The organism is Salinisphaera sp. PC39, from assembly GCF_040361335.1.
Taxonomy (GTDB): domain Bacteria; phylum Pseudomonadota; class Gammaproteobacteria; order Nevskiales; family Salinisphaeraceae; genus APNM01.
In genome coordinates this window covers 1-55663 of the sequence record NZ_APNM01000019.1, presented here as the reverse complement: position 1 = coordinate 55663, position 55663 = coordinate 1, and the positions used below count along the sequence as shown (strand labels likewise).

Genomic DNA, 55663 nt, shown 5'->3' with positions numbered 1-55663 from the left:
AGCGGCCCAACACCGCCCCGGGCTTCGACGGCCGCCCGGCCCTGGACATCATGCTCCAAGGCGGCATGGACGACCTCCGCAACGTCCGCCGCCACCTGGACGCCTGGCGCGGCTGGTGAGCGGGGCCACCGCACTGCCGGTCCGGCCGCCGGCCTTCGGGCGCGGCTACCGCATCGTGCCCAGCCGCTTCCCGCCCGCGGGCGTGTTCGACGACCTGGTCGACCCGGACGAGCTGGACCTGCTCTACGAGATCGAGGCCCGCACCAACGACCGCCTCGCCGACGAGCTGGGCCAGATCCACCTGGTGGCCCCGGACGACCGTCTTGTCGGCCCCGGCACCACCCCGATCATGGCCGCCTTCACCCACCCGAGCCCCGCCGGATCGCGTTTCTCGGACGGCAGCTACGGCGTGTTCTACTGCGCCGACGGCGAGGACGTCGCCATCCGCGAGACCGCCTACCACCGCGAGCGCTTCCTGCGGTTCACGAACGAGCCGCCGTGCCGGATCGAGATGCGCCTGTACACCGGCCGCCTGCAGCGGGACCTGCACGACGGCCTGGACGACCGCCTGCCCGCCGCGGTGCTCGACCCGGCGGACTACAAAACCAGTCAGCAATGGGGACGCGACCTGCGCGACGCCAACGCCCACGGCCTGACCTATCCCTCCGTGCGCTACCCCGGCGGCCGCTGCGCGGCCCTGTTCCGGCCGCCGGCCATCGGCCCGTTGCGCCAGGATAGGCATTACCTCTACCGCTTCGACGGGGAACGCATCACCGACGTGGTGACGCTGGGCGGCTACCGGTCGCTATGACCGCTGGCGCCAATTTGATGACAGCATGCAATCCCAAGGTTTACGATATTGCCGATCAAACTAATATTGTAAACCTTCAGGAGGAGGGTAGGCATGATCGGCGAGCGACTACGCCAAGCCCGTAAAGCCGCCCATATGTCCTTGCGGGAACTCGCCGAGCAGGTCGGGTTAAGCCATACCGCCATCGACAAGTTCGAGCGCGACACCAACACCCCCCATTCCACAATGCTGCTGAAGCTGTCGGAAGCATTGGGCGTGTCCGTGGATTATCTACTGCGACCGCCGACCGTCGAATTACAAGCGGTGGGCTACCGCAGCCACAAAGGCTTCACCCCAACCAAATCCGGGCAAATCTTGGCGGACGTTACCGACAAGGTGGAGCGGCACCTGGAACTCTACGACTTGGTGCCCGGCACCTTGCCGGCGTTCAATAAACCACGCGTTGCCGCACCCATCGAAAGCCTGGATCAGGTGGAAGACGTCGCGGAAAAAACGCGGGAAACCTGGCGCCTGGGCTTCAACCCCATCCCCGACCTGTTCGACACCCTCGAAGAGCACGGCATCATCGTGCTGCAGTCGCACGTGATAAGTGCCAACACCTTCAGCGGGCTATCGGCGTGGGCGGGAAAGGTACCCGTCATAATCGTCAGCACCGAATGGCCATCCGACCGGCAGCGCTTCACGGCATGCCACGAACTCGGCCATCTGCTGCTACACGGCAAGCTATCGCCCGAACTCGACGAGGAGAAGGCCTGCGACCGGTTTGCGGGCGCCTTCCTCGCGCCCAAGCCCAGTGTCATTTCCGCCCTGGGAGCCACCCGCACTTGGATCGATCACCGGGAGCTGGCCCTGCTCAAGGCCGAATACGGCCTCAGCATGAACGCCTGGCTGTATCGCGCCAAGGATTGCGGCGTCATCAGCCCGCGCAAGGCCGGCCAACTTTTCGGTTACTTCAAAAAGCGCGGATGGGACAAGGACGAGCCAAGCAAAGTCTGCCCACAGGAAGAGCCCCGGCGTTTCCCACAAACCGTTTTCCGGGCCGTCGCCGAGGACATCATCGGCGAATCCAAGGCCGCGGAGTTGCTGGCCGTAAGCCGACCTTCGCTGCAGCGGATGCGCGACGATGTTGATCGTTCATGACGCCAACATCTTCATCGACATGGAAGCCGGCGACCTCCTCGAGGCGGTCTTTCGACTACGGCACGACGTCATCACGCCCGATGCCCTCTACGACCGGGAACTGAAAGAACAGCACGCCCACCTGATCGAGCTCGGGCTCATTCTCCATGAAGTGGCGCCCGAAGGCGTGCAACGGTCCATGCGGCTGGCCGCGACGCACAAGGCCACGAGCGCCATGGACCGCTTGTGCATCGCACTTGCCGAGCAGGAAGATTGCCCGCTGTTGACGGGCGACAAACGCCTGAGGAGGGCGGCCAGGCAGGAGGGCTGTGACGTACGCGGCACCTTGTGGCTGATGGAAGAACTGGTACGGGAGAACATCGTATCTCCCGAACAGGCACACGCCGCCTACGAGAGGATGGAAACCCTTGGCAGGCGCCTGCCTTTCGCCAAGGCCCATCGTCGCCTGCGGGACTTGGCCTGACCGGATCTTCGCTCTCGCCTTGCCGGGACCTCCAACCTAGGCGGCAGCGGCGGCCTCCCCGACCATCCGCTCGCTCAAGCGCCAGAGCCGCTCCTGGACCTTGCGGTCGTGCGCGATCGCGCTCGGCGTCTCCTCGCGCCGGGGCGGTCCCAGATAGGCGCCGGTCACACCCCGCGCCTCGGGCGCGCTGGCCAGGTGGATGGCCGGCTCGGCGCCCTCGCGGGGCGTGCGCTTGTTGCCGAGGCGGCGGATCGGCGCCGCCAGCTTGTACAGCAGGCCGTTGTTCTGGCTGAAGCCGGTGACCACCACGGCGGGGTGCACCGCGTTGGCGGTCACGCCCGTGCCCTCCAGATCGCGGGCCAGGGCGAACGTGAACAACAGGTTCGCCAGCTTGCTCTGGGCGTAGACCGCCCAGCCCGGCCCCAGGGCGCCCTTGCCGGCGGTGTCCCAGGAATGCTCGAACTCGATGTCGTCCCAGTGGATGTCGGCGTTCTCGTGCGCGCTGGACGACTGGTTGATGATCCGGGCCTCGCCGTGCGCCGCCGCCGTGTCCTTGAGCAGATCGAGCAACTCGTTGGTGAGCAGGAAATAGGCGAGGTGATTCAGCGCCCAGGTCAGCTCGATGCCGTCGGCGCTGACCCGGCGCTTCGTGAACCAGGCGCCGGCATTGTTGATCAGCACATCCAGCCGGCCGAGATCGCCCCGCAGACGCCGCGCGACATCCCGCACCTGCGCCAGCTCGGACAGGTCCGCGACGTAATAGCCGACGTTCCCGTTGCCCGTCCGCGCCCGGATGGCCTCGGCCGTCTTGCGGCACTTGGCCTCGTCACGTCCGACGAGCCGCACATCCGCCCCCATCTCCGCCAGCGCATGACCCATCGCCTCGCCCAGGCCACTGGTGCCGCCGGTGATCACCACCGTCTTCCCGGTCATATCCCCCATGAGATCCGTCTCCCGCCCCGATCACGGAGCTGTCGTATCGAATGAAAGGGCCTGGAACACACTCGCGGTCCGCCCTATAATAATTCCGACCAGTCGGTATTTAACGCTATCCGTGGATATCCGTAAAGCCCCTGCCAAGACCGACGGTTTTCAGTCCCTTCTCCCCCGCGGGGAGAAGGCCAGGATGAGGGGCTTTTAGAACTTGCCCCGTCAGGCCAAAAAGAACCCATGCCAACAAACATCCCCACCAAACCACCCCAACGCGGCGGCTGGAAAAAACTCCCCGAAGCCGTCCGCCGCCGCATGATCCTGGACGCCGCCCGCACCTGCTTCGGCAAACGCGGCTACGCCGAGACCTCGGTGCAGGACATCGCCGACGCCGCCGCGATGACCAAGGGCGGCGTCTACTTCCACTTCCCCTCCAAGGAAGCGATCCGCGACACCCTGATCGCGGAGTTCACCGACAGCACCCGCTTCGGCCTCGACGACCCGGAAATCACGCGGCTACCGCCGGCACAACGACTACGCCACCAGGCGGAACGCCTGCTCACGGGCCTGGAAGTGGACGGCAACGGCGCCATCGTGACCCTCGCCGAAGCCGCCACCCGCTACGGCGCCGGACTGGCCGATATCGGCAACTTCTTCAAGTCGGTACGCACCTCGATCGCGGCCACCATCGAGGCCGGGCAACAAGACGGCGTGTTCCGCCGGGACGCGGATACCGACCTGCTGGCGGAACTGGTCATCACCACCGTGGATGGTTTGGCCCTACATCATGAGCTGGATGCAGCGGGATTAAATATGTGTAGTGGACCGGGGAGGTTGTTGGATTTGATCGTTTCCAGCGTGATGACGGGGTAGATGGGATCAGGCTGAAGTTTTGATATGCACGGATAACGCTTTTGTTCAGCTGCGGCCCGTCTGGGACGTCGGTGGAAAACCATCCGGCCCGGAACGAACTGCAACTATTGGTTAGGCCCGTCCACAGCCCCCACGTAGATTATTTTTTGCACGACACCTGACTTCAATTTTTCAACTTCATTAGTCTCAATATTTATGTAGAGAATCCAATCATCTGATTCTTGGATAATTTTAGAATCTATAACCGAAGAATTCGAGTATATATTTGCTGGCTCAAGCTCTGAGCCCCCTAATGCAACAGGGATCTTAGGGTAAATAGCATCTACATAATTTGAGACAATAGTCCATGCGACAAACGATATAGCAATAATCCCAAAGAATACAGTGAATATATCTTGATGCTTTTCCTCGGTGTTAGGATGCAAGTAATCAGGGTTAATCCCGTGCCTTTGATCCTCTTGCCTGAGCCCAAGCCCCAAAAGACCAAAGAAAAAATATGTCGAAGCTTTTACAACAGAAGAAAAATCGGGATTATTCCAGCCGATGAATAATGTAACTATAACCATCGGAATCGAAGAAACCCTTAAAAAGCTTCGTAGAAATCTAGCGCTCCAAGAGGCTCCCTCGCTATACATGAATACTAAATCCATTATGGAGAACGCCACCACAAAGTTCGCGATTACGAAAGCGAAATATGAAATCGTAGTCAATCCATCTGCTGCAATAAGATAGGATTTCAAACTCTCTATAAAGAACCGCATATATAACGTAAGGAAGCGAAACTATTCTTAGAATCCACGGAAGAAAATTATCTACTTGGAGAGACTCAAAGATATACGACAAGTTTACTCTGATAGAAATGAACGCAAAACAAATCGCGCTAAAGGCTACGGCACCAAACCCAGCCAAAATGTATTTGGCTTGGACAAGCTCAAACTCATAGCTTCCAAACTGGGCCAAGTACGTATTGTGAACAACAAAGCCCAAAGCATAAAGAACAATAGAAGCTTTAAGCCAGTTATCTTTAAGAAGTTCCAAAATGGTGCCCTATGTGCCTAACGTTACCCATAAGCCGCGTGAACGAAGCGCAGCGGAGAGAGCGTCGGCTTGATGGGTTTGTTGGGCGTACATGCCAAGAGATCTGCTTGGGCTGCGCCAAACCACTAAAAACCTCTCGACAATGGCATCAGCGGAAACACCATGCCTGCAGCGCCGCATCTGCCCTAGCACATGAAGCCCACAATTCAGGCACTGAATGCAACAATGCCAATATGTGTGAATGAAGAACTTCGCCCTCATTTCCTTCCAAGTCGCAGAAAGCAAGTTCAGTCAACCATTCGCCCACAAGTCCTCGCCATTCCATGAGCTCTTCCCGCGCGGCGGATGCCACAAGGCATATCATCATAGCTTCCTCGATGGTGAGGCCATATTGAGGATCCCGCCGATAACGACGTACGAGAATACGTAGTTCGTCGGCCAGCGCAGAGTTTCGGGATACAGCTGCAACTGTGGCCAGACCGTTCAGAATGCCCACAAGCTGAGATTTCTCCTCCAAATTGGCGAGCGTGTAATTGCCCAGTCTGAGAGCCTTTGCTGCTAACACCGCATGACCGGATGTAATCCTGAAAATCATCGCGGAGTTGACAAGGGCTATAAACGAAGACGCTTCGACTTCTTCTGTATCGAGTTCTTTCTCAATGATGCGAGCAAGGTCGTCAGGCAAGGCATTTGGGCTATCTTCAGCACCTTCGAGCGGCCCCGGAAGGTACGGGCGTGGAAACTCACATAGTTTGATTAGGCTTTGCTCACCGTCACCGAGGATAGTGTCGCGCAGCTCCCCCTCGCCAAGGTTTGCCTGACAATTGTTGCCTGCAATCATGATGCGGCCGAAGAACTCCGCCTGCATTTGAGGCGCGGTCGCCAGGTCGGGGTTCCATCTCGGCTCGGTCCGCATATCGGCAAGCGTCTGCATGTAGTAGTGTTCGCCGCGATTGCTGACCGCCCAATCGGAAAACCGTTGGTAATCAATACCGCATTGGACAAGCCGGCGATGGATCAGCGCAGCCTGCGCCAGAGAGGCCAGTCTCCGATAAAAGGGCGGCTCCTCGGCCAGAAGGCGTGTTCTGGCCAGTTCCCCATCGACCAGAACGAACAAAGCCGAGAACAGCTTAAATTCACTGGCCTCACCTTCCACGTCATCGTCTCGAATTAGATGGACGAGCCGCGGTAGGTAAGGCTCCACTTCCGGCCTATCTGGAAGAATGCGCAGCCCGACTTCGAGCGCCCCCAACCGAGAGAGCGTGTCGCCGTGGTTCTCCAGAAAGTCGAACGCTTTTTCCAAGTCCTCCTGATCGAGATGATCGGCGTTGATTTCGGCGGTCAGCGCCGAGTGAGAAGAAAGTAACAGGCTGAAGAGGAAGCCATCGTAAGGCCGCCACTCTGTCAGTTGCTCTAAGACTTCGCGACCTGTGTCGACAGCATAATCCAGGACCGAACCGCTTCCGTTATAAGCGCCAACGAGCCTTTCGAAATACCGCCGCGAATTCGGGACTAGAGACGAAACACAGCTTTCGCCTGCTGTGATCTCGTTTAGTATAGTCCGTTCCACATGAACGGGCGTATCGCATATGTCACTGTGAAAAGTATCGACTTCGTCGTCTTCCAGTGCACGCTCTTCCAGGATGCTCCGCCATTCTTCCTGAGCACTGAGCGGAAGGTTTACATCTGAAGCAGATACTTCGAGAGAACGAATGCGTGTCGAGGCATCTCCGGAAAGGACAGAGAAGTCAGGCACCACCAGCCGTTGTTGATCGGATGAAAGGACAAGATTTGGAAGTTCACCCTCGCGTGCATCATTCGTGAGATTCCACGTCCGATCCTCAGCGTCAGTCAATTCGGCTGGGCCTTCCCCGGCGAGAACGGTACGAACGGCATCGAAAAGTTCCGAACGCTGAACAGAGACACCGCTCGTTCCGAAGGCAATCATCGCTTCAGCCTTAAAGCCGTATTCTTCCCTGAAGCTCTGGTCGTTGAGCAAGCTCTTGCGTATGAGAGGCGGAACAAACTCCAACGCAGCACCTGCTATTACGGCTCTTTCGTAAGGACTGTTGGTCACGAGTTGTCCCCCTCCGAAAGCTCGGTTTCAGCCATCTCGGCAACGTGGCTGCGGTGCCAATCGACAAGCCACTCGTACACCTCGGGGAACTGTTCCTGTATGGGAACCAGAATCCTTTCTTCCACCCAGTTCCAGTAAACGTCCACAACGCTTTGCTGGACACCAGTGGGCGGCGTCAGCAGCAAGAGGATATGTGCCGCACGCCCGATCCGAACGACATTGTCAGCATTCTCCGGAACAAGGCTGTGCGCCCATCCTCGAACGTCGATCTGCTCGACGAGCCAGTTTGAGCGAGCAGTGATCTCTTCGATATCGGCCCCGTCCTCCCACAGGTTTCTGAGCACACGAACAAACGCTTTCAGCGTTCCGTCCAGCCAAGGCGCTTCCTCGGGGAGCCGCAGCCAGTCGCTCATTCTGACGCGGAGGACGGATTCCCGGACAGCCTTCAGCTCGGCCGTTTCAACCACCTCCCCCTGGGCAACAGTTGATTCCCTCAAACACCGTTCGAGTTCTTCTACACTGACAGGAATAAAGAAATAGCCAGCCCGGCGAAGCCGCGTCCGATGTTCAAGACGATCTTCATCCGATAAAACACCGGCCGCTACCAAAGCATCCAGCAAGTCCAGGGTGGAGAAGACAGGCGCTTGCGCGCCGCCGCTATCGATGTTCGCGTGCTGATTGAGGAATCTGTCATCAATAATCGAAACGTCGCATTGGGGTGCCAGAGCAAGAATGCCGACTGAGGGGTGCTCCGGCATAGATTTCGTTTCCAACTCGTCAAAATCGCGCCTGCTGCTCACCTTGACATGTCCGGATTCGATCCGGGAATTCAGAGAGGCCCGTATGTGTTCTATGAAATCCTTAACTTCTCCGGAGATGCGCTCGTAAGAAATGAGGGCGTCCGCTTCAGAAACTTCTCTTGGAGACGCCACAGCCGTTAGGCCCGCTGCTTTGAGTTTTCCAAGCAACCCCAGATGCAGCAAATACGAGATGGCGAGATCATCAAGATACAGGGTCGCACCGTCGGCAATGTCAGGCTGGTTTGGCCACGGCTTCTCGTGCAGCTGCAGATAGGCGCGCGCCCGCTTTTGCTCATCAGAGGTGACTTGTCCCTTCTGTCTCAGCTTCTCCACCACAGCTAGGCAGCTGCTCAAGACGGCCGTATGTGCGGAAAGGTCCGCTTCTTCCTCCATCAAACTGGACAGTCGGTGCACCGGGGCAGAACGGACGACGATATACTGCGTATCATCGCCGTCCCGTACCTTCTCCGCCTCGGCGATCAATGCGGCTAGCTCGTCGCCGACCTGAGCGGATAGGTCGCTGCTTGCGACGGTACTAGGAGTGAACTCTTCCAGCACACCCATTGCCAGCAAATCTCGAACTTTGCGTGCATTCGCTATACGGCTAGGCTGATGGAACATAGCTTTCTGGCGTTCCTCGAATAGCCACCCAAGGGTTGAATGCGGGATATAGACAGTTTCGAAGGCGTCGAGCGCCACATCGAGTATCTTCAGGAAACTCAAGGTGAGTAGTGCGGTTGCATCCAGAGCAAGCGCTTTTCCGCTGACATCAAATTCCAACGGCACACGCTTGCCGCTGTAAGCGGGAATTGCGCTTCTCCGCCTCGGATCAGTCTCCATCAGATTGGCTACCGCCGGGAGGGTCGTAAGGTCAATGAGAGTCCGATTAAGTGACTGAGCCGCAAGAAAGATCGGTATTTGGCCTTGCGCCAGCAAGCGCCATGTTTCTGACTCGCGGCGATCCCATTCGGGCTTTCGATCAAGAATGTCCTTAAGGCTCATTCTTTGGAGCGGGCCATCGTCTCCTGACAGTTCCGCGGCCTTTTCGAGCCATTGGAAAATCCGCGGATCGTCTTCCCAACCTGCACTTGTTGCGATGAAGTATGCGGCGGCAAGGACGGCAGAATCATCATCGGCCTTCGCCGCTGCCTCGAACACTAGATCCTTCGCAAGAGGTGAACCTAAATGAAGCGCCAATTGCGCAGCGCCAATCAGGTCGTGTGCGCTTCTGTCGTCTCTGTTCTGGTATTCATCGGCGATGTGGGCAGAAAGGGAGGCCCAGTTACCGGTCGCAATCCCGAGATTCACCTGTAGTGCGCGGTAGTTCGGGCTACCCACATCATCACTGAGTTCCGCCAGCGCAGCGCGGGATTCAAGAAACGCACCCTCGTGGTATAGGCCCCAAGCGTAAGACATACGCAGGTGGTTGGATTGTGATAGCAGGTCGGTATTTTCTTTCAAAAAACAGACCAGTGCCTCTGATCTATGCGTATTGTTGAAGGCATTCACGAGGCGCTCAGCATCGCTAAGCGAATGCGTCTCTTCAAAGAGAAGCCTGCCGAATTCGCACAGATCTTCCCAGTGCTGATGGTCTTCCAATTCGGCGACAAGGTTGACCAGGTCGCCAAGAGCTCTTGTTGCTTCGTATTGTGCTTTATGAGATTCAATGGGATCACTCCCTTGAGCCTCAGAAATAATCCTTCGAAGATTACTCTCGTGGTCAGCAGGGATTCCCTCTTCTAGCAGCCGGCCGAGTACCTCGTTCGCCCTTTCGATCAGACCCGCGCGTGACAGCATCTCGATCTGACGATACCGCATCAGCTTGGCATCGATGTGGGCAGCGAGTTGATTGTGGTGGCGAGCGATATAGTTGGCCGCCTCCTCGGGGGTCCGCTGCATAAATGCAAGAGCAAAACGAGCAATGGCGGCATCAATGGTCATTCCGCCATTTATGGCGATACTCCGTTCGATACCCCGTTCAACCGCACCCAGGTCCACTTTGATGCCGAACTGAAGAGCGTAGTGAACGAAACCGAGAGCGGTGCTCGGATCGCGGAGTTTGTTTTCTAACCTATTCTTGCCGTGCGCGCTCTGCGCAGGGTCGCGCAGTTCGAGCCAAAGCGCGTACTCGTCATCCGTTCTCGCAGCGCGCGGACATGCTAGTTGCTTTGCGGCCTCAACCGCATCGAGAAAGTGCGCGTGAGCCGCACGCCGTGCATCCATAGCAGCGGCATCCGAAGCGAGTCGAAAATCTGCCGCTTCAAAGGGAACCTGCGTCAGCACAACAGCTCGAAAATCTCCCGGGACGGTAGGAACTAGCGTTGCTAACCCTGCCAAATGGTGAAGAATAGGGGTTTCCTCAAAGTCAGGCCCGGAAAGCGCACCAACCGTCTGCGCAACCTCGTCCCAACGCCCGAGTTGAAGCTGATGGCTCAGGAGAAAACTCTTGCCGTCTGAATCCAGGTCCGCGATCGTATAGCCCGCATCATCCATCCACCTAAGAGCGCCTTCGGCGCCGTCATGATGTGCAACAATCATCAAACCGGCTGAGTGCGAAACGTCCGAGTCGATATCGGCAAGGGCGTTGAGCGCCGCTGCCTTATCTCCCTTCTGGGAAATGATAAATGCTTCCGCAATCTTGGCTTCTGGAAAATCTCCGAGGGTTTTCGCGAGCTCCAGGAATTCTTCCGCCCGCTCAAGATCCTCTGAAGGAGATAATAATCTGGCGCACCATGCCAACGCCCGCCCCCTTACTTCGCCCGAGCCACCCGAAAGGCCGCCCTCGGCAAGGGATCTCCCAAGCCTCAACGACGATCTGGTCCTGTCGAACTCAAGGAAGAATCGTGACTTCCTTAGTTTCTCAACTTCCTCGTCTGTTTTTTGATCGACAAGCTCTATCGGAATATTCCCCTCAAGATAGAGATTGACGTCTCGACCGGCGATCACATTTATCGAATCATCTCCGGAGGAAATCGACTGTTTACTATTTTTCCGCATCGTTTCCTTTCTTCTTCGTCCCGATATTAACGTCTCGACCAGCCTGAACATTGGTTGAGCCATCACCTGAGCGGATGGTTTGCGTAGATGAAGCGGAAGTCTTCTTAAAGATAAGACGCCCCACCCAGGCAACGACCGCTAAACCGACACCGGAGAACAGCCACTCTTTGTTATCAATAACCCAAGCGAAAACGTTTTCCAACCAAGTTTCTCCTTTTAGAAATTTACAAAGCACCTCTATTTATTACCTTAGTCATCGAACTCTAGCCGACGTTGAAATCTCTTAGAAAGCACCCTTTGTCAGGGGATACTATCCACAGAGCTCCGCCGTAAAACGCGAAGGGAATGCTGCTCGACCATTTATGTGCGCCCAACGGCTCCGCTCAGGCGCGCAACTTTGCTGCGTCGCCTGCAGCGGATTGTTGGGCGAGACGCTACGATGTCGACTTACGCCGCTCGCGCGTCTTGCGTGAATGAACCTCAAATCCGAGCCCCTCAAGACGGTCAATTTCCTCGATCAGGCCGCGAACGACCTTTCTCAGTCCACGGCCGCGCAAGCGGTAACGTCGCTCGGTCGCGTCGTAGACCCGCAACTCCTTCATTTCCGGCTTGGCTACATGTCCGCACGGAATCCGCCCCACAACATTATTCTTCGGAGGAATTTCGTGACCCGCTTTCAAACCCCAGTACAAGGGAAAGTATGTTTCCCCATTGCGATCTACGGCCTCAATCCTTTCAAAAAAGATCGATGTGTTACCTGGATTTACAACCTTCACGTTGAGACAAAGGAAAGTCCCAATTTCGTCTGCGTTCGGCTGGCTACCCCACATCACATATAATTTGAGTCGATCTCTTCCTAATAGGAGATCCATGCACCGGCTGACGAAGGTGCTTCCCAAGTTAGCAAGTAGCTCCACCACAACTCCTAATTCGCCCAACGTCTGAGCTAAGCGGCGCGGCTTTAGCCGCGTCCGGTGGAGGCCCGGAGGGCCGGAACGTACTTGAGCAACTTGTTAGGAGCCTTCATCTAACTTCTCCAGAATTTCTTCCAGATAGGACCGAATTGCTTTTGGCTTGCCTCCCGTCTGAACTGCCTCGCAAGCATTTGGAATTGTCTCCCTTCGTCGATTAAGTGGGGGATCAACAACTCCAATAGATAGCGCTTCTAGCGTGTCTATAAGCGTTTGCGGATTAACTTGCCTCGTTCCTGGTGCCCTGAGGCCGGGATTGGTGGTATTAATTGTGGACAAGCTAAACCAGGAGAACATATCCCAGCGCCCGGCGAAGCGATCTGTTAGGTGATGGCGCATGCGAGGGCCAAGCAATGTGCCAACCGCTTTCCCTACATAAACCGCGTTAAACTGGTCGTGAAGCACATAAATTCCTACAGCATCCCAGAAGTCAATTGTATGGGTGCGGTTACTGATTTTTACCTTTCCCAGCAACTGCCCCTGATTTCCCGCGCCCACTGAACCCCAGTTTACGATATCGGGGTTCCAGAAGCTTCCGTATGCACGAATGAGCATCTTATGCTCCTAACAGAGATTAGATGGAAGTCTCCGATATGAATATCGAGGAATTCTGTATAACACTCAACCGATTTTGAGCGGCAATCTGAACAAACCGATAAATCAGGCAGTTAAAAGCAAGGCACACATGTCGCCTGGCGCTATAACGCCTTCCCGTTCATTACGCCGCGCCCGGCCGTCACCTCTAACGGCAACTGGATGCCGGATCAGCGCCTTTGGCGCTGTCCGGCATGACGGCATGAGGGGTGTGCGGCGGCTCGATATGTCGCGGTCGCGTAGAATCGGCGGCTGTGGCCGGTCTGCCGGCCGTACGTGATTCACGGGAACAACCAGGAGTCCCCATGGCCGACGAGCCGTTGATTGCCGTTTTCGTCGATTACGAGAACCTGGCGCTGGGTGCGCGGGACGCGCCGGGCGGGGATTTCGACATGTCGCTGGTGCTCAAGCGGCTGTTGGAGAAGGGGCGGATCGTGTTCAAGCGGGCCTACTGCGACTGGGGCCGCTATCGGAACACCATGAATGCCTTCCATGCCATGGGCATCGAGATGATCGATATCCCGCAGTCCAAGATCTCGGGCAAGAACAGCGCGGATATCCGGATGGTCGTGGACGCCATCGACATGTGCTACGCCAAGGCGCATATCGACATGTTCGCGCTGGTGTCCGGGGACTCGGATTTCTCGCCGCTGGTGTCCAAGCTCAAGGAGAACGACAAGCGGGTGATCGGGTGCGGGGTGAAGTCCTCGACCTCGGACCTGCTGGTGGCGAACTGCGACGAGTTCATCTATTACGACGACTTGGCGCGGGTGAAGAAGGCGGCGCGCACCAAGCGGGCGAAATCGACCGACAAGAGCGGCGACAAGCGCAACGAGGCGCGGGAGCGGATTCTGGAGATCGTGCAGTCGCTGGAGTCGGATTACGATCCGGTTTGGGGGTCGTTGGTGAAGCAGACGATCAAGCGGGTGTATCCAGGGTTCAACGAGGGGTATTACGGTTATCGCAGCTTTTCGGAGTTGTTGAAGGATGCGGAGAAGCAGGGGTTGATCGAGTTGGAGTACGACTCGGAGCGGGGGAATTACAAGGTTCAGGTGGGGGCGGATTGAGGTTGGGCTTGCGGGGCTAGAGGGACCCCCTCTCCCTGGCCCTCTCCCCCAAGGGGGAGAGGGGATTGTTATTGCTAAGGATATTACGGTTATCGCAGCTTCTCGGAGTTGTTGAAGGATGCGGAGAAACAGGGGCTGATCGAGTTGGAGTACGACTCGGAGCGGGGGAATTACAAGGTTCAGGTGGGGGCGGATTGAATTCGGGGTGTGAGTTGTAGAGGGACCCCCTCTCCCCGGCCCTCCCCCCCAAGGGGGAGAGGGGGCTGACTTTAGAGGGGTGCGAGACAAAGAGAACCCTCTCCCCGGTGTCGGGGAGAGGGTTTTTTCGTGGGCTCGGCGCCGGGTTACTCGGCTTCGGGCTTGCCGATGCCGACCACGCCGCAGGCGAGGCGGGAACCGGCGGCGCCGATCGGGGGCTGCTTCGGATCGTTGGGCTTTTCGTGGACGATCACGGCGCGGCCGACGATGGACTTGCCGCCGGTGAGCTTGGCGTTCTCGATGACGGCCTCGTGGGTGGCGTTGCCGTCCTCGCCCGCGTCCAGATTGCCGAGGTCGCCGGTGATGCGGTCGATGTCCTTCGGCGGGTTGAGCGAGCTGCCCTTGAGGTTGAAGTGGGTGCCGGCGGAGGTGCCGTCGGCGGCGGTGCAGTCACCGTAGATGTGCAGGTGGTAGCCATGCTTGCCCGGGGTCAGGCCGCTGGCCTCGGTGTGGACCTTGAGGCCGTTCTCGGCGGGCGTGAAGGTGACCGTGCCGGTGACCTTGTTGCCGTTGGTGGGGTACAGCTTGGCCACGGCGCGCTGCGGCACGTCCTCGTCCAGGGGCTTGTAGCGCGCCATCAGCTCGTCGACTTTCGCCTGGGCCTGGGCCTGGGCCTTGTCGACCGCTTCCTGGGCCTGCTGCTGCATTTCGTCGACGTTCTGCTGGCCGCCCTCGGTGCAGCCGGCCAGGGCGACGATGCCGGCGAGGGCGCCGGCGGTGATCAGGCTATTCGCTCGCATATCGTTTCCTCCTCGGATTCGGGTGATCAGCCGCGACGGGCGACGATCCGGTCGACCAGATCGGCGGGCCGCTCCAGCCCGGCGAACAGGTCGCGGTAGTTGGTCTGCATCCAGCGGCCGAAGGCCTGGGGATCGGATTCGCCCAGCAGTGTCGCCAGGGCCGCCGTGTTCTCGCCGCCGCCGGCCGCGGCGTCGCGGCGGATCATGGGCAACTGCGACGCGACATAGGCCTCGGCGCGGGCATAGGACGGGCTGCCCGGCTCGGTGACGGAGGCGTTGGTGGTGCTCTCCGTGGACTTGGTGACGGCGTTCAGGCCGGCGGAGACGGTGTTGGTGGTGCTCATGAAGGCCGAGCACCCCGCCAGCGCCGGCATCGAGAGCGCGACTAGTAATGTGCGGATACGCATGCCGTCGACTCCTCGCGTGGAAACCGCCCCGAGTCTATCGCCTCGTCAGGCACTTATCGAGTCGGCTTGACGGCGGCGACGGCCCGGCGGAGGCTTGGACGATCGGTTTCGCCGGATGTTCCGTCATGAAGGTATTGCGCACGCCCGACGCCCGCTTCGAGGGCCTGCCCGACTTCGACTATCCGCCGCAGTACGCGGAGGTGGACGGCCTGCGGATGCACTACGTGGACACCGGCCCGAAGGACGGCCCGCCGGTGCTGCTGATGCACGGCGAGCCGTCGTGGTCGTTTTTGTACCGCAAGATGATCCCGGTGTTCGTGGCGGCCGGCTGCCGCGTGCTGGCGCCGGACCTGATCGGCTTCGGGCGCTCGGACAAGCCGGCCGCGATAGCCGACTACAGCTACCAGCGGCACGTGGACTGGATGCTGGCCTGGCTGCGGCACGTCGACCCGCAGAACCTGACGCTGGTCTGCCAGGACTGGGGCTCGTTGATCGGCCTGCGCCTGGCTGCCGCCGAGCCGGATCGGTTCCAACGCGTGGTGGTGGGCAACGGCTTCCTGCCCACCGGCGACGAGCCGCGGGTACCGCCCGCCTTCAAGCTATGGCGGGCGTTCGCGGTGCACTCGCCGGTGTTCCCGGTGGCGGGCATCCTGCGGGTGGGCTGCAAGTCGCGCCTGCCGGCGGCGGTGAAGCGGGCCTACCGGGCGCCGTTCCCGGACCGGCGTTACCTGGCCGGGGCGCGGGCCTTCCCGGCGCTGGTGCCGATCACCCCGGACGATCCCGCCAGCGAGGCCAACCGGCAGGCCTGGCGGGTGCTGGAGCAGTGGCACAAGCCGTTCCATACGGCGTTCTCGGACGGCGATCCCATCACCCGCGGCGCCGACCGCAACCTGCAGAAACGCATCCCCGGCGCGGCCAACAGCCAGCACACCACCATCCGCGGCGCCGGCCACTTCCTGCAGGAAGACAAGGGCGAGGAACTGGCGCGCTTCGTGCGCGACCAGATCGGAAAATAGGGCCTATCGGCCCTTGTCCAGGGCCTTCCAGAGCCGATGGAACTGGGACGCCGCCGGCGAACTCGGCGCGAACGCCCCAATCGGGGCCCGGGCCTCGCCCATGCGCTCGACGTCCGCGCTGTAGCCGATCCAGGCCTTCGGCGCCCCGCGCATCAGCTCGGGCGGGTGCTCCAGCAGGTCGCGGTGCAGGCGCTTGCGGCGGTCCACCAGGCTGTAGAAGGGGCGCAGGTTGGCCTCCGGCACGTTCTCCGAGTCGGCGAACTCGCGCACCCGCTCCAGGGCGCGCAGGGACAGCGGCGTGGGCACGGTGGGCACCAGCACTTGGTCGGCGGCCCGCAGGATGCCGGCGGCGAGGGTGCCGATGCCGGGCGGGCAGTCCAGGATCAGCAGGTGATAGTTCTCGGAGAAGGGCTCGATCAGGCGCCGCAGCACCTTCTTCGAGCCGGAGGCGGCCTTCAGCAGGGCGTCCATGTGACGGAAGCTGAAGTCCGCGGGCAGCACGTCCAGGCGGGCATAGCGGCTGGGGCGCACGTGCCGGCCCAGCGGCACCTTGCCGGCGACCACCTTCTTGGCGGCCATACCGGGATCGTCGTCGGTGCGCAGGTACCAGGTGGCGGCGCCCTGCGGGTCCAGGTCCCAGAGCAGGACGCGGCGGCCGGCCCCGGCCGCTTCCCAGGCCAGGTTCACGGCGGCGGCGGTCTTGCCGACGCCGCCCTTGAGGCTGTAGAGGGCCCAAGTCTGCATGCGACTACTCTAACCGGATTGCGCGAGGCGCCGCATTGGCCGAGGATGCGCGCGTGCGCATCGCCCTCATCGCCGACACCCACGGTCGCCTCGACGACCGCATCGCCGCCGCCGTGGCCGGCTGCGACCGCCTGGTGCACGCCGGCGACGTGGGCCGCGGGATCGCCGACGAGCTGGCCGGGCTGGGCCCGCCGGTCACCATCGTCCACGGCAACAACGCCCCCGCCGACGCCGGCTGGCCGGAGACCGAGGCGCTGGAGCTGCCCGGCGGCACGCTGGTGGCGATCCACGGCCACCAGTGGCCGGCCCGCAACCGCCACGCCAAGCTGCGCGCGGCCTTTCCCGACGCCCGCGCCGTGGTCTGCGGCCACAGCCACCGCCAGGTCGTGGACCGCGACGCCCGGCCCTGGGTGCTCAACCCCGGCGCCGCCGGGCGCACCCGGACCTACGGCGGGCCGGGGGCGCTGATCCTGACGGCGGGGCCGCGGCAGTGGCGGGTGCGGGTGGTGCGGTTCGGCGTGTCTTCCCCCTCACCCTAACCCTCTCCCCCTCGGGCAGAGGGGATGGGAAGGGGTCGGCCTCAGCCGCTCTTTTCGTTGAACATCCAGATGCGGCCGCCGTCGACCACCAGGTCGTGGCAGTTCACGAAGCCGGACTCCTCGCTGGCCAGGAAGACCGCGGCGTCGGCGATGTCGTCGGCCTCGCCGGCGCGCGGGGTGGGCGTGGCGTGGGCGAGGTTGCCGGTGAGCTTGGCCATCTTCTGGGCGTTCTCCTCGTCGCTGAGGCTCTGGGCCCGCTCGGAGCCGCCCCAGAAGATGGGCGTGGCGACGGCGCCGGGCGAGATGGCGTTGACGCGGATGCCGTGCGGGCCGAGGTCGACGCCGGCCATGCGGGTCAGGTGGCTCACCGCGGCCTTGGCGCCGGAATAGAGGTAGCTGCCCTGGCCATAGCGCCAGCCGGCGATGCTGGCGTTGTTGATGATGGCGCCGCCGCCCTGGGGCTTCATCACCCGCGCGGCATGCTTGACGCCGAACACCACGCTGCCCACCAGCAGCCGCATGGCGCGGTCGAAGCCGGCCTCGTCCACCTCTTCCGGGGTGCTGCGGTCGGGGGCGCCGGCGTTGTTGAACAGCACGTCCAGCCGGCCGAAGGTCTCGACTGTGGCGTCGATCAGGGCCGCGATATCGGCCTCGCCGGTGACATCCGTGCGCCGGAAGGCGGCGGCCTCGCCCAGCTCGGCGGCCAGGGCTTCGCCCTTCTCCACCGTGCGTCCGGCGATCATCACCCGCGCGCCCTCGGCGACGAAACGCCGCACCGTGGCCTCGCCGATGCCGCTGGTGCCGCCGGTGATCACGGTCACCTTGCCTTCGAGCCTGTTGCCCATGCCGGTTCTCCTGTCCTGTCGCTGTAGTCGAGGCCCGGGATGATGCGTGCGCCGACACGCCGGCACAAGACGCGCCTACGCCGCGATCGCCGGCGGTCATGCTAATGTTGCGGGCGAAATAAAGATTACTGTGCGCCCGAGGAGTCCCGCCATGAGCAGCCAGCCCGCCGACGTCACGCCCGCCGTTCCCCCGGTCCCCGACACCGCCACCCACGAGGTGCGCAACCAGCCCGGGGACCTGGTCGACTACAACGCCTTCACCGGCGACCGGGCGCTGATGGAGGCGGTGCGCGCCTACGGCGCCGACTGGGCGTCGCCCCGCCTGGAGGAGACCGGTGCCCTGGTCGGTTCGGAGCGGATCCAGCGACTGGCCCGCCAAGCCAACCGCAACCTCCCGGAGCTGCGCACCCACGACCGCTTCGGCCAACGCATCGACGAGGTGGAATTCCACCCGGCCTATCACGAGCTGATGGACGGGATCTTCTCCAGCGAGGCCCATTCCCTGGCCTGGACCGAGAAGCGCCCCGGCGCGCACGTCGCCCGCGCGGCCCTGAGCTATCTCTGGAACCAGGGCGAGAACGGCATCTGCTGCCCCATGGGCATGACCTTCGCGTCGGTCGCCGCCCTGCGCAACGACCCGGACCTAGCCGCCGAGTGGGAGCCGCGGATCATGCGCGCCGGCTACGATTCGCGCCCGCTGCCGCCGCAGGAGAAGCCCTTCATCACGGTCGGCATGGCCATGACCGAGAAGCAGGGCGGCTCGGACCTGCGCCAGACCCAGACCACGGCGCGGCCGCTGGGCCGGCGGACCGGCCCCGGCGCCGAGTACCTGATCACGGGGCACAAGTGGTTCTTCTCCGTGCCCATGAGCGACGTCTTCCTGACGCTGGCGCAGACGGAAAGCGGCGTATCCAGCTTCCTTGTGCCGGGCTGGCTGCCCGACGGGCGGCGCAACAACCTGCGCATCCAGCGCCTCAAGGACAAGTGCGGCAACCGCTCCAACGCCTCCTCGGAGGTGGAGTTCGACCGGCTCTACGGGATCATGCTGGGCGAGGAGGGGCACGGCATCCGCAACAGCATCGAGATGGCGCACCTGACCCGCCTGGACTTCGCCGTGGGCTCCTCCGGACTGATGCGGCAGGCGCTCAGCCAGGCGCTGCACCACACCGGCAACCGCACCAGCTTCGGCAAACGCATCGTCGACCATCCCATCATGACCAACGTGGCCGCCGATCTCGCCGTGGAGTCCGAGGCCTTCCTGTGGCTGGGCATGCGCCTGGCGCGCACCCTGGACCTCCAGGACACGGACGAGGGCGAGCGGCTGCTGTCGCGCATCGCCACGCCCATGGCCAAGTACTGGGCCTGCAAGCAGGCGCCGATGTTCGTGGTGGAGGCGCTGGAGTGCCACGGCGGCAACGGCTTCATCGAGGACCACCTGATGGCGCGGCTGTACCGGGAGGCGCCGCTGAACGGCATCTGGGAAGGCGTGGGCAACGTGATCGCCCTGGACGTGGTGCGCTCCATCCGCCGCGAGCCGGAGACCGTGGACGCCGTCATGGCCGAGATCCGCGAGGGTGTCTCCGGCGACGGCCGCCTGGCCCGGCTCGCGGACGCCCTGGAGCCGCGCCTGCGCCGCCTGCCGGAGCGGGAGGGCGAGGCCCGGCAGACCCTGGAGATGATGGCCTACGCGCTGCAGGCGAGCCTGCTGCGCCGGCACGCCCCGGCGCCGGTGGCCGACGCCTTCGCCGCGACCCGCCTGGAAGGCTTGTACGGCCGTGCCTTCGGCGCGATCCCGGAAGGCCAGGACACGGCCGCCATCATCGAGCGCGCCGCGATCGCGGTGTGAAGCCAGACCCGCGGGCGGCCGGCGGGAATCGTACCGCCGGTCACGCGCGGCGGGTTATCCTGTCCGCGGACAACCACCGGCCGCGGGAGCAAGCATGGCCCAGCCCGACCCCGATCATCCGATCCTGGTGCGCCCGCACGGCGGGCGCGTCCGCGTGACCCTGGCCGGCGAGACGGTGGCCGACAGCCGCGACGCGCAGGTGCTCTACGAGTGCGGCTACCCGCCGGTGTACTACCTGCCGCGCGAGGACGTGCGCATGGACCGGCTGACGGCCACCGACCACCGCACCCACTGCCCGTACAAGGGCGACGCCAGCTACTGGACCGTGGCCGCCGGCGGCGAAACGGCCGAGAACGCCGCCTGGAGCTACCAGGACCCCTTCGACACGGTGGCCGCCATCGCCGAGCACGTGGCCTTCTACCCCGACGCCGTCGAGATCGACGACAGCGGCGGTTGAACCGCCCGTCCCGGAAACAGGGGTACGCGATGAAGGACCTGGACGTCCTGCCCCCGGACCTGCCGGCCCCGGTCGACGACGGTGCCTGCGACCACCTGCCGGGGACCGTGCTTCCGACCGTGCCGCTGCCCGGCACGTCCGGCGCGCAAACCGACCTGGGCGCGCTGGCGGGCACGACCGTGGTCTACTTCCATCCCATGATCGGGCGCCCGGACGGCCCGCCGCTGCCGGGCTGGAACGAGATTCCCGGCGCCCGCGGCTGCACGCCGCAATCCTGCGCCTTCCGCGACCACCATGCCGAGCTGGGCGCCCTCGGCGCCGCGGTGTATGGCGTGAGCGTGCAGCCGTCGGCCGATCAGCGAGAGGCCGCCGCCCGCCTGCACCTGCCGTTCGAGCTGCTGAGCGACGCCAAGCTCGAACTGGCCCGCGCCCTGGGGCTGCCGACCTTCGAATACGACGGCCGGCCCCTGATCAAGCGTCTCACCCTGATCGTGCGCGACGGCCGGATCGTCCGGGTCTTCTACCCGGTGTTCCCGCCGGACCGCAACGCCGCGGACGTGATCGCCTGGCTGCGGGGCGATGGCGGCGACTGACGGCGACGGCCGCATCCTCGACGCCTGGGCCGAGAACGCCGCGGCCTGGACCGACGCGGTGCGCGGCCAGCGCATCGAAAGCCGCCGCCGGGTCACCGACGGCGCCATCCTGGCGGCGGTGCGGTCTCTGGCGCCGCGCACGGTGGTGGACCTGGGCTGCGGCGAGGGCTGGCTGGTGCGGACGCTGGCCGCCGACGGCATCCGCGCGATCGGCGTGGACGCCATCCCCGAATTGATCGGACGGGCGCGGGACGCCGGCCCCGGCGACTACCGCGTGCTTTCCTACGCCGAGATCGCGGCGGGCGGCCTGGCCGTCCGCGCGGACGTCGCGATCTGCAATTTCTCGCTGCTCGGCCACGAGGACGTGGAGGCGCTGGTGCGGGCCGTGCCCGGCCTGCTCGTGCCCGGCGGCACGCTGATCGTGCAGACCCTGCACCCGCCCACCGCCGGTGCCGTCCGGCCCTATGCCGACGGCTGGCGCGAAGGCTCCTGGGCCGGCTGCGGGCCGGGCTTCGGCACCCCGGCGCCCTGGTATTTCCGCACGCTGGAGAGCTGGCGGCGGCTGTTCGCGGACGCCGGCTTCGGGGCGGTCGACACGCGCGTCACCCGGCACCCGGATTCCCGCGAGCCACTATCGGTGCTATTCATGGCGCGGACACACACGCCGCCGGCATCGGCGGCGACGCATGGGGGAGCGATATGAGCGGTCTTTTCTGGTTCCAGGTATTCGTGGGCGTGAACGTGCTGATCGTGACGCTGCTGGCGGTGAATGTCTCGCGGATGCGCCTGCGCGAGCAGGTCTCGCTGGGCGACGGCGGCAAGCCGACGGTGCGCAACGCGGTGCGGGCGCACGCCAACGGCGTGGAGCACGTGGCGATGTTCGGCCTGCTGGTGCTGGCCCTCGAGTTGGCCGCGGCGCCGGGTGTCCTGCTGGGCACGCTGGTGATCGCGTTCACGGTCTCGCGGCTGCTGCATCCCGTAGGCATGCTCGGCACCGCCTTCCAGATGCGCCGCCTGGGCGCGGGCATTACCTTCCTGTGCGAGTTCGTCGGGATCGTGGCCCTGCCGGTGGTGGCGATGACCGGTTAGGGCCGTTTCCAAGTCAGCTCCCTCTCCCCTCCGGGGAGAGGGTCGGGGTGAGGGGGGGGGCCGTCTCGCCCCCTCACCCTAACCCTCTCCCCCGCAAGCGGGGGAGAGGGGATTGGTGTTTCCGGACAATCAGTGGCGGGGGAAAACGATGCCGATCGACGCCGAACGCCGCCTGCTGCAACTGGGCGTGCTGCTGTTCCTGCTGGGCCTGCTCACGGGCCTCACCCTGCCGCTGCTGGCCAACGCCCGCATGGGCCTGGCCAGCCACCTGGAGGGCATTCTCAACGGCCTGTTCCTGGTCGCGCTGGGCCTGCTCTGGTCGCGGCTGATGCTGGGACCGGCGGGCCGGGCGCTGGCCTTCTGGTCGGCCGTCTACGCCGGCTTCGCCAATTGGCTCGCCACCCTGCTGGCAGCGGCCTGGGGCGCGGGCGCGGGCATGATGCCGCTGGCCGGCGGCGGCCACCACGGCAGCGGGCTACAGGAGACGGTCATCGCGGCGCTGCTGCTGTCGCTGTCGGCCGCGGCGATCCTGGCCTGCCTGGTGGTGCTCTGGGGATTGCGCAGCGGCCACGCCGCGCCAAGATGACGGGCGGCGTCAAGCGCCCGCGGCCCAGCCCGGCACCTCGCCGAACGCCACCCCGAAGACCACCGGCAGCAGCAGGTAGCACAGCAGCGTGATCAGCGCGGCGAAGACCAGGTTGAGCACCACGCCGGCCCGGGCCATCTGCGGCAGGGTCACCAGCCCGCTGCCGAACACGATGGCGTTGGGCGGCGTGCCCACCGGCAGCATGAAGGCGCAGGAGGCGGCCAGCGCCGCGGCCACCGACAGCAGCAGCGGGTTCTCGCCCAGGCCCAGGGCGAGCGAGGCGGTGATCGGCAGGAACGCGGCGGCGGTGGCGGTGTTGCTGGTCATCTCGGTGAGCAGCAGGATCGTGACCGCCACCGCCAGGATCACGGCGACCACCGGCAGGCCCGACAGCCCGCCCAGCAGACTACCGATGTAATCGGCCAGGCCGGTGCGGCGGATGGCGTCGGCCAGCGACAGGCCGCCGCCGAACAGGATCAGCACGCCCCAGGGCAGGCGCTCGGCCGAGCGCCAGTCGAGCACGGCGCCGTGGCCGCGTCCCGCCGGGATCAGGAACAGCGCCAGGGCCCCGGCCATGGCGACGCCGGCGTCGGACAGCCCCGGCACCAACCCGGACAGCAGCGGCCCGGCGATCCAGGCGGCGGCCACCAGCAGGAACACGACCGCCACCGCGATCTCCGGCCGCGACGGCCGGCCCAGGGCGCGCAGCTCGTCCCGGATCAGGTCGCCGCCGCCGGCCAGCGCGAGGCCGCGGAACGGATAGCTCCACAGCAGGGCGGCGTAGACCAGGGGCAAACCGAGCAGCACCATCGGCACGCCGAAGGCCATCCATTGCGCGAAGCCGATCTCGTGGCCGTAGGTCTCGCCGAAGAAGCCGGCGAGCAGGGCGTTGGGCGGGGTACCGATCAGGGTGCCGAGGCCGCCGACATTGGCGCCGTAGGCGATGGCCAGCGCCAGGCCGATGCCGAAGTTGCGGCGCAGGCGCGGGTCGGCGTCGTCGTGCAGCAGCGCGGTCACGCTGACGCCGATGGGCAGCATCATCATCGCGGTGGCGGTGTTGCTGACCCACATGGACAGGAAGGCCGTGGCGAGCAGGAAGCCGAGCACGATACGGCGCGGACTGGTGCCCACAAGGAGCACCACGCTCAGGGCGATGCGCCGGTGCAAGTGCCAGCGCTGCATGCCGATGGCGAGCAGGAAACCGCCCATGAACAGGAACACGATGGGGTTGGCGTAGGGCGGCGCGGCGGCGTCGATGGGCGCCACCCCGAGCACCGGGAACAGCGCCAGCGGCAACAGGGCGGTGGCCGGGATCGGGATCGCCTCGGAGATCCACCAGACGGCCATCAGGGCAGCCACCGCGGCACAGCGCCAGCCCGCGGGGTCCAGCCCGGCCGGCGCCGGCAGCGCCAGCAGCAGGGCGAACAGCAGCGCGCCGGCGGCGAGCCCGATCCGCCGGGCGCGGCCCGGCGCGGTCTCGAAGCCCTGACCGGTTTGGCCGTCCACGCTCAGAGCGCCCCCAGCAGGACCAGGCCGAGGATCGCGGAGCCGGCGATGACGGCATAACCCGTCAGCACGGCGGCGCCGTCGTAGGTGGTCAGGCCCACGCCGAAGCAGACCAGGGCCAGCGCCGGCACGCTGGCGGCGCCGGGCACGAAGCCCAGGGCGACGATCAACGCCGCCGTCCCCGCCCCGGCGAGGGCGAGCGGGATCAGGGCCGGTCCGGTCACCAGTATCTCCAGGCGCGGGCCCAGGTAGCGGTCGGCGCGCCGGAGCCAGGGCCGCGCGCGGGCCAGGGCGCGGTCGAGACGGTCCCGCGGCACGCTCACGTCGAGCAGGCGTCGCGGCAGCCAGGGCTCGCCCGGCTTGGCCAGCATCTGCCCGAACAGCAGCAGGGCGCCGATGCCCACGGCGCCGGTGATCAGGGGGATAGCGCCGGTGGGCAGCACCTGGAGCAGGCCCAGGATGAACAGCACCGGCCCGTAGATGCGGCCGCCGAAGGCGCGCACGATGTTGCGCATGGAGACGTGGCCGTCGCCCTCGTGATCGGCGCGTTGCAACTCGTCGATGACGTCGGCGAGACGCTCGTGGCCGCCGTCGCGCGCCATGCCGCTCAGCCTCCCCGTGTCTCCGCGCCGGCCACGCCCAGTGTCTTGAGCACGAAGGCGTAGATCAGGGCGGTCTCGTCGAGGGCGGCGAAGCGGCCCGGCACACCGCCGTGGCCCGCGGCCATGTGGGTCTTGAGCAGCAGGAGATTGTCGTCGGTCTTGGCCGCGCGCAGGCTCGCGACCCACTTGGCCGGCTCCCAGTAGGTCACCCGCGGGTCGGACACGCCCGCGATCACCAGCAGGGGCGGATAGGCCCGCGCGGCGACGTTCTGGTACGGGCAATAGGATCGGATGGTCTCGAAGGCGTCCGGGTCCTCGATGGGATTGCCCCACTCGGGCCACTCCGGCGGCGTCAGCGGCAGCTCGGGGTCGAGCATGGTGTTGAGCACGTCCACGAACGGCACGTCCGCCACCGCCGCCCCGAACAGGTCCGGCCGGCGGTTGAGCACGGCCCCCACCAGCATGCCGCCTGCGCTGCCGCCCAGGGCGGCGATGCGGCCGGCGCCGGTGTAGCCGGCGGCGATCAGGTGCTCGGCGGCGGCGATGAAATCGTCGAAGGTGTTGGTCTTGCGCGGGCCCTTGCCCTCGCGGTACCAGCGGTAACCGCGCTCCATACCGCCGCGCACGTGGGCCACGGCATAGACGAAGCCGCGGTCCACCAACGACAGGCGGTTGCCGGAGAAGGCCGCCGCCTCGGCGATGCCGTAGGCGCCGTAGCCGTAGAGCAGGCAGGGCGTGTCGGCGGACAACTCGGTGTCGCGCCGGTAGAGCAGGGTCACGGGCACGGATTCGCCGTCCGGCGCGCGCGCGTGCACCCGCTCCACGCGGTAGGCCTCGGGGTCGTGGCCGCTGGGGATATGCCGGCGCTTGCGCAGGACGCGCCCGCGGTCGCGCATGTCGTAGTCGTAGGTGGCGTCGGGCGTGGCCGGGGAGGCGTAGCTGTAGCGCAGGGTCGCGGTGTCGTACTCGTAGCCCGGCGCCAGGCCCAGGGCATAGGCGGCCTCGTCGAAGGCGATGGCGTGCTCGTCGCCGCCGGCCTTGTCGGTGATCACGACCCGCGGCAGGGCGTCGACCCGCTCCAGGCGCACGCGGTGGCCGGCGTACTCGATCATGTCCAGGATCAGGCGGCCCGGCTCGTGCGGCACCAGGTCGCGCCAGTTCTCGCGGCCGGGATCGTCCAGCGGCGCCGTGACCAGCTTGAAGTCCTCGGCGCCGTCGGCGTTGGTGAGGATCACCAGGCGCCCGCCCTCGGCATCGTGCTCGACATCGTATTCCACCAGCGGATCGCGCGGCGCCACCACGCGCGGGGGCGCCTCCGGGCGGGCGGCGTCGATCAGACGGACCTCGCTAGTCTCGTGGTCGTGGGCGTCGATCAGCAGGTAATCCCCGCTCTGGGTCTCGGACAGGCCCACGAAGAAACCGGGATCGGCCTCCTCGTAGACCAGCGTGGCGCTGTCGGCGGCACCGCCCAGGGCCAGGCGCCAGACCCGGCAGGGGCGGTGGTTGTCGTCCAGGGTGACGTAGAACAGGGTGCGCGAATCGGCGGACCAGTGGACACCGCCGGCGACCCCCGCGACCGGCGGCTGCACCTCCCCGCCCGTTTCCAGGTCGCGCACGTGCAGGGAATAGAACTCGGCACCCACCGTGTCCACCGTATAGGCGAGGTAGCGATGGTCGCGGCTGTGCACCACGCCCGCGAGCTGGAAGTAGGCTTGGCCCTCGGCCTCGGCGTCGCCGTCCAGCAGGACCTGCTCGTCGCGGTCGTCCCCGGCCTCGCGGGGACGGCGGCAGAAGACCGGATGCTCGCCGCCCTCGCGGAAACGCACGTAATAGGCCCAGGGACCGTCCGGCGTGGGCACACCCTGGTCGCGCTCCGGGATGCGGCCCCGCATCTCCGCGACCAACGCGTCCTGCAGGCCGCGGGTGTCGGCCATCACCGTGTCGGTGTAGGCGTTCTCGGCCTCCAGGTACTCGCGGATCGCGGGGTCGAGCTTGCCGGGATCGCGCATGGCCTCGCGCCAGGCCGGGTCGCGCAGCCAGGCATAGGGATCGACCAGGGTGGCGCCGTGGACGGTGCGGCGGGTCTCCCGCCGCGGGGCCCGCGGCGGCGTGGGGATGTCGTGTCGTGCGGTGCTCATGGCCGGGCATTCTGGCCTGTTTCAGCCGCCCGGCAAAGCGGCGTTGAAAAAACGCGGCCCCGTTCCCAGGCATGAACACAGACGACGCGATGGCAATCGGGTCATTAATCGTCAGTGCGTTTTCACGTTCGAGTTTCGAGAGGAGGGCTTATGACGACGAGTCATCAGGACCTCTTCCCGTCCCGGCTGGAACGCAAGGCGCCCATGTTCGAGCGGCTCGATCCGGTCGTGCACGGGAACGAGGAGCAACAGGCGCAGGGGCCGCTGTCCCCGGAGGAGGTGGCCGAATTCGAGCGCAAGGGCTTCCTGTCCTTTCCCGCCTACTTCGACCAGGCGGAGATGGAGGCCTTTCTCGCCGAGCTCCGGGATTACGAGCGCGACGAGGACCTGAAGCTGTCCGAAGGCGTGATCCTGGAGCCCGGCCACGAGGAGATCCGATCGATCTTCGGCATCCACCGCATCTCGGAGCGCTTCGACCGCCTGACCCGGGATCCGCGGCTGCTGCGCATCGTGGAGCAGCTTCTCGGCTCCGGGGCCTACATCCACCAGAGCCGCATCAACTACAAGCCCGGCTTCAAGGGCAAGGGCTTCAACTGGCATTCCGACTTCGAGACCTGGCACACCGAGGACGGGATGCCGCGGATGCGGTGCATTTCCTGCTCGGTGGCCCTGACCGAGAACAACGAGTTCAACGGCCCGTTGATGCTGGTCCCCGGCTCCCACCGGTACTTCGTGCCGACGGTGGGCCGCACGCCGGAGGACAACTACAAGTCCTCGCTCAAGAACCAGGAGATCGGCGTGCCGGACGAGGCCAGCCTGCAGCAGTTGGTCCACGAGGGCGGCATCGAGGCCCCCAAGGGTCCGGCCGGCTCTCTGACCATCTTCGAGTGCAATACGCTGCACGCCTCCAACGCCAACATGTCGCCGTTCCCGCGCTCCAACCTGTTCTTCGTCTACAACAGCGTGCAGAACGCGGTGCGGGAGCCGTACTGCGGCAACAAGCCGCGGCCGGGCTTCCTCGCCGAGCGGTACGACTTCCGGGCGTTGGAGCCGGTCTGACGGACCCGGCCCATCCCGACCCCGCGCGCCCGCCGGCATACCCTGCCGGCGGGCGATTTTTTTGTGTGAGAATCGGGACAGTTGATAAGGGGGCCGCGAAGCGGCGCAGAGGGGATTTCAGACAAAGTTCTCCCCTTTGCAAAGGGGGCTGCGAAGCAGCAAGCCACCGCGAAACGGCAGAGGGGATTTCCCGGAATGCGCCGCCCATGACGATAAGACAAGGCAGGAACACCATGACCAAGACCCGCAATCCCGTCGGCTGGGGCTATATCGAGGACCGACTGGACGGCGCGCGCCGCCAGACGCTGGTGCAGGCGATGCAGGCCTTCCTGGGCGGGGTCGGCGACGAGCGCCCGGCGCCCGATCCCGCGGACGTGCCCCTGAGCGCGGCGCGGGCCGCGATCCCCGACAGCCTGGCGGACTGCGTGACCGACAGCCACCATAACCGGCTGCTGCACGCGGTGGGCCGCAGCTTCCGCGACCTCGCCGGCCTGCGCGCGGGCGCGACGCTGCCGGCGCCGGATGCCGTGGCCGCGCCGCGCGACCGCCGCGAGCTGGAAGCGGTACTGGCCTGGGCCTCGGACGCCGGCTACGGGATCATCCCCTTCGGTGGCGGCTCCAGCGTGGTCGGCGGCGTGAACCCCGAGGACACCGGCGACCTGCCGGCGGTGGTCAGCGTGGACCTCCAGCACCTGAACCGGGTGCTCGAGGTGGCGACCACCGATCGGGTGGTGCACGCCGAGGCCGGCATCCTGGGCCCGGACCTGGACGCCGCCCTCAAGCCGCACGGCCTGGCGGTGCGGCATTACCCGCAGTCTTACTTCCATTCCACCCTCGGCGGCTGGGTGGCGACCCGCGGCGCCGGCCATTTCTCGACCCTGCGCGCCAAGATCGAGGATCGGGTACAGGCCCTGAGCGTCCGACTGCCGGACGGCCGCGAGGCGGCCACCCGGGCCCTGCCGGCCTCCAGCGTGGCGATCGACCCCAACCGGCTCTGGGCCGGCAGCGAGGGCATGCTCGGCGTGATTACCGACGTGCGCCTGCGCGTGGTCGCCGATCCGCCGCACCGCGCCAACCAAGGCATCGGCTTCGACGACTTCGAGAGCGCGCTGGCAGCCGCCCGCGCCCTGCTCCAGGCCGATGTCTGGCCGGCGCAGATGCGGGTGCTCGATCCCTACGAGCACTTCGTATCCGGCGCCATGGGCGGGCGTCCCGGCCAGGGTGCGCTGATGATCCTGGGCTTCGAGGGTGAGCGCGCCGACCTGGTGAACGCCCACGCCGCGGCCGCCGAAGAGATCGTGCGCGCCCACGGCGGCGAATTGCGTCCCAAGAGCGACAAGGGCGGCAGCGACTGGCGCGACACCTTCTTCGCCCAGCCCTACCTGCGCGACGCCCTGCTCGACTACGCCGTGGTCGCGGACACCTTCGAGACCGCCGTGCCCTGGTCGCGCGCGACGGAGTTCTACCACGCCGTGCGCGACGCCACCCTGGACGCGGTCCAGCGCGTGTGCGGCGGGGGCGGCGTCACCTGCCGCGTGACCCATGCCTATCCCGACGGCGTGGCGCTGTACTTCTCGTTCTACTGCCCCGGCAGGCACGGCGCCCTGGTCGACCAGTGGCGCGAGATCAAGGCCGCCGCCTCGGACGCGGTGATGGCCGGCGGCGGCACCATCAGCCATCACCACGCCATGGGCCGGGACCACAAGCCCTGGGCCGCCCGCGAGCTGCCGGCGGCCTACCGGGCGGCGGTGCGCGGCGCCCGCCGCGAGCTGGACCCGCGGGGCTTGATGAACCCGGGGCTGTGGTTCGAGGATTGATCTGTTCGATCCCCCTCTCCCCCCTCGGGGGAGAGGGTCGGGGTGAGGGGCGCGATCGGAATCGTCCCTGTCCCGGTCCTTCTCCTGACGGGAAGGCCAGCCCGAACAAAACCGGGAGGCAACCATGAAGTCCACCGTAGGCAACGTCGAGATCGAGTGCGTGCGCGGCGACATCACCAACCAGCCGGACTTCGCCGCCATCGTGAACGCCGCCAACGCGCAGTTGCGCACCGGCGGCGGCGTGGCCGGCGCCATCCACCGCGCCGCCGGGCCCGGCCTGGCCGAGGAGTGCGCGCCACTGGCGCCGATCGAGCCCGGCCAGGCGGTGCTGACAGGTGCCCATGACTTGCCCAACGACTACGTGATCCACTGCCTGGGCCCCGTGTACGGACGCGACGAACCGGCCGACGAGTTGCTGGCCGCCTGCTACCGCAACGCCCTGGCGCTGGCCGAGGAACGGGGCATCGACTCGGTCGTGTTCCCGGCCCTGTCCACCGGAGCCTTCGGCTATCCGCTGGAGGAGGCCGCGGCCGTGGCGATGAAGACCGTCACCGGCATGGCACCCTCGCTGGAGCGGGTCAGGCGTATCCGCTTCGCCCTGTTCGGGGCCGACGCCGAGGCCGCCCACGAGCGCCACCTGGAACGCCTGGTCGGGGGATGAGCCGGGGTGCCTTCCGCGTCGGCACTTCGGGCTACCAGTACCGCCACTGGCGCGGCGCCTTCTATCCGCGCAAGCTGGCGAAGAAGGACTGGTTCGCCCACTACGCCGGCCGCTTCGACACCGTCGAGATCAACAACACCTTCTACAACCTGCCCGCGCCGGAGACTTTCGACGCCTGGCGCGCGGCCGCGCCCGCCGGCTTCGTCTACGCGCTCAAGTTCTCCCGCTACGGCTCGCACATCAAGCGCCTCAAGGACCCCGGTAACACCGTGACCCGGTTCCTGGAACGCGCCGATCGCCTGGGGGACGCCCTGGGACCGATCCTGGTCCAGCTCCCCGGCAACTGGCGGCCGGACATCGCGCGCCTGCGCGATTTCCTGGCGGCCCTGCCGGCCGGCCGGCGCTGGGCCTTCGAATTCCGCGACCCGCGCTGGCACACGGACGCGGTCCTGGACCTGCTGGCGGCGCACGACGCCGCCCTCTGCGAGCACGACATGGGCGACGAGCGGCCGCCGCCGAGCCCCGCGACCTGGCGTTACCTGCGTTTCCACGGCGATCATTACCAGGGGTCTTACTCGCCGCAATACCTCGGCGCGCGAGCCCGCGTGATCCGCCGCGACCTGGCCGCGGGGCGCGACGTGTACGCCTTCTTCAACAACGACGCCGACGGCCACGCCCCCGCCGACGCCCAACGGCTGCGGCGCTACGTGACGGCGGCCCGGGGCTGAGACCGACTGGCGGAGCCGCATGCACGCCCTTACACTGCCGCCATGACCGAATCCCAGGATTTCCCCTTCCACCACCGCCTGCGCGTGCGCTGGACCGAGGTCGACATGCAGGGCGTGGTCTTTTTCGGCCACTACGTGACCTACTTCGACCTCGCCATGGCGGAATACTTCCGCGCCATGGGCCGGCCCTATCCCGACGGGCTGGTGGCCGGCGGCGGCGACCTGTTCGTGAAGAAGGTGGACTGCGAGTATTTCGGTTCCGCGCGCTACGACGACCTGCTCGATATCGGCGTGCGCACCGCCCGCCTGGGCCGCTCCAGCCTCACCCTCGCCGTGGCCGTGACCCGTGACGGCGAGACCCTGGCCGCGGGCGAGGTCGTCTACGTGCACGCCGATCCCGAGAGCCGGCAATCGGTGCCGCTTCCGGAGGACCTGCGGGCCTCGATCGAGGCCTTCGACGCCGGCTGAATCCCGACGGCACGCGACCGCGTTATAGTGACGCGCCCCGAACCCGATCCGACCACGACGAGGCGACCGCATGGCCGCATCCGAACGCCGCTATGACATCCTGTTTTTCGGCGCCACCGGCTTCACCGGCGGCCTCACCGCCGACTACTTGGCCGCGCACCCGGACATGGCCGATCTGCGCTGGGCCCTGGCCGGACGCAATCCCGACAAACTGGCCGCGGTGCGCGACCGACTCGCGGCGATCGCGCCGGATGCCCCGGCACCCGAACTGCTGACCGCGGATATCGGCGACGAGGAGCGGCTGGCCGAGCTGGTGCCGCAGGCCCGCGTGGTCATCACCACGGTCGGGCCCTACATCCACTACGGCGAGAAACTCGCGGCGGCCTGCGCCGCGGCCGGCACCGACTACGTGGATCTCACCGGCGAGCCGGAGTTCGTGGATCGGGTGCGCGCCCGCTACGACCAGACCGCGCGCGACAGCGGCGCCCGCCTGGTGAACTGCTGCGGCTTCGACAGCATCCCCCACGACCTGGGCGTGCTGTACACGGTGGACCGGCTGCCGCAGGGGCTGCCGATCACCATCGAGGGATACGTACAGGCGGGCGGCACCCCCTCCGGCGGCACCTGGCACTCGGCCATCCACGCCTTCGCCCGCGCGCGCCAGTACGCGGCACAGCGGCGGCGCATGGCGCGCGGCGACCGCCAGGGCCAGGGCGAGCCGGCCCGCCGGGTGGGCTCGCTGCCGGCCCGCATCCACTGGGTGGACCGCATCGGGGCCTGGGCCTGCCCGTTCCCCACCATCGACCCGCAGGTGATCAAGCGCTCCGCCCGGACCCTGAACGAGTACGGGCCGGATTTCCGCTACGGGCATTTCGTGGCGGTGAAGCACCTGCCGAAGCTGCTCGCGGGCGCGGCCGGCGTCGGCGGCCTGTTCCTGGGGGCGCAGGTGGCGCCGCTGCGCAAGCTGCTGCTGTCGATCCGCGACCCGGGCCAGGGGCCGGACGAGGCCCAGCGCGCCAAGGGCTGGTTCCGGGTGCGCTTCCGGGCCCGCGCCGGCACCACCGAGCTGCTGACCCAGGTCAGCGGCGGCGATCCGGGCTACGGCGAAACGGCCAGGATGCTGGCGGAGTCGGCCCTGACCCTGGCGACCGGCGAATCCCCGCACCCGGACGGCGGCGTGCTCACGCCGGCGGTGGCCCTGGGCCGCCCGCTGATCGCGCGGCTGGAGAAGGCGGGGCTGCGGTTCGAGGTGTTGGCGGGCGGCTGAGGCCCCCAAAAAAAACCGGGAACCCTATAACGCAGCTAGCGTAGGCAGATCGGGCGCCAGGGCGCTGCGCGGTCGACGTCGTGCCGAGCCAGGACCTTTGTTTTCATCCACAGATTGACACCGATTAACGCAGACTGGCCGGGACTATTCTTTAATCTGCGTCCATCAGCGTCATCTGCGGATTTTTTCTTCCGGGAAGCACCCGCCAGGGTCCGTTGCCAACCCGGCAATTCGGTCGCCGGGGCGCTGCGCGGTCGGCGCCATGCCGAGTCAAGGCGCTTGTTTTATCCGCCGATGGACGCCGATTAACGCAGATTGGTTAGGGCTGTTCTTTAATTTGCGTACATCAGCGCAATCTGTGGATTATTTCTTCCGGGAACCACCCGCCAAGGTCCGGTTCCGGCTCGGCGTTTCGGTCACCGGGGCGCTTCGCGGCTGGCGCCGTGCCAAACCAAGACGCTTGTTTTTATCCACAGATTACGCCGATTAACGCAGATTGGTTGGGGCGGCTCTTTAATCCGCGTCCATCGGCGTCATCTGTGGATTGTGTCTTCCGGGAAGCGCTAGAGCATGCCGGTCTGCAGCTTGGCCGCGTCCGACATCATCTCCATGGTCCAGGGCGGGTCGAAGACCATCTCCACGTGAACCTCCGACACCGTCGGCACCGCCTTGACGCGGGTGCGCACGTCGTCGACCAGGATGTCGCCCATGCCGCAGCCGGGCGCGGTCAGGGTCATCTCGATCTCGACCTTGCGCGCCTTCGGGTCGCCATGGTCGAAGCGGCAGCTGTAGATCAGGCCGAGATCGACGATGTTGATCGGGATCTCGGGATCGTAGACGGTCCGCATCTGCGACCAGACCAGGTCCTCGACATCGTCGTCGTCGGCGTTCTCGGGCAACTCGATGGGCTCCGGCGCCTCCTTGCCGATGGCGTCGGCGTCGTCGCCGGCCACGCGCACCAGGTTGCCCGCGATGTAGAGGGTGAAACTGCCGCCGAGGGCCTGGGTGATCACGCCGTGCGTGCCCGTCGGGACCTCGATGGTCTCGCCGGCCGGGATCGTGACCGCCTCGCAGTCACGTACGAAGGTCACCGGTTCCTGGGTGGGCATCTGCATGGCTATCGCGCGCTGGTTCGGTGGAGGGCCATTATAACAATGGGACCGCGTCGGTCCCGATTCCCCGGCCCGATCAGGCGCTGCGGCGCAGGTCGGCGCCGCGCTTCTTCAGATGTACCAGCAGCAGCGAGACCGCGGCCGGGGTCACGCCCGGGATGCGCGAGGCCTGGCCCACGGTGGCCGGACGCTGCTCGGCGAGCTTCTGGCGCACCTCGGCGGACAGGCCGCTGACCGCGTCGTAGTCGAGATCCGCCGGCAGCGCCGCCTCCTCGTAGCGGCGGCGGCGCTCGATCTCCGCGCCCTGGCGCTCGATGTAGCCGGCGTACTTGGCCTGCACCGCGACCTGCTCGCCCACGGCCGGGTCGGACGCGCCCGGCCCGAGTGCGGGACAGCGCATCAGGTCGGCATACCCGACCCGCGGGCGGCGCAGCAGCTCCATCGCCGGCTGGGCCTCCTTGAGCGGCGCCCCCAGCACCGCCTCGCCGCGGTCCGGGCCGAGCATGTCCGGCTTGACCACGATCGAGGACAATCGCTCACGTTCGTTCTCGATCGCGTCCCGTTTACGCTCGAACGCTTCCCAGCGTGCGTCATCGACCACGCCCAGCTCGCGCCCGGCGGGGGTCAGGCGCAGGTCGGCGTTGTCCTCGCGCAGCAGCAGCCGGTGCTCGGCGCGCGAGGTGAACATGCGGTAGGGCTCCTGGGTGCCGCGGGTGATCAGGTCGTCGATCAGCACGCCCAGATAGGCCTCGTCGCGGCGCGGCCACCAGGGCGCGCGGCCGGTGACGGCCAGGGCGGCGTTGACGCCCGCCAGCAGCCCCTGGGCCGCGGCCTCCTCGTAGCCGGTGGTGCCGTTGATCTGGCCGGCGAAGTAGAGCCCCCCGATATAGCGCGTCTCCAGGCTGTGGGCGAGATCGCGCGGATCGAAGAAATCGTACTCGATGGCGTAGCCGGGCCGGGTGATGCGGGCATTCTCGAAGGCCGGGATCGAGCGCACGAAGGCCTGCTGGGTCTCGAAGCCGAGGCTGGTGGAGATGCCGTTGGGATAGACCTCGGTGGTGTTCAGCCCCTCCGGCTCGACGAAGATCTGGTGGCTATCCTTGTCCGCGAAGCGCACCACCTTGTCCTCGATCGAGGGGCAGTAGCGCGGGCCCGCGCCCTCGATGGCGCCGGAGTACATCGCCGACTCTTCCAAGTGGGCGCGGATGATCTCGTGCGTGCGCTCGCCGGTATGGGCGATGTGGCAGGGGATCTGGCGCGGGTGCTCGGCGGCGGCGCCGAGATAGGAGAACACCGGCACCGGATCGTCGCCGGGCTGTTCGGCCAGGCGCGTGTAGTCGATGCTGCGGCCGTCGATGCGCGGCGGCGTGCCGGTCTTGAGCCGGCCGACGCGAAAGGGCAGCGCCCGCAGGCGCTCGGCCAGGGCGTTGGCGGGGGCGTCGCCGGCGCGGCCGCCGCCGAAATTGCGGTGGCCGATGTGGATGCGCCCGCCGAGGAAGGTGCCCACGGTGAGCACCACGGCCCGCGCCCGGAAGGCCAGGCCCATCTGCGTGACCACGCCGGCGATGCGATCGTTCTCGACGATCAGATCGGCCACCGACTGCTGGAACAGCGAGAGGTTGGGCTGGCGCTCCACGGCGTGCCGCACGGCGTACTTGTAGAGCATGCGGTCGGCCTGGCAGCGGGTGGCGCGCACCGCCGGGCCCTTGCGGGCGTTGAGGATGCGGAACTGGATGCCGCCGGCGTCGGCCGCGCGCGCCATGATCCCGCCGAGGGCGTCGATCTCCTTGACCAGGTGGCCCTTGCCGATGCCGCCGATGGCGGGGTTGCAGGACATCTGGCCGACGGTCTCGATGTTGTCGGTGAGCAGCAGCGTGCGCACGCCGGCGCGCGCGGCCGCGCCCGCGGCCTCGACCCCGGCGTGGCCGCCGCCGACGACGATGACGTCGAATTCCTCGGTACTCATAGAGCGTCTCGATCGCGGGGACGGTCCCCGCGTTAACGATTCTTTCACGTGCCCGCGTCCAGGGTGTGCGCTCATTTGCGGCAAGGACGGGCATGACGAGTCAAGCTACGGCAGCCGACGGCAACAAGGTCGGCGAATACGCGCGCAAACGCTACAGCGGCTTCTTCCAGCGCCTGGTCGATCGTCGCGAGCAGACGCTGCTCAAGCGGCTGCTGGCGGAGCGCTTCGGCGGTCATATCCCGCACGTGGTCGATATCCCCTGCGGCTACGGTCGCTTCCATGACCTGCTCAAGGGCTTCGACTGCCGCATCACCAGCCTGGACAGCAATCCGCATATGGTCGCCCGGACGCGGGACACCACGCAACGGTCCGACGGCGACCGCACGGCCCGCGCGGACGTGCTGGAACCGCTGCCCGCGGCGGCCGAGGATGCGGACGTGGCCTTCTGCGTGCGCCTGATGCAGCACATCCACGACGGCGATAACCGCAGCCTGGCCCTGCGCAACCTGCGCGGTACCGGCCGGCCGGTGCTGGTGAGCTACTACGACCGCGCCTGTATCCATGCCTGGACCAAGCGCCTGGCCTCGCGCCTGAGCGGCAAACCCATCCGCATTCGCATGATCAGTCGCCGACAGTTCGAGGGCGAGGCGGCCCGAGCCGGGCTGCGGGTGCGCCGCCGGCGGCGGTTGATGCCGTTCATCCACGCCCAGAGCTTCGCCCTGCTGGAGCCGGTCGCGGCCGACGCGCGTTGAACGGCCCGGCGGCCGCTATGATTGCGGCATAATGCGGGCATGAACGACCGACCTCCCGGTGCCGCCGACCTGGACGCGGCGGCGCACTGGCTGACGCCGATCTACGGCGCGGCGGAGACCGAGGGCCTGTTGCGCGCGGCCGCGGCGGCCGCCGACCGGCACGGCCTCGACGGCAACGACGGCCGCGGGCTCGACCAGCGCTTCAGCCTCCTCATCACCTACGGCGATATCGTGCAGCGGCCCGGCCAGGCGCCGCTGGCCACGCTCCACGATTTCCTCTGCGACCGGCTGGGCGACAGCGTGACCGCGGTTCACGTGCTGCCGTTCTACCCGCACTCCTCCGACGACGGCTTTTCGGTCATCGACTACCGCGCGGTCGACCGCGACCTGGGCGACTGGTCGGACATCCGCGCGCTGGCGCACGACTACGACCTGATGTTCGACCTGGTGCTGAACCACGTCTCGCGCAAGAGCCAATGGTTCGCCAACTACCTAGGCGACGTCGATCCGGGCCGCGACTATTTCATCGAGGTGGATCCGGCCACCGATCTGCGCGCGGTGGTGCGCCCGCGCAGCACGCCGCTGCTGGCCGAGGTGCCCACGGCGCGCGGCACGCGCCACCTATGGGCCACCTTCAGCGAGGACCAGATCGACCTGGACTTCCGCAACCCGGCGGTGCTGCGGGAGTTCATCGACATCATCCTCGGCTACGTCGCCGCCGGCGCGCGCCTGCTGCGGCTGGACGCCGTGGCCTTCATCTGGAAGGAGCCCGGCACCTCCTGCATCCACCTCGAACCCACCCACCACCTGATCAAGGCCCTGCGGGCGCTGCTGTCGGCCTACGCGCCGGGCGTGCGCCTGGTGACCGAGACCAATGTCCCGCACCGCGAGAACATCAGCTACCTGACCGACGGCGACGAGGCCCACATCGCCTACCAGTTCGCCCTGCCGCCACTGGTGCTGCACACCTTGCTGGGCGGCGACTGCACCACCCTGCGCGACTGGGCCGCGGGCCTGCCGGCCCTGCCACCGGGCTGCCATTTCCTGAATTTCACCGCCTCGCACGACGGCATCGGCCTGCGCGCGGTCGAGGAGATCCTGGCCCCGGCCGAGATCGATGTCCTGGTGGGCGCGGCCCACGAGCGCGGCGGTTTCGTGTCGACGCGGGCCGACGGGAACGGCGGGCATCATCCCTACGAGCTCAATGTTTCCTACTTCAGTGTCCTCGGCGGGGACCGCCACCACATCGCGCGCTTTTTGTGCTCGCAGGCGATCAGCCTGGCCCTGCGCGGCCTGCCGGCGTTGTATTTCCACAGCCTCACCGCCACCGAGAACGATCTCGCCCGGGTGGAGGCGAGCGGGCGCTACCGCACCATCAACCGGCGCAAGTGGGACGCCGCCGAGCTGGAGCGCCTGCTGGACAGTCGCGATACCGCCCAGGCACAGGTGTTCGCCGCCCTGCGCCATCTGCTGGAGGTGCGCGGCCGGCAACCGGCCCTGCACCCGGAGGCGGCGCAGACGGTGGTGGACATCGGCACCGGGGTGTTCGCGGTCGAGCGGCGCGCCCCCGGGCAGACGCTGGTGGCCCTGCACAACGTCACCGACCGCGAGCAGGCCGTGTCCACCGCGATCCTGCCCGAGGCCAACCGCTGGCGCGACCTGGTGGCCGGCCGTGCCCATCCGGCGAGCGTGCGCGAGCTGCGGTTGGCGCCGTATCAGGTGGCCTGGCTGAGCGATTAAACCCCGGCGTCTCCCGGATCAGTCGGCGTTGTCGTCCTCCACGGCGTCGTGGAGGTCGTCCAGGAAATCCGGGATCGCCGCGCGCACCCGGTTCCAGGTGGGGATGAAGGGCACTTCCATGGGGTTGGCGAGGAACTGCTCGCCGGCGTTGATGATGCTCTGCACGAACACCTCCACCGTCTTCTCCTCGGCGTGGCGGTCGTAGTCCAGGCCGTTGATCTGGGCGTCGAAGTAGAAGCGCTCCACGAAATCCAGCGCGTTGCGCAGGTACATGGCCTTGATCGTGCGGATGGTCTCCGGCGTGAGCACCACGCCGTAGGTCGCCAGCTTGCGGTACAACGCCTTGGCGATGTCGGTGCTCATCTTGGACAGGCCGGCGGCGGGGTCGTCCCGGGACACCGGCTGGTGCTTGTGCTCGTAGTGTTCGGCGATATCCACCTGACAGATGGCGTTCTCGCTGTAGTGACGGTGGACCTCGGCCAGGATGCCGACCTCCAACCCCCAGTCGCCGGGGATGCGGATGGTTTCGGCCACGCCCGCGCTCATCGCGAACTCGCCGGACAGCGGGTAGCGGAAGCTGTCCATGTAGCGCAGGTAGTCGAGCGGCCCGACCACGCCCATCAGCGCCCGCAGCAGCGGTGTCATGAACAGGCGGGCGACCCGGCCGTGGAGCTTGCCGTCCGCAACCCGGGCGTAATAGCCCTTGGCGAACTTGTAGGTGAAGTTGGGATGCACCACGGGATAGAGCAGACGGGCCGGCAGCTCGCGGTCGTAGCTCTCGATGTCGCAGTCGTGCACCGCCACCGCACGGCCGCGCCCGGAGGCCAGGAAATAGCCCAGGCACAGCCAGACGTTGGAGCCCTTGCCCGGCCGCGCCGGCTCCAGGCCCTCGGCGTCCAGCCGGCGCAGCAGCGCCTGCATGCGCGGGCCGTCGTTCCACAGGATGCGGTGGCGCTGCGGCAGCACCGAGAAGAACTCGCGGGCGTGGGCGAACTGGTCGGCGTCGGCGGCGTCTAAGCCGATCACGATCTCGTCCAGGTAGTCGACTCCGCGCAGGGCGTCCAGGATGCGCGGCAGGGCGGTACCCTGCAGCTCGGAGTACAACGACGGCAGGATCAGGGTCATCGGGCGCCGCCGGCCGAAGGTCCGCAGCTCCGCCTCCAGGCTCTCGATCGAGCGGTCGCCGAGACGGTGCAGGGTGGTGATCATCCCGTACTGGTGAAAGTCAGCCATGGTCAGCCCGAGTTGTCGTGTTCCAATTCGTCCAGCCAGCCCTCGACCGCCCGCCGCCAGCCCGCCGGTCCGATGTCGCCCGCGTGGCACAGTCGCGGGGGATCGGCCGGGGCGACATAGCTGCCGTCGGGCCGTGCCACCAAGGCGCCGCGGTCGGCGGCGGCCAGCATATCCAGGTCGTTCTCGCTGTCGCCCAGGGCCCATGCAAGGACCGGGCCGTGCGCCGCGAAGCGGGCGTGCAGGCGGCGCACGGCGTCCCCCTTGTGGGCCCCCAACACATGCAGGAAACGGCCGCCCCGGCGCAACGTCAGCCCGGCCGCCGCGATCGCCCCGGCGAAGCGTTCCAGGGCCTCGTCGCCGTCCTCCCAGACCAACGGCTCGGAGCACAGGCGGTCGCGCGCCGCCGCGGCGGCGTCCACCGACAGGCCGGTATGCCTGGCCACCGCCGCGGCGTCCATGTCGGCGAAACCGGCGAACCGGTACCCTTCGCGGCGCAGGTCGGCCAATACCGCCAGGATGTCGGCATAGGCGGGGGCCAGCCGCTCCACGAACAGGTCCGGCCCGAACGCTACGCCGCAATCCCGGTCAAAGTAGCCGCGGGGCACGCACACGGCACCGCCGTTCTCGACCGCGAACGGATGGCGGTGGGACAGGGTCTCACGCAGGGCCAGGACTTCCGGCACGGTCTTGCTGGTGACCGGCACCCAGGGAATGCCGCGGGCGGCCAGCGCCCGCAGGGCGGGCGCGGCGGCGTCCCAACGGTAGCTGTCGTGGTCGAGCAGGGTGCCGTCGAGATCGGTATAGACCACGGCCGGCGGGCGTTCGGCAATCATGGCAGCTAGGATACATCGGTAGCCGCGAGGGAGCCGGACCATGCAGTTGCTCTTGATCGAGGACAACGCCGACCTGGCGGCCAGCATCAGTGACTTCCTGGAGTCGCAGGGCTGGGCCGCGGACTGGGCGGCGGACGGCGGCCACGCCCACCACCTGCTGGCGGAGGGCGGCTACGATGCCGTCGTCCTCGACCTGATGCTGCCGGGCATCGACGGCCTCCAGCTCGCGCGCTGGCTGCGCGAGGAACGCCAGGACAATACGCCCATGCTGATCCTGACCGCCCGCGACACCCTGGAGGACAAGCTGGCCGGCTTTTCGGCCGGCGCCGACGACTATCTGGTCAAGCCGTTCTCCCTGCTGGAGTTGCAGGCGCGGCTGCAGGCGCTGCTGCAACGGGGGCGGCGGGCGGCCGGCGAGTTGCGGGTCGCCGACCTGTGCCTGGACCTGGACACCCTGGAGGCGCGGCGCGGCGAACGCCGGCTGCAGCTCACCCCGTCCTGCCGCCAGCTTCTCACCGTGCTGCTGCGCGAATCCCCCGGCGTGGTCTCGCGCGCGGCCCTGACCCGGATGCTCTGGGGCGACACGCCGCCGGATTCGGACGCCCTGCGTGCGCACATCCACGCCCTGCGCCGTGCCGTGGACGGCCCCGGCGAGACCCCGCTTCTGCACACGGTGCCGACCATCGGTTACCGGCTGACCCCGGGCGGCGACACATGAGACACAGCCTCCAGTTTCGCGTGGCGGCCGCCATGATCGTGATCGTGGGCGGCGTGTGCAGCATGTTCGCGGTTGCGGTGCTGATCGCCTCCGACCGCCTGGAGGACCGGCTGCTGGAGGAGATCACGGAGCACGAAGCGGACGAGTTCGTCACGGCATGGAAGGTCGGGTCCGAGGAGCCTCCCGACACCTATGTCCCCTCCGCCTACGTCCGCACGGTGCTCGCCCCGGGCCCGGCGGACCCGGCCGTGCCGGACGCGCTGCGCGGACTGGCGCCGGGCCATCACGACGACATCGCCTGGGGCGACGACATCTACCACGTCTATGTCCGAAACCCGGACGGGTCGCGGCTGTACCTGGCCTACGAGATGACCGCCCTGGAGAGGCGCGAGACCGTGTTTCAGTGGCTGATCTGGTCGGGCGTGGCCCTGGCGCTGGCGCTGGCCACGCTCGCCGGCGCGCTGGCGGCGCGGCCGACCCTGGCGCCCATCGCGCGCCTCGCGGCGCGCGTCCGGGGCCTGCCGGCGGAGGCCCGGGGGCTGCGCCTGGCGCCGGAGTTCGATACGCCGGAGACGATCGCCATCGCGCGCGCCTTCGATCGCTACCTGGCTCGGCTGGACGACCTGATCGAACGCGAACGCGACTTCACCACCGACGCCAGCCACGAGCTGCGGACCCCGCTGGCGGTGATCCGCAGCAACGCCGAGCTGCTGTCGGCAAGCGTGCCCGGCGACGCCCGGGTCCGGGCCCGGATCGAGCGCATCAACCGCGCCGCCGAGCAGATGACGGAGTTGATCGAGGCATTGCTGCTGCTCGCGCGCGAGGAGGACGGCGGCGAGCTGGTGGACCTGGAGGCGCTGCTGCACGAGATCGTGTCCGGACCGTCACTGCCGCCGGACAGCGAGGATCGCCTGTGCCTGGAAGTCGAATCGCCGCTGGCGGTGCGTGCGCCGCGGGCGGCGGTGTCGACGGTGATCCACAACCTGGTACGCAACGCCCTGCGCCACGCCCCGGCCGGCGAGGTCCGGATCAGCCTGCGGCGACGCCGCCTGGAAGTGGCCGACAGCGGGCCGGGGATGCCGGCGGACGTCCACCGTGCCGCCTTCGATCGCGGCTTCCAGGCCGGACCGTCGGCCGGGCTGGGCTTCGGCCTCTACATCAGCAAGCGGCTTTGCGACCGTTTCGGCTGGCAAATCCGGTTGGCGGACGCGGTACCCTCGGGCACGCTGGCGATCGTGCAGTTCTAGGGTGATGCTGAAAAAGGACTATCCTGTCCTTTTTCAGCACGCCGAAACCGGCGCAGGTCCGGTTTCGGCTTCGCCCTATCAAGCACTTGCGTGCTTGATCGGCGGCGGGACATCCCTGTCCCGCACTAGGGGACTGCTTTTTCAGCAGCCCCCTAGACGTATTCCTCGCGTGCGGTCCCGTGGCGGATTCGGGCTGCGCAGTAACGGGTTCTTAACGCTTTCTTAAGCAGGTACCCGGTAGCATGCGCCAATACCGAGGTTCGACCGGTGGATAAGCAGTGACTCAACATCACAAGGGCGTGCGTGCCATGGTGCGCCGGCTGCGGCGGGGCCTGCGCCGGCACTCGAGCCGCTGGCTCGCCCGGCGGCGCGGCACGCCGACGCCGGTGCGCGCCCCCTTGCCGGCCCCGGCGACGATCCTGGTCTGCCGACTCAACGCGCGGCTGGGCAACATCCTGTTCCTCACGCCCCTGCTGCGATCGCTGGCCGCCACCTGGCCCGATGCCGCGATCGACATCCTGGTGCGCTCGCCCGCTCATGTCCGGCTGCTCGCCGGCATGCCCGGCGTGCGCCGGGTCATGGTGGTCCCGAGGCGGCCGCCGGCAATCCTCGGTTTCGTGCGGGCGTTGCGCCGCGAGCGCTACGACCTGGCCGTCGACCCCAGCGTCCATTCCTCGGGCAACCGCATCGCCATGGCCTTGTGTCGGGCCCGTCACCGGCTCGGGTTCGCCGGCCACGACCAGTGGCTGCGGCTCACGCACGCCGCGCCGCGACCGCGAGAGCGGCACCAGGCGCGTCAGGCACTGTATCTGCTAACGGATGCCGTGGAGGGGTTGCAGCCGGCGCTGTCGCGGGACCTCGGCGTGTATCCGGGCACCACGGCAAGGCGGCACGCCGAGTTGTTGCTGCGGGAAGCGTTGGGTACGGCACGCAACCGGCCCTGGCCGGTGGTGGGTTTCTTCGCCGAGGCCACCGGCCGCAAGCGGCTGCCGACCGAGTGGTGGCGGCAATGGCGTGCGGCGCTGACGGCCACCGGCGAGCCGTTGACCCTGGTCCAGATTTTGCCGCCGGACGACTCGGCACCGATCGCGCCCGGCATCGCCACACTGCGTAGTGCCGAGCTGGATGTGCTCGCGGCGGCGATGGGTCACATGGATCTGTTCGTCGCCGCCGACAGCGGGCCGATGCATCTGGCGGCCGCCGCCGGCGTACCCGTGCTGGGCCTGTTCGGCGCCACCGACCCCGCGGACTACGCGCCGCTGGGCCGGCACTGCGCCAGCTTCACCACACCGCTGGACCCGGCCACGATCGCCGCCGAGACCCGGCGACGCGTGGCACGCGAGCCGGTCCTCGAACGCCGGACCGGCTGAGCCCGGCCGGCTCAGCCCGCCGGTTCGGCGGCCTCGCCGTCCGCGGTCTCCGCCTCATCCGCCGCCGGCGGCTGTTCCAGGCCCGCGGCGAAGGCGCGGAAGGCCTCGGCACTCTCCGCCGGGCGCTCCACCATCGGCAGATGGCCGACGCCGGGCATGCGCTCGACACGGACGCGATCGGGCGCGGCCTCGGCCAGTGCGCGGGCACCGCTGACATGCAGCAGCCGGTCCTCCTCGCCCCAGACCACCAGGACGGGCACGTCGGTCTCCGCGACGATCTTCTCCAGGGCGAAATCCCCGCTTCGCTCGGCGTTGATCTGGTCGAAGATCCGCTGGTAATGATCGTGCCGCGCCACGGCCCGCTGCGCCATCACGTATTGCATCGGCGCCGGGATGTAGGGTTTGTCGGCGAACACCCAGTCCAGCAGGGTGTAGTACTGGTCGGCGGTCTGCGGCACCAGCGGGTTGCCGCCGCCGGCCTCGATCCGGCGCGCGAGGTCGCTGGGCTCGGCGTCGGCCACGCCCGCGGGCGCCAGCAGCCACAGGCTGCGCAGCCGCTCGGGATGGGCCGCGGCATAGGCGCCGGCCACGGCGCCGCCCATCGAGTTGCCCGCCAGATGGAAGCGCTCGATCCCGAGGGCCTCGACGATGGCATGGACCCGTTCGGCCTGTGCCGCGAAGCCGTATTCGGCCTCTTCCGGCCGATCGCTCTCGCCGAAGCCGGGCAGGTCGGGGGCGATCACCCGGTAGTCGTCGACCAGTTCGGCGGCCATCCGGGTCCAGTTGTCCTTGTTGGCGCCGAAGCCGTGCAACAGCACCAGCGTCTCGCCCTCGCCGCCTTCCAGGTAGGCGATGTCCAGACCGTTCACGGTGGTCCGCTTGGCCTCGACGCCGGCGAGGCTGCGCTCGGCGGCCACGCCCAGGTCGTACGCGGTCTGCGGCGCCAGGAAGTAGAGATAGACGCCGGCCGCCACCAGGAGACCGATGAGAACGGCTAGTAGTTTGCCCAGTTTCGCTGCCATGGGTGGTCCGCCCCTCGCGTTGTCAGAAATAGACGTTGACGCCGATCGAATAGCCTTCTATCTCGACGTCGCTCTCGTCGAAGTAGCGCGTGTACTGCAGACGCAGCCCGGCCGCCTGGCCGTCCAGGCGCAGGCCGGCGCCCCAGTACTCGCCGTCGTCCTCGAGGGTGTAGGAGGCCGTCTGCGCCGGCCCGATGCCGCGATCGTTGCGGAATTCACCCTCGAACTCGAAATCGTTGTAGCCGGCCAGGCCGAACACCGTGATCACGGTGGTGCCGCCGAACACGAAGCGGTATTCCGGCACCGCGGCCACGCCGACATGGTGCTTGAGCTCGGTCTCGCCGCTGCGCACGTCGGTGCCGCCGTTGAAGGAGCCGGAGTTGGGGTCGTCGTGGACGCCCACCGAGGCGTGCGCCTCCAGGGAGAGCCATTCCAGGAAGTTGTAGCCGGCACGCCCGGTCAGACCCACGGGGCGCGTGGTGACATTGTAGTCGGCGCCGTTGACGGTGCCCTCGCCCTTGATCCGGAACTGCTCCAGGCCCAGGCCCAGGTACAGCCCGCGGCTGCCCTCGGCGGCGTCGGACTCGCCCCCCATCATGCCGGGCGGCTGCGCCGAGGCGACGCCGCTGCCGAAACCCAGCGCCAGGACGGCACCGGCCAATGCCACATGCTTGCCGAAACGCATGGCGCTCCCTCCCGATCGAATGTGCACCTGCGCCCTGCGGGGCGCGTTACTTGTTTGTTATGCGACAACGCCGGACTGTAGCCGGATTGCGGCACTTGCGCCAGGGGCCGCGGTTCCTGTCGCGCACGCTCCTGGGCTAAAATCCCGGTCCGCCCTCGGGCCCGTTCCCCGCAACGTCCGTCAAGGTTGTCGCCCTTTGTCCGCCACCGGCATGCAATCCGTCTGCGCCGGGCCACTGGCCTGGCGGCCCGAAACCGCCCGGTCCGCCCTGGCGGTCGTCGACTTCGCGCGTGATACGGACAGCGGCCTGCATCTGCCGCTGCCGTTCCTGGGCGGCACGTTGCGTGCCGAGAGCTGGCTGGCGGCGGGACCGCCCGAGACCGGCGAGGTTCGCGGGCTGCGATACGCCGCGGCCGACGGACTCTGCCACCTGCGCATCCGTGTCGAGCGCGGCCCGGACGACGCCGTCATCGGCGAGGATGTCTACCGCCGCCTGCTCGCGGCCCGGCACGACCTGGACTGTCCGCACCTGCTGCGTGTCTGGCACTACCTGGGCCGGATCAACGTGGGCGAGGGCGACGACGAGAACTACAAGCGCTTCTGCGTCGGCCGGGCCCGGGCCCTGGAGGACCATCCGGACGCGCTGGAGCGACTGCCGGCGGCGACCCTGGTGGGTGCTGCCGAGAACGTGCTCGAACTGCATGCCCTGATCGGCCGCGAGCCGCCGCGGCCGATCGAGAACCCGCGCCAGGTCAGTGCCTACGACTATCCGCGCCAGTACGGCCCGCGCCAGCCGACCTTCGCCCGCGCCGCCGCGGTCGGCGGCGACGGCGGCCGGCCACAACTCCTGGTCTCCGGCACGGCCAGTATCGTCGGCCATGCCACCCGGCATGTCGGCGATCCCGCGGCACAGGCACGGGAATCCCTCGCCAACATCGACGCGGTGCTCGCGGCCGCGGCACCGATCGTGGGCCCGGTGGACCGCGGCGACCTGGATTGCCTGAAGGTCTACGTGCGGCACGCGGAGGACGCGCCCCGCATCATGGCCGAGGTCGCGGCCGGTGTGCCGGCGGGGGTGCCGGTGGCCTACCTGAAGGCCGATCTCTGCCGCAGCGACCTGCTGGTGGAGATGGAGACGCAAGTCACGCGACGGTAACAATTCCGCCATACGCTGCCGGCAGACCCAGAACGGGAATGCCGCATGCGGATCGCTTACGGGGTGATGGGATACGGGCGCGGCCATGCCATGCGCACGGCCGCGGTACTGCCCGAGCTGTTACGCGAGCACGAGGTCCGGGTGTTCGCCGGCATCGATGCCCACAAGGCGCTGTCGGACCGTTTCGACTGCGAGGAAATACCGGTCATCTGTTACCAGTACGGCGCCGGCGGCAAGCTGTCGGCGGGTCTCACGTTCCGGCGCAACGCCGGCCTCACGGCCGATCTGCTGACCACCGGCCCCCGCACTCGCCGTGTCTGGGAACGCATCGACGCCTTCGCGCCGGACGTGGTGATCTCGGACTCCGAGACCTGGACCCATCGCTACGCCCGCGCCCGCGGCATCCCCCGGATCAGCTTCGACCATGTCGGCATCATGGCCTTCTGCCATTGCCGCTTCGCCCCCGAGGACTGGTGGCGCGGCCGCCGCGACGCCCTCGGCTACCGCGCCTTCATGGGCACGCCGGACCGGGTGCTGGTCTCCAGTTTCTATCACGCGCCGCCGCGCGCCGCCGGCACCGAGGTGGTGGGGCCGATCCTGCGCGAGAGCGTGCTCGCGGCGACGCCGGCGCGGGGCGACTATGTCCTGGCGTACTTCAACAAGGGCGGGCACCAATACACCGACGCCCTGGACACGGCCCTGCGCGCCTGCGGCGAGAACATCGTGGTCTACGGCACCGAGCGCCGGGGCCGCGACGGCCGGCTGTGGTTCAAGGCGCCGTCCAACGAGGGCTTCGTGGCGGACCTGGCCGGCGCCAAGGCGGTGATCGCGACCGCCGGCAACCAGCTCATGGGCGAGGCCATCTACCTCGGCAAGCCGATCCTGGCCCTGCCGGAAGACGTGGTCGAGCAGCGCTTGAACGCGCGCGCCGTGGTCGACATGGGGGTCGGCGTACGCGGCGACCTGGGCCGGTTGAGCCTGAACGAGCTCGGCGGCTTCCTCGCCAACCTGGACACCTACGCCGCCGCCACCGCGGCCCACCGTGGCGACGGCCGCGCCCGGGCCGGTGCCACCCTCAAGCGCTTCCTCTCAGAGCTGGGGCCGGCGGAATCCGGCTACGTCCGCGAACGTTCGCCGTCGGCCTCGTCCTAGGCCGCCGCCAGCCGTTCCAGCAGGCCGTCCATCAGGCGGTTGAGCGCGTCGAAACGTTCCGGTGACGCCAGCATCGTCTCCGCCGATTGCACCGAGGGCCGGTCCACCAGCTCGTCGGCGCAATGGTCGATCAGGGCGGCGGCGGATTCGGGCGTGGTCTCCAGGTGGAACTGCAGGCCCACCGCCCGCTCGCCGTAGACGAAGGCCTGGTTGCCGCAGTGCTCGCTGGCGGCGGCATGGATCGCGCCGTCGGGGATGTCGAAGCGGTCGCCGTGCCAGTGGAAGGCCGGGAAGCGCGCGGGGAACCCGCCCAACAGCGGCGATTGCGCGGCCGTGCCGGTGAGCTCGACGTCGAACCAGCCGATCTCGGGCGCGCCCGGCGTGACGGCCGCGCCCAGGGCCCGCGCCATGAGCTGCGCCCCCAGGCAGATGCCCAGCACCCGCTTGCCGGCGGCCAGGGCCGCCGCCAGACAGCGTTTCTCGTCCGCCAGCCAGGGATATTCGGCCTCCTGGTCGACGTTCATCGGCCCGCCCATGGCGATCAACCAGTCGTAGTCGTCGGGATCGGGCAGGGCATCGCCGGCGTACAGCCGGCTCATCGCCACCTCGTGGCCGCGGGCGGCCAGCCAGGGCTCGATGCTGCCGAGGCCCTCGAAGGGCACGTGCTGCAACCAGTGGACCCGCATCACCGCGTCCCCGCGGCGGCGCGCGGTCCGCGCCCGCGGATCCAGCGGTTGCGCAGATGACGCCAGAGGTTGGGATCGCGGCGGGCGAACACGTTCTCGATAGCGGTCACGTAATCGGGCGGCAGCCCGTGCTCGCGGGCGCCTGCGACCACGAACGCCTGGTACCAGGTGTACGGGGCCAGGGCATCGTCCAGCCAGGCGCTGCGGGCCCGGTAGGTGACCGCCGGCAGGGTCTCACCGCCGGCATCCACCTCGACCTCGTCGAAGGCGTAACCGGGGCCCTCGGCGGCGTGCAGCCGGTCCAGCCTATCCCCGTCCACTTCGAACAACACGCCGTGGACCACGTCGCCGCCGCCGCCGGTGCTAAGGGCGTTGCACTTGCCGGAGCCGTCGTCGCCGCGCTTGTGGAAGCGCAACACATGACCCGGCAGCCGGGCCGCGCCCAGCGGCCGGGCGGAAGGTACCCGCCGCGCGAGGCGGGCGGTGAGCATGTTGGAACCGTACGCGAAATAGCGCATGCGGGGCGTCACTCCTTGTCGGACGGGTGGGCCAGCGCCTTGATCGGCGCCACCAGGCGCAGGGTGGCAAAGGTAAGCAGCGACAGGACCAGCGCGATCTCGTAGCGCTGCCAGGCCACGGCCGCGCCGATGGCGCCGGTGGTCCAGATGGCGGCGGCGGTGGTGGTACCGCGGACGTTGCCTTCGGATTTCAGGATGGCGCCGCCGCCGATGAAGCCGATGCCGGTCATCAGGCCGTACAGGATGCGGGCGTGGGCGGTGGAACCCTCCAGGACCGAGATGCCGATCAGGGCGAAGCCGCAGGAGGCCATGGCGACCAGCGGAAAGGTCCGCAGCCCGGCGCCGCGGGCGGCGCGTTCGCGGTCCCAGCCCAGCGGCAGGGCCAGCAGGTAGGCCACCATGAGGTGGGTCAGGTGGTCGAAGACCAGCGACCAGTCGATGTCCATGCCCATGGCTCGTTCCCCCGCGTCGGTCGGACGTGAGCGTATACGCTCCCGCCGCCGTCTGTCGAAACCGCGGCGGCGCCGCGGCCCCCGGAGTATAACGGCCCCGCACGCCCGGGACCGGCGCACGCGGGACAAAAAAAAGGCCGCTCTCGCGGCCCAAGGGGGGGAAGGGAGAAAACCGTTGTCAGTTCGGCGAGGTCCAACCGGACAGCATGTCGCGGACCCGCGACAGGGCGCGGCCGTGGAGCTGGCAGGCCCGGGATTCGGACACGCCCAGCCGTTCGGCGATCTCGCGCAGGTTCAGATCCTCGTCGTAGTACCACTGCATCAGGTGCCGCTCGCGCTCCGGCAGGCACGCGCTGGCCGCGGCGATGGCGGCGCGCAGGTCGGCCTGCTCGACCAGCTCAGCGGGCCGGGTGGTGGCGTCCGCCGGCACTTCCTGCGGCGGCATGTCCGGGTCGCCGTCGTCCAGGCTCATCAGGTGCGCGCTGGCGACATCGCTCACGGTCTTGCGGAACTCGGTCAGCGAGAGACCCATCTCGGCGGCCAGCTCGGCCTCGCTGGCCGCCCGGCCGGCGCGGTGCTCGATGCGCTGCTGCGCTTCCTGGATGGCCCGCGTGGCCCGGTGCAGGGAGCGCGGGGCCCAGTCGCCGCGCCGGATCTCGTCGAGCATGGCGCCACGGATGCGGATGCCGGCGAAGGTCGAGAACGAAGCACCCTCGTCCGAACGATAGCGTTCCTGGGCCTCCAGCAGGCCGAGCATGCCGGCCTGGATCAGGTCCTCCATCTGGACGCACTCGGGCAGGCGGCTGTGCAGCCGGTACGCGATACGCTTGACCAGATCGACGTGATCGGACATCAGGCCGGCGTGGGCCGACTGACTGCCGATGTACATGGCGTTTGGCGTCATCATTTCCTGCTATCCACCGCTATCCCGTGAACGTGGCCGTCGGCCGCCTGGCTGGCGGAGCGGACCCCGGCCGGTCGGACGGCAGACTCACGCCCTCCGTCCGCATCTGCGCCAGGAGCAGCCGCAGGCTGCGCGGGCGGATACCCAGGCGGGCGGCCGCCGCCGGCCGCGAGCCCTCGCTCGCCCGCAGGCTGCGCAGCACCGCGGCACGCGCCCGGTCGCGGACGCTGCCGGCGCGGTCGCCTTCCAGACCCAGGTCCTCGGCTTCGATCACGCCGTCGCGGGCGACGACCAGGGCGCGCTGGACGCACGCATCCAGCTCCGCGTCGCCGCCGGGCCAGCCGTAACCGGCCAGGGCGGTGCGCGCGGCCGCCGACAACCGCGGCACCCGACGGCCCGGACCCGCGTGGTAGCGGATCAGGCTGACGGCCCGCGGCAACACCTCGGCGGCGTCCAGGCTCGCGGTCGTCGGCGGGTTGTCGTGTCGGTCGGTCATCGCGGCTCGTCTTGCGCCGCTGCATGCGGCGTTCCTCGGCGTTGCCCTTACAGTTGCAAGCCGCGTGCCGATTTTTGCCTACAATAAAATCAAAGAGTTACGTTTTGCTGCGGCGCAAGATAGTCGGTTTTCCGACAGCGGCGTCGGGAAACATGACGGGCCTTTGACGGAATTGCGGAAGGCGGGGGTGGGGAATCGGCCGGTATCGGCCGTGGTCGCCGGATGTCAGTCCGTGCGGATATCGTATTTGCGAAGTTTCTCTACAAGCGTCGTCCGCCGCAGGCCCAGGGTCTTGGCGGCGCGCGCGACCACGCCGTCGTTCAACTCCAGGGCCTGGGATATCAGGCGTATCTCCAGGCGCGCGACCAGCGCCCGCAGGTCCACACCGGCATGGGTGAGCCGGATGTTATTGATGTAGTCGCCCGGAGAGCGTTCGATGCCACGCTCGCGATCGTCGGGCGTGACCACCACCTTATCCTCGCCCACGATGCGGGACGGCAGGTAATCGATGTCGATGCGCTGGTCCGGGTACAGGATGCGCAGGCGCTCGACGATGTTGCCGAGCTCGCGGACGTTACCCGGCCAGGGATGGGCCGACAGGGCATCCAGCGCCTGGTCGGTGAAGTCCAGGGAGATGCCGTCGTCGGCCTCGAGCCGTGACAGCAGGGCGCCGATGATCGGCTCGATATCCTCGGGCCGGGCACGCAACGGCGGCACTTCGATCGGGAAGACATTGAGCCGGTAGAACAGGTCCTCGCGGAAACGGCCCGCGGCGATCTCCTGCTCCAGGTCGCGGTGGGTGGCGGCGAGGATGCGCACGTCCGCGGTCAGGGTCTTGTTGCTGCCGACCCGCTCGAAGGTCTGCTCCTGGAGCACGCGCAGGACCTTGACCTGCATGTCCAGGCTCATGTCGCCGATCTCGTCCAGGAACAGGGTGCCGCCCTCGGCCATCTCGAAACGGCCCGGTCGCGCGGTGATGGCGCCGGTGAACGCGCCCTTCTCGTGGCCGAACAACTCGGATTCCAGCAGGTCGCGCGGGATCGCGCCGCAGTTGAGAGGCACGAAGGCGGCGTTCGCGCGTTTCGACTGGCGGTGGATCTCGCGGGCCACCAGTTCCTTGCCGGTGCCGGATTCGCCCAGGATCAGGACGCTGGCGTCGGTGCCGGCGACCCGCTCGATGAGCTGGCGCACGCGCCGCATGGCCAGGCTCTGTCCCACCAGCACGTGGCGCGGCTTGGGCCGGCGGTCCGGCTCGTTGGCGGGTTGCGGCAGGCGTTCCAGTTCGAAACGGAGTTGGTTCAGGGCCACCGGCGCGTGCATGCGCCCGGTGAAGCCCTCGGCCTGGCCGTGGCGCAGCTCGGCGTCGCCCTCGCCGCGGGGATAATCCAGGATCAGCAGGGTGGGTAGCTGGGTCTTGAGCGCGGTGATGACCTCGGCGTAGTCGCCCAGGTCCACGCTGCCGTCCGAGACGAGACAGGCGGCGGTGTAGCCGTTGATGCCGCCGGCCATCGCCTCGGTCAGATCATCGAACGACACGAAGCTGGGCCGGGACTTGAGGAAGCCCAGCATATCCATGACCGCACGCACGCCGTCCTGGCCGGCGCCGATCACCAGCATGCGCTGTTCTTGCCTCGCGGGATTCTCGGTCAAACGGATTCCCCCGCTGCGGCGCGTGCTTTTCGTTGTACCATCGCCACCAACGCCCGGCGCCACGGGTCCCTGGTACGATTATACAGACTGGGCCGCATACGGATGCCCATGAATCCCCCCACGATCCTGATCGCCCCCGACAGTTTCAAGGGTACCCTGACAGCGGCCCGAGCGGCAGGGGCCATCGCCGACGGCCTCCGCGACGCCCGCCCCGACTGGTCGCCGCAGTGCCTGCCCCTGGCCGACGGCGGCGAAGGCACCCTCGCCTGCGTCGCCGCGGCACGTCACGGCCGGCGGCGACGCGCCCGCGTCGTCGGCATCCACGGCCGCCCCATGCACGGTGACTGGCTGCACCTGGACGACGGTTCGGCCGTGCTGGAATCGGCGCGCGTGCTGGGATTGCCGCTGATCGGCGACGACGGTCCGCTGTTGGCGGCCCGCGGCAGCGGCGCCCTGGGCGCGCTGATACGCGCCGCCCTGGACGCGGGCGCGCGCCAGATCGCGGTCGGCCTGGGCGGCAGCGCCTGCAACGATTGCGGCCTGGGTCTGCTGACGGCGCTGGGCGCGGATGTTCGCGACGCCCGCGGCCGAGCCGTCACACCGGACCTGGACGGTCTGCGGCGCGCCGTCGCGGTCGATTGGCGCGGGCTGGACCCGCGACTGACCGCGACCGGGCTGACCGCCCTGTGCGACGTGGACAACCCGCTGCTGGGCCCGACGGGCGCCGCCCGTGTGTACGGTCCGCAAAAAGGTTTGCACGGCGACGAATTGGCGGCGGTGGAAGCGGCGATGGCGCGTTTCGCGGCCGCGGCCGGCGGCGAGGCGCTGACGACGCGCCCGGGCGCCGGCGCGGCCGGCGGCCTGGGATTCGCCCTGGCGTTGCTGGGCGCCGCTCTGGTGCCCGGCGCGCCCCACCTGATCCGGCTGACCGGTCTCGACGCGCGCCTGCGCTCGGCGGACGCGGTGGTCACCGGCGAAGGCCGCTCGGATGCGCAAACCCTGTCCGGCAAGCTGCCGGACGCGGTGGCCGCGGCGGCCGCGGATGCCGGCATCCCGGCCTTCCTGGCCTCCGGCGATATCGATCCGGCCGTGCGCGACCGGCTGGCGGCACGCTTCGCCGGCTGTGTCGCGGCCACGGATCTCGCCGGCGGCGCGGATCGGGCCCTGCGGCGCCCGCGTTACTGGCTGCGCCGGGCGGCGGGGGAACTCGCCCCGCTCATCGACGCCGCGGCGGCAGATACAGATCGGTGAGCGTGCCGGCGGCGGCTTCGGCGGCCATGCCGACGGTCTCCGACAGCGTGGGGTGGGGGTGCACGGTGAGGGCGATGTCCTCGGCGTCCGCGCCCATCTCGATCGCCAGGCCCAGCTCGGCGATCAACTCGCCGGCGCCGGGCCCGACCGCGCCGGCGCCGATCGCGCGTCCGGTTTCGGCATCGAACAGGATCTTGGTCAGGCCCTCGTCGACGCCCATGCCCAGGGCCCGGCCGCTGGCGGCCCACGGAAAGCTGCCCTTCTCGTAGGCAATGCCGTCGGCCTTGGCGGCGGTCTCGGTCACGCCGGTCCAGGCCACCTCGGGATCGGTATAGACCACCGAGGGGATGCAGCGCGCGTCGAACGCGGCCCGCTGACCGGCGGCGGCCTCGGCCGCCACCTTGCCCATGTGGCTGGCGCGATGCGCGAGCTGGGGCTCGCCGGTGACGTCGCCGATGGCGAAGATATGATCGACGTTGGTCCGGCATTGCTGGTCGACGGCGATGAAACCGGCGTCGCCGACCTCGATCCCGGCGGCGTCCGCGCCGATATGCGGGCCGTTGGACTTGCGGCCCACCGCCACCAGCACCCGCTGGTAGCGCTGGCTGTCGGGTACGTCCTTGCCCTCGAGGGACACCGTCAGCGACTTGGGGTTGGCCTTGACGCCCGTGACCCTGGTTTCCAGCCAGATGTGGCGGCAGCGCTCGCGCATCCGCTTCTCCAACGGCTTGACCAGGTCGCGGTCGGCGCCCGGCAACAGGCCCGGCGTCATCTCCACCACGTCCACCTTGCTGCCCAGGCCGGCGTAGACGTTGGCCATCTCCAGTCCGATGATGCCGCCGCCGATCACCAGCAGGCTCTCGGGGATCTCGTCCGGGGACAGCGCCCCGGTGGAATCGACGATGCGCGGGTCGTCCGGCAGGCCCGGCAGCATCGCGGCATACGAACCCACCGCCACGATCGCGCGGGCGAAGGAGATCGTCTCCGGATCGCCGTCGCCCTCGACGGTCACCGCGTGCGGGCCGGTGAAACGGCCGCTGCCGCGCACCACGCGCACCTTGCGCTTCTTGGCCAGGCCGGTGAGCCCGCCGGTCAGCCGCTCGACCACGGAAGTCTTCCATTTCAGCAGGGCGGGCAGGTCGATCTCGGGCTCGCCGAACTTGACCCCGTGCCGACCCATGACGGCGGCATCGTCGATCACCTTGGCCGCGTGCAGCAATGCCTTGGAGGGAATGCAGCCCACGTTCAGGCAGACCCCGCCCAGACTCGGATAGCGTTCCACCAGCACCACGTCCAGACCCAGGTCGGCGGCGCGGAAGGCGGCGGTGTAGCCGCCGGGACCGGACCCCAGAACCAGGAGATCGCAGTCGTAGGCGTCACCGTCTTTTGGTGGCGGTGCTGATTCCTGTTTCGTATTTCGTGTCTCACGTCGCTCGGAAGTCGGCGCCTGTTTCGGTTCGGATTCCTCGGGCGTCTCCGCGGACTCGCTCTCCGACGACGCTTCGCCCCCGCTTTCCGCCGGTTCCTCGCCGCTTTCGCTCGCCTCCTCCAGGACGCAGATCACATCGCCCTCGGCAACCTTGTCGCCTTCCT

At 67.6% G+C, this 55663-nt stretch carries 55 protein-coding genes (1 of these 55 cut by a window edge); 28 read left to right on the top strand and 27 right to left on the bottom strand.

Annotated elements, in window-relative coordinates; genetic code table 11:
- The 4 genes from PC39_RS15170 to PC39_RS15155 form a co-directional block, all read left to right on the top strand.
- Positions 1-119: the 3' portion of an MbcA/ParS/Xre antitoxin family protein gene (locus tag PC39_RS15170; protein ID WP_353254256.1), read on the top strand. 301 nt of this gene lie to the left of the window's left edge; 119 of the gene's 420 nt are visible here — the last part of the coding sequence; its start codon lies off the left edge, out of view; its stop codon occupies positions 117-119.
- Positions 116-811 carry an RES family NAD+ phosphorylase gene (locus PC39_RS15165; protein ID WP_353254255.1) on the top strand — a complete coding sequence of 232 codons (696 nt, stop codon included), beginning with the start codon at positions 116-118 and terminating at the stop codon, positions 809-811. The genes PC39_RS15170 and PC39_RS15165 overlap by 4 nt, the downstream gene beginning before the upstream one ends.
- A gap of 93 nt (positions 812-904) precedes the next feature.
- Positions 905-1951 (top strand): helix-turn-helix domain-containing protein, encoded by a 1047-nt coding sequence (locus tag PC39_RS15160; RefSeq protein WP_353254254.1) that lies wholly within the window; start codon positions 905-907, stop codon positions 1949-1951.
- Positions 1935-2414, top strand: coding sequence for a PIN domain-containing protein (locus PC39_RS15155; RefSeq protein WP_353254253.1), 480 nt, complete (start codon positions 1935-1937; stop codon positions 2412-2414). Before PC39_RS15160 ends, PC39_RS15155 begins: the two co-directional genes overlap by 17 nt.
- Positions 2415-2450: 36 nt before the next feature.
- On the opposite strand, the gene PC39_RS15150 is transcribed toward PC39_RS15155, so the two are convergent.
- Positions 2451-3347, bottom strand: coding sequence for an SDR family NAD(P)-dependent oxidoreductase (locus PC39_RS15150; RefSeq protein WP_353254252.1), 897 nt, complete (start codon positions 3345-3347; stop codon positions 2451-2453).
- A 237-nt stretch (positions 3348-3584) separates the two neighbouring features.
- On the opposite strand from PC39_RS15150, the gene PC39_RS15145 reads away from it, so the two are divergent.
- Entirely contained in the window at positions 3585-4217 is a 633-nt protein-coding gene (locus tag PC39_RS15145) for a TetR/AcrR family transcriptional regulator (protein ID WP_353254251.1), read from the top strand.
- A gap of 104 nt (positions 4218-4321) precedes the next feature.
- Here PC39_RS15145 and PC39_RS15140 read toward each other — a convergent pair whose 3' ends face one another.
- The 6 genes from PC39_RS15140 to PC39_RS15115 form a co-directional block, all read right to left on the bottom strand.
- The gene (locus tag PC39_RS15140; protein WP_353254250.1) at positions 4322-4852 is read right to left on the bottom strand and encodes a hypothetical protein; all 531 of its coding nucleotides are present in this window, start codon (positions 4850-4852) and stop codon (positions 4322-4324) included.
- Positions 4853-5403: 551 nt separating this feature from the next.
- A complete protein-coding gene (locus PC39_RS15135; protein WP_353254249.1) occupies positions 5404-7332 on the bottom strand; it encodes a hypothetical protein in 1929 nt (642 codons plus the stop codon).
- Positions 7329-11129 (bottom strand): HTH domain-containing protein, encoded by a 3801-nt coding sequence (locus PC39_RS15130; protein ID WP_353254248.1) that lies wholly within the window; start codon positions 11127-11129, stop codon positions 7329-7331. Before PC39_RS15130 ends, PC39_RS15135 begins: the two co-directional genes overlap by 4 nt.
- The gene (locus PC39_RS15125) at positions 11116-11331 is read right to left on the bottom strand and encodes a hypothetical protein (RefSeq protein WP_353254247.1); all 216 of its coding nucleotides are present in this window, start codon (positions 11329-11331) and stop codon (positions 11116-11118) included. The genes PC39_RS15130 and PC39_RS15125 overlap by 14 nt, the downstream gene beginning before the upstream one ends.
- 232 nt (positions 11332-11563) lie before the next feature.
- The gene (locus tag PC39_RS15120; RefSeq protein ID WP_353254246.1) at positions 11564-12046 is read right to left on the bottom strand and encodes a hypothetical protein; all 483 of its coding nucleotides are present in this window, start codon (positions 12044-12046) and stop codon (positions 11564-11566) included.
- Positions 12047-12142: 96 nt separating this feature from the next.
- Positions 12143-12655: a hypothetical protein gene (locus PC39_RS15115; protein ID WP_353254245.1), complete on the bottom strand. Its 513-nt coding sequence runs from the start codon at positions 12653-12655 to the stop codon at positions 12143-12145.
- A gap of 344 nt (positions 12656-12999) precedes the next feature.
- Here PC39_RS15115 and PC39_RS15110 point away from each other — a divergent pair, with 344 nt between their 5' ends.
- Positions 13000-13761, top strand: a complete 762-nt coding sequence (locus PC39_RS15110; RefSeq protein ID WP_353254244.1) for an NYN domain-containing protein — start codon at positions 13000-13002, stop codon at positions 13759-13761.
- Between the two features lie 344 nt (positions 13762-14105).
- On the opposite strand, the gene PC39_RS15105 is transcribed toward PC39_RS15110, so the two are convergent.
- The gene (locus PC39_RS15105; RefSeq protein WP_353254243.1) at positions 14106-14759 is read right to left on the bottom strand and encodes a superoxide dismutase family protein; all 654 of its coding nucleotides are present in this window, start codon (positions 14757-14759) and stop codon (positions 14106-14108) included.
- Positions 14760-14785: 26 nt separating this feature from the next.
- Complete coding sequence (locus tag PC39_RS15100) at positions 14786-15166, bottom strand: DUF3015 family protein (RefSeq protein ID WP_353254242.1); 381 nt, start codon at positions 15164-15166, stop codon at positions 14786-14788.
- A 125-nt stretch (positions 15167-15291) separates the two neighbouring features.
- Between PC39_RS15100 and PC39_RS15095 the strand changes: the two genes are divergently transcribed.
- Positions 15292-16182, top strand: coding sequence for a haloalkane dehalogenase (locus PC39_RS15095; protein WP_353254241.1), 891 nt, complete (start codon positions 15292-15294; stop codon positions 16180-16182).
- A gap of 3 nt (positions 16183-16185) precedes the next feature.
- On the opposite strand, the gene PC39_RS15090 is transcribed toward PC39_RS15095, so the two are convergent.
- Positions 16186-16926 (bottom strand): ParA family protein, encoded by a 741-nt coding sequence (locus PC39_RS15090; protein WP_353254240.1) that lies wholly within the window; start codon positions 16924-16926, stop codon positions 16186-16188.
- 53 nt (positions 16927-16979) lie between these two features.
- On the opposite strand from PC39_RS15090, the gene PC39_RS15085 reads away from it, so the two are divergent.
- The gene (locus PC39_RS15085) at positions 16980-17465 is read left to right on the top strand and encodes a metallophosphoesterase family protein (protein ID WP_353254239.1); all 486 of its coding nucleotides are present in this window, start codon (positions 16980-16982) and stop codon (positions 17463-17465) included.
- Between the two features lie 41 nt (positions 17466-17506).
- On the opposite strand, the gene PC39_RS15080 is transcribed toward PC39_RS15085, so the two are convergent.
- Positions 17507-18310, bottom strand: coding sequence for an SDR family NAD(P)-dependent oxidoreductase (locus tag PC39_RS15080; protein WP_353254238.1), 804 nt, complete (start codon positions 18308-18310; stop codon positions 17507-17509).
- A gap of 151 nt (positions 18311-18461) precedes the next feature.
- Here PC39_RS15080 and PC39_RS15075 point away from each other — a divergent pair, with 151 nt between their 5' ends.
- From PC39_RS15075 to PC39_RS15050, 6 genes are all read left to right on the top strand, one after another.
- Complete coding sequence (locus tag PC39_RS15075; protein WP_353254237.1) at positions 18462-20156, top strand: acyl-CoA dehydrogenase family protein; 1695 nt, start codon at positions 18462-18464, stop codon at positions 20154-20156.
- Positions 20157-20250: 94 nt separating this feature from the next.
- Entirely contained in the window at positions 20251-20613 is a 363-nt protein-coding gene (locus PC39_RS15070) for a DUF427 domain-containing protein (RefSeq protein ID WP_353254236.1), read from the top strand.
- A gap of 29 nt (positions 20614-20642) precedes the next feature.
- A complete protein-coding gene (locus tag PC39_RS15065) occupies positions 20643-21206 on the top strand; it encodes a peroxiredoxin (protein ID WP_353254235.1) in 564 nt (187 codons plus the stop codon).
- Entirely contained in the window at positions 21193-21909 is a 717-nt protein-coding gene (locus PC39_RS15060) for a class I SAM-dependent methyltransferase (protein WP_353254234.1), read from the top strand. The genes PC39_RS15065 and PC39_RS15060 overlap by 14 nt, the downstream gene beginning before the upstream one ends.
- Entirely contained in the window at positions 21906-22295 is a 390-nt protein-coding gene (locus PC39_RS15055; protein WP_353254233.1) for an MAPEG family protein, read from the top strand. The genes PC39_RS15060 and PC39_RS15055 overlap by 4 nt, the downstream gene beginning before the upstream one ends.
- A gap of 148 nt (positions 22296-22443) precedes the next feature.
- The gene (locus tag PC39_RS15050) at positions 22444-22881 is read left to right on the top strand and encodes a styrene oxide isomerase (RefSeq protein ID WP_353254232.1); all 438 of its coding nucleotides are present in this window, start codon (positions 22444-22446) and stop codon (positions 22879-22881) included.
- 9 nt (positions 22882-22890) lie between these two features.
- Here PC39_RS15050 and PC39_RS15045 read toward each other — a convergent pair whose 3' ends face one another.
- From PC39_RS15045 to PC39_RS15035, 3 genes are read right to left on the bottom strand one after another with little or no spacing between them, the layout of a single operon-like run.
- Positions 22891-24387: an SLC13 family permease gene (locus tag PC39_RS15045; protein ID WP_353254231.1), complete on the bottom strand. Its 1497-nt coding sequence runs from the start codon at positions 24385-24387 to the stop codon at positions 22891-22893.
- Positions 24388-24389: 2 nt separating this feature from the next.
- Positions 24390-24989: an exopolysaccharide biosynthesis protein gene (locus PC39_RS15040; protein ID WP_353254230.1), complete on the bottom strand. Its 600-nt coding sequence runs from the start codon at positions 24987-24989 to the stop codon at positions 24390-24392.
- 5 nt (positions 24990-24994) lie between these two features.
- Positions 24995-27127, bottom strand: coding sequence for a S9 family peptidase (locus PC39_RS15035; protein ID WP_353254229.1), 2133 nt, complete (start codon positions 27125-27127; stop codon positions 24995-24997).
- A gap of 150 nt (positions 27128-27277) precedes the next feature.
- Between PC39_RS15035 and thpD the strand changes: the two genes are divergently transcribed.
- From thpD to PC39_RS15005, 6 genes are all read left to right on the top strand, one after another.
- Positions 27278-28186, top strand: coding sequence for an ectoine hydroxylase (gene thpD, locus PC39_RS15030; RefSeq protein WP_353254228.1), 909 nt, complete (start codon positions 27278-27280; stop codon positions 28184-28186).
- Between the two features lie 233 nt (positions 28187-28419).
- Positions 28420-30003, top strand: coding sequence for an FAD-binding oxidoreductase (locus PC39_RS15025; RefSeq protein ID WP_353254227.1), 1584 nt, complete (start codon positions 28420-28422; stop codon positions 30001-30003).
- A gap of 124 nt (positions 30004-30127) precedes the next feature.
- Positions 30128-30664, top strand: coding sequence for a macro domain-containing protein (locus tag PC39_RS15020; RefSeq protein WP_353254226.1), 537 nt, complete (start codon positions 30128-30130; stop codon positions 30662-30664).
- Positions 30661-31392 (top strand): DUF72 domain-containing protein, encoded by a 732-nt coding sequence (locus PC39_RS15015; protein WP_353254225.1) that lies wholly within the window; start codon positions 30661-30663, stop codon positions 31390-31392. Before PC39_RS15020 ends, PC39_RS15015 begins: the two co-directional genes overlap by 4 nt.
- 42 nt (positions 31393-31434) lie before the next feature.
- Complete coding sequence (locus PC39_RS15010) at positions 31435-31860, top strand: acyl-CoA thioesterase (protein ID WP_353254224.1); 426 nt, start codon at positions 31435-31437, stop codon at positions 31858-31860.
- A 70-nt stretch (positions 31861-31930) separates the two neighbouring features.
- Entirely contained in the window at positions 31931-33127 is a 1197-nt protein-coding gene (locus PC39_RS15005) for a saccharopine dehydrogenase family protein (protein WP_353254223.1), read from the top strand.
- A gap of 563 nt (positions 33128-33690) precedes the next feature.
- On the opposite strand, the gene sufT is transcribed toward PC39_RS15005, so the two are convergent.
- Both sufT and mnmG read right to left on the bottom strand, forming a co-directional pair.
- Positions 33691-34242, bottom strand: a complete 552-nt coding sequence (gene sufT / locus PC39_RS15000) for a putative Fe-S cluster assembly protein SufT (protein WP_353254222.1) — start codon at positions 34240-34242, stop codon at positions 33691-33693.
- A 73-nt stretch (positions 34243-34315) separates the two neighbouring features.
- Positions 34316-36205, bottom strand: coding sequence for a tRNA uridine-5-carboxymethylaminomethyl(34) synthesis enzyme MnmG (gene mnmG / locus PC39_RS14995; protein WP_353254221.1), 1890 nt, complete (start codon positions 36203-36205; stop codon positions 34316-34318).
- Positions 36206-36297: 92 nt separating this feature from the next.
- On the opposite strand from mnmG, the gene PC39_RS14990 reads away from it, so the two are divergent.
- Together PC39_RS14990 and PC39_RS14985 are read left to right on the top strand one after the other, a co-directional pair.
- Entirely contained in the window at positions 36298-36957 is a 660-nt protein-coding gene (locus PC39_RS14990; protein WP_353254220.1) for a class I SAM-dependent methyltransferase, read from the top strand.
- A 39-nt stretch (positions 36958-36996) separates the two neighbouring features.
- Positions 36997-38697 (top strand): alpha-amylase family glycosyl hydrolase, encoded by a 1701-nt coding sequence (locus PC39_RS14985; RefSeq protein WP_353254219.1) that lies wholly within the window; start codon positions 36997-36999, stop codon positions 38695-38697.
- 18 nt (positions 38698-38715) lie between these two features.
- Here PC39_RS14985 and PC39_RS14980 read toward each other — a convergent pair whose 3' ends face one another.
- Together PC39_RS14980 and PC39_RS14975 are read right to left on the bottom strand one after the other, a co-directional pair.
- Entirely contained in the window at positions 38716-39930 is a 1215-nt protein-coding gene (locus PC39_RS14980; protein WP_353254218.1) for a glycosyltransferase family protein, read from the bottom strand.
- 2 nt (positions 39931-39932) lie between these two features.
- Positions 39933-40763, bottom strand: coding sequence for an HAD-IIB family hydrolase (locus tag PC39_RS14975; protein ID WP_353254217.1), 831 nt, complete (start codon positions 40761-40763; stop codon positions 39933-39935).
- A 40-nt stretch (positions 40764-40803) separates the two neighbouring features.
- Here PC39_RS14975 and PC39_RS14970 point away from each other — a divergent pair, with 40 nt between their 5' ends.
- The 3 genes from PC39_RS14970 (at position 40804) to PC39_RS14960 (ending at position 44098) form a co-directional block, all read left to right on the top strand.
- Complete coding sequence (locus tag PC39_RS14970; protein WP_353254216.1) at positions 40804-41481, top strand: response regulator transcription factor; 678 nt, start codon at positions 40804-40806, stop codon at positions 41479-41481.
- The gene (locus PC39_RS14965; RefSeq protein ID WP_353254215.1) at positions 41478-42728 is read left to right on the top strand and encodes a sensor histidine kinase; all 1251 of its coding nucleotides are present in this window, start codon (positions 41478-41480) and stop codon (positions 42726-42728) included. The genes PC39_RS14970 and PC39_RS14965 overlap by 4 nt, the downstream gene beginning before the upstream one ends.
- 278 nt (positions 42729-43006) lie before the next feature.
- On the top strand, positions 43007-44098 hold the full coding sequence (locus PC39_RS14960; RefSeq protein ID WP_353254214.1) for a glycosyltransferase family 9 protein: 1092 nt from the start codon (positions 43007-43009) through the stop codon (positions 44096-44098).
- 11 nt (positions 44099-44109) lie between these two features.
- Here the strand turns inward: PC39_RS14960 and PC39_RS14955 are convergent, their stop codons facing one another.
- Together PC39_RS14955 and PC39_RS14950 are read right to left on the bottom strand one after the other, a co-directional pair.
- Positions 44110-45120, bottom strand: a complete 1011-nt coding sequence (locus PC39_RS14955; protein ID WP_353254213.1) for an alpha/beta fold hydrolase — start codon at positions 45118-45120, stop codon at positions 44110-44112.
- 22 nt (positions 45121-45142) lie between these two features.
- Positions 45143-45805 carry an outer membrane beta-barrel protein gene (locus PC39_RS14950; protein ID WP_353254212.1) on the bottom strand — a complete coding sequence of 221 codons (663 nt, stop codon included), beginning with the start codon at positions 45803-45805 and terminating at the stop codon, positions 45143-45145.
- 211 nt (positions 45806-46016) lie between these two features.
- Here PC39_RS14950 and PC39_RS14945 point away from each other — a divergent pair, with 211 nt between their 5' ends.
- Positions 46017-46961, top strand: a complete 945-nt coding sequence (locus PC39_RS14945) for a chorismate transformation FkbO/Hyg5 family protein (RefSeq protein WP_353254211.1) — start codon at positions 46017-46019, stop codon at positions 46959-46961.
- 45 nt (positions 46962-47006) lie between these two features.
- On the top strand, positions 47007-48113 hold the full coding sequence (locus PC39_RS14940; protein WP_353254210.1) for a glycosyltransferase family protein: 1107 nt from the start codon (positions 47007-47009) through the stop codon (positions 48111-48113).
- Here PC39_RS14940 and PC39_RS14935 read toward each other — a convergent pair.
- From PC39_RS14935 to PC39_RS14910, 6 genes are all read right to left on the bottom strand, one after another.
- Entirely contained in the window at positions 48110-48799 is a 690-nt protein-coding gene (locus tag PC39_RS14935) for a type 1 glutamine amidotransferase (RefSeq protein WP_353254209.1), read from the bottom strand. The two genes, PC39_RS14940 and PC39_RS14935, sit on opposite strands and share 4 nt — an antisense overlap.
- Complete coding sequence (locus PC39_RS14930; protein WP_353254208.1) at positions 48799-49317, bottom strand: gamma-glutamylcyclotransferase family protein; 519 nt, start codon at positions 49315-49317, stop codon at positions 48799-48801. The genes PC39_RS14935 and PC39_RS14930 overlap by 1 nt, the downstream gene beginning before the upstream one ends.
- An 8-nt stretch (positions 49318-49325) precedes the next feature.
- A complete protein-coding gene (locus PC39_RS14925; RefSeq protein WP_353254207.1) occupies positions 49326-49769 on the bottom strand; it encodes an MgtC/SapB family protein in 444 nt (147 codons plus the stop codon).
- A gap of 178 nt (positions 49770-49947) precedes the next feature.
- Entirely contained in the window at positions 49948-50676 is a 729-nt protein-coding gene (fliA, locus tag PC39_RS14920) for an RNA polymerase sigma factor FliA (RefSeq protein ID WP_353254206.1), read from the bottom strand.
- Positions 50677-50692: 16 nt separating this feature from the next.
- Positions 50693-51169, bottom strand: coding sequence for an AAA-type ATPase lid domain-containing protein (locus tag PC39_RS14915; RefSeq protein WP_353254205.1), 477 nt, complete (start codon positions 51167-51169; stop codon positions 50693-50695).
- Positions 51170-51394: 225 nt separating this feature from the next.
- Positions 51395-52819 (bottom strand): sigma-54 interaction domain-containing protein, encoded by a 1425-nt coding sequence (locus PC39_RS14910; RefSeq protein WP_353254204.1) that lies wholly within the window; start codon positions 52817-52819, stop codon positions 51395-51397.
- Between the two features lie 108 nt (positions 52820-52927).
- On the opposite strand from PC39_RS14910, the gene PC39_RS14905 reads away from it, so the two are divergent.
- Complete coding sequence (locus tag PC39_RS14905; RefSeq protein ID WP_353254203.1) at positions 52928-54070, top strand: glycerate kinase family protein; 1143 nt, start codon at positions 52928-52930, stop codon at positions 54068-54070.
- Here the strand turns inward: PC39_RS14905 and lpdA are convergent.
- A partial coding sequence (gene lpdA, locus PC39_RS14900) for a dihydrolipoyl dehydrogenase (RefSeq protein WP_353254202.1) occupies positions 54036-55663 on the bottom strand: 1628 nt, incomplete at its 5' end. The genes PC39_RS14905 and lpdA overlap by 35 nt on opposite strands.

Excerpts from the sequence above, each read along its gene's own strand:
- PC39_RS14945 (WP_353254211.1), top strand. The coding sequence starts at position 46,017 with ATGCAATCCGTCTGCGCCGGGCCACTGGCCTGGCGGCCCGAAACCGCC.
- PC39_RS14965 (WP_353254215.1), top strand. The coding sequence starts at position 41,478 with ATGAGACACAGCCTCCAGTTTCGCGTGGCGGCCGCCATGATCGTGATC.
- PC39_RS14955 (WP_353254213.1), bottom strand. The coding sequence starts at position 45,120 with ATGGCAGCGAAACTGGGCAAACTACTAGCCGTTCTCATCGGTCTCCTG.
- PC39_RS15115 (WP_353254245.1), bottom strand. The coding sequence starts at position 12,655 with ATGCTCATTCGTGCATACGGAAGCTTCTGGAACCCCGATATCGTAAAC.
- PC39_RS15015 (WP_353254225.1), top strand. The coding sequence starts at position 30,661 with ATGAGCCGGGGTGCCTTCCGCGTCGGCACTTCGGGCTACCAGTACCGC.
- PC39_RS14935 (WP_353254209.1), bottom strand. The coding sequence starts at position 48,799 with ATGCGGGTCCACTGGTTGCAGCACGTGCCCTTCGAGGGCCTCGGCAGC.
- PC39_RS15065 (WP_353254235.1), top strand. The coding sequence starts at position 20,643 with ATGAAGGACCTGGACGTCCTGCCCCCGGACCTGCCGGCCCCGGTCGAC.
- fliA (WP_353254206.1), bottom strand. The coding sequence starts at position 50,676 with ATGATGACGCCAAACGCCATGTACATCGGCAGTCAGTCGGCCCACGCC.
- PC39_RS14980 (WP_353254218.1), bottom strand. The coding sequence starts at position 39,930 with ATGGCTGACTTTCACCAGTACGGGATGATCACCACCCTGCACCGTCTC.
- PC39_RS15140 (WP_353254250.1), bottom strand. The coding sequence starts at position 4,852 with ATGTATAGCGAGGGAGCCTCTTGGAGCGCTAGATTTCTACGAAGCTTT.
- PC39_RS14950 (WP_353254212.1), bottom strand. The coding sequence starts at position 45,805 with ATGCGTTTCGGCAAGCATGTGGCATTGGCCGGTGCCGTCCTGGCGCTG.
- sufT (WP_353254222.1), bottom strand. The coding sequence starts at position 34,242 with ATGCAGATGCCCACCCAGGAACCGGTGACCTTCGTACGTGACTGCGAG.
- PC39_RS15035 (WP_353254229.1), bottom strand. The coding sequence starts at position 27,127 with ATGAGCACCGCACGACACGACATCCCCACGCCGCCGCGGGCCCCGCGG.
- PC39_RS15005 (WP_353254223.1), top strand. The coding sequence starts at position 31,931 with ATGGCCGCATCCGAACGCCGCTATGACATCCTGTTTTTCGGCGCCACC.
- thpD (WP_353254228.1), top strand. The coding sequence starts at position 27,278 with ATGACGACGAGTCATCAGGACCTCTTCCCGTCCCGGCTGGAACGCAAG.
- mnmG (WP_353254221.1), bottom strand. The coding sequence starts at position 36,205 with ATGAGTACCGAGGAATTCGACGTCATCGTCGTCGGCGGCGGCCACGCC.
- PC39_RS15040 (WP_353254230.1), bottom strand. The coding sequence starts at position 24,989 with ATGGCGCGCGACGGCGGCCACGAGCGTCTCGCCGACGTCATCGACGAG.
- PC39_RS15095 (WP_353254241.1), top strand. The coding sequence starts at position 15,292 with ATGAAGGTATTGCGCACGCCCGACGCCCGCTTCGAGGGCCTGCCCGAC.
- PC39_RS14975 (WP_353254217.1), bottom strand. The coding sequence starts at position 40,763 with ATGATTGCCGAACGCCCGCCGGCCGTGGTCTATACCGATCTCGACGGC.
- PC39_RS15160 (WP_353254254.1), top strand. The coding sequence starts at position 905 with ATGATCGGCGAGCGACTACGCCAAGCCCGTAAAGCCGCCCATATGTCC.
- PC39_RS15150 (WP_353254252.1), bottom strand. The coding sequence starts at position 3,347 with ATGACCGGGAAGACGGTGGTGATCACCGGCGGCACCAGTGGCCTGGGC.
- PC39_RS15130 (WP_353254248.1), bottom strand. The coding sequence starts at position 11,129 with ATGCGGAAAAATAGTAAACAGTCGATTTCCTCCGGAGATGATTCGATA.
- PC39_RS14915 (WP_353254205.1), bottom strand. The coding sequence starts at position 51,169 with ATGACCGACCGACACGACAACCCGCCGACGACCGCGAGCCTGGACGCC.
- PC39_RS14905 (WP_353254203.1), top strand. The coding sequence starts at position 52,928 with ATGAATCCCCCCACGATCCTGATCGCCCCCGACAGTTTCAAGGGTACC.
- PC39_RS15080 (WP_353254238.1), bottom strand. The coding sequence starts at position 18,310 with ATGGGCAACAGGCTCGAAGGCAAGGTGACCGTGATCACCGGCGGCACC.
- PC39_RS14925 (WP_353254207.1), bottom strand. The coding sequence starts at position 49,769 with ATGGGCATGGACATCGACTGGTCGCTGGTCTTCGACCACCTGACCCAC.
- PC39_RS14990 (WP_353254220.1), top strand. The coding sequence starts at position 36,298 with ATGACGAGTCAAGCTACGGCAGCCGACGGCAACAAGGTCGGCGAATAC.
- PC39_RS15055 (WP_353254233.1), top strand. The coding sequence starts at position 21,906 with ATGAGCGGTCTTTTCTGGTTCCAGGTATTCGTGGGCGTGAACGTGCTG.
- PC39_RS15155 (WP_353254253.1), top strand. The coding sequence starts at position 1,935 with ATGTTGATCGTTCATGACGCCAACATCTTCATCGACATGGAAGCCGGC.
- PC39_RS14970 (WP_353254216.1), top strand. The coding sequence starts at position 40,804 with ATGCAGTTGCTCTTGATCGAGGACAACGCCGACCTGGCGGCCAGCATC.
- PC39_RS15060 (WP_353254234.1), top strand. The coding sequence starts at position 21,193 with ATGGCGGCGACTGACGGCGACGGCCGCATCCTCGACGCCTGGGCCGAG.
- PC39_RS15090 (WP_353254240.1), bottom strand. The coding sequence starts at position 16,926 with ATGCAGACTTGGGCCCTCTACAGCCTCAAGGGCGGCGTCGGCAAGACC.
- PC39_RS15075 (WP_353254237.1), top strand. The coding sequence starts at position 18,462 with ATGAGCAGCCAGCCCGCCGACGTCACGCCCGCCGTTCCCCCGGTCCCC.
- PC39_RS15110 (WP_353254244.1), top strand. The coding sequence starts at position 13,000 with ATGGCCGACGAGCCGTTGATTGCCGTTTTCGTCGATTACGAGAACCTG.
- PC39_RS15010 (WP_353254224.1), top strand. The coding sequence starts at position 31,435 with ATGACCGAATCCCAGGATTTCCCCTTCCACCACCGCCTGCGCGTGCGC.
- PC39_RS15070 (WP_353254236.1), top strand. The coding sequence starts at position 20,251 with ATGGCCCAGCCCGACCCCGATCATCCGATCCTGGTGCGCCCGCACGGC.
- PC39_RS15105 (WP_353254243.1), bottom strand. The coding sequence starts at position 14,759 with ATGCGAGCGAATAGCCTGATCACCGCCGGCGCCCTCGCCGGCATCGTC.
- PC39_RS15100 (WP_353254242.1), bottom strand. The coding sequence starts at position 15,166 with ATGCGTATCCGCACATTACTAGTCGCGCTCTCGATGCCGGCGCTGGCG.
- PC39_RS15050 (WP_353254232.1), top strand. The coding sequence starts at position 22,444 with ATGCCGATCGACGCCGAACGCCGCCTGCTGCAACTGGGCGTGCTGCTG.
- PC39_RS15145 (WP_353254251.1), top strand. The coding sequence starts at position 3,585 with ATGCCAACAAACATCCCCACCAAACCACCCCAACGCGGCGGCTGGAAA.
- PC39_RS14930 (WP_353254208.1), bottom strand. The coding sequence starts at position 49,317 with ATGCGCTATTTCGCGTACGGTTCCAACATGCTCACCGCCCGCCTCGCG.
- PC39_RS14985 (WP_353254219.1), top strand. The coding sequence starts at position 36,997 with ATGAACGACCGACCTCCCGGTGCCGCCGACCTGGACGCGGCGGCGCAC.
- PC39_RS15025 (WP_353254227.1), top strand. The coding sequence starts at position 28,420 with ATGACCAAGACCCGCAATCCCGTCGGCTGGGGCTATATCGAGGACCGA.
- PC39_RS15020 (WP_353254226.1), top strand. The coding sequence starts at position 30,128 with ATGAAGTCCACCGTAGGCAACGTCGAGATCGAGTGCGTGCGCGGCGAC.
- PC39_RS14940 (WP_353254210.1), top strand. The coding sequence starts at position 47,007 with ATGCGGATCGCTTACGGGGTGATGGGATACGGGCGCGGCCATGCCATG.